Source organism: uncultured Rhodospira sp. (genome assembly GCF_937138205.1).
GTDB lineage: Bacteria > Pseudomonadota > Alphaproteobacteria > Rhodospirillales > Rhodospirillaceae > Rhodospira.
Genome location: NZ_CAKZOT010000090.1, coordinates 1 through 47,210, shown reverse-complemented (window position 1 = coordinate 47,210; position 47,210 = coordinate 1). Strand labels below are relative to the sequence as shown.

Genomic DNA, 47,210 nt, shown 5'->3' with positions numbered 1-47,210 from the left:
GAGCGTCGGCCTCCGGAGCCGAAGGTCAGAGGTTCGAATCCTCTCGGGCGCGCCATTTCTCCTGACGTCGAAACGGCTTCTTCGCAACGCCCCCGCGACCTCACCGTGGCAGCGCGGTGCAGTACCATTGGGTGCGAACGGAGCCGGCGCCGCTCCGCACCAATCACGATCACCCCTATCGAATGGCAAGGCCGGCTCTGACCGATCGGCCAGCCTGACTCCTGGCTGATTGCCGGAGTCGGGATTTGTCCCGATTCTTATTGGGTAGGAGGGCCGGGCTGTTTACCCACGCCGGCGACCGGCGGCAGGTTCGGGCCGGCGTGCCCTCCCCCAACGACAGTGGCTGTCTCGCATGAACGCGTTGGCGGCTGGCCACATGAGGAGAAACCGCCATGGCCAATCGGGTCTCGACGTTTGTCGCCGCCATCGCCGTCACGCTGGGCGCCGCCCTGGCGACGGCATCCCCAGCCAGCGCGGCGCTGGTCAGCGTCACCACGCTGAAGGGCAGTGCGTCCGACTATTCGGCGTTCCGCGCGGCCGAGTCCGCGTTCTGGGCGGGCAAGACGCTCACCTACAGCGAGGATTTCGAGAATCACGAGATCATGGAAGAGGTCCCCGCCATCGACAGCGCCGTGGGCACCTTCACGTCGACCCTGGGCGGACAGCGGGGCCAGGAGATCTCGATCCTGGACGCCGCGAACACGCCGTTCGGGGGCCGCTACAACGTCAGCAATGACCTCGCCGGCTCCGGCAAGTGGCTCGACAGCAACGACTCCAAGGAGATCGTGTGGGACGTCTCGGGCCTCACCGCGTTCGACACCATCAGCTTCTGGATGACAGACGTGCTGGACGTGGCCGGCAAACTGTCCTTTCAGACGACCACGGGCGCGACCTACGACACCTCAATCACATTCCCGGGTGCCGGCGGGTCCAACCGCAACGGCAGCTTGTTTTTCATCTCCATGAGCTTCGACGAGGCGATCACGTCGTTCAAATGGTCGGCCACCGCCCGAAACGACGGATGGGGCCTGGACGACATCAAGATCGGCTCCGCCGTACCGCTGCCGGCCGCCGTCTGGTTCATGCTGACCGCGCTGGGCGGATTGGCCGGTCTGCGCTGGATGAACCAAAACCGCCTCGCCATGGCCGCAGCCTGACGTCTGCCCCACTGAGACTCCCAAGTTTAGGGCGCCGCGCTTCGTGGCGCCCTTTGCTGTCTGCGCGTGTCGCCGCGCACCCTTGGCACCGCGAGGTCCCAACACCCCGTGACGCCCGGGCGGATCTGGTGTAAGCCCTCGCTCGACCTCCCGACACACCCCGCCTGACAGCCGGCGCCACAGGACTCCGCGACCCCATGGATCTGCGCAACATCGCGATCATCGCCCACGTCGACCACGGTAAGACCACCCTGGTCGACTCCCTACTGAAACAGTCCGGCACCTTCCGCGAGCACCAGAAGGTGGCGGAACGCGCACTCGATTCCAACGACCTGGAACGCGAGCGCGGAATCACCATTTTGGCCAAGTGCACCTCGGTCGCGTGGCACGACGTGCGCATCAACATCGTCGACACCCCGGGCCACGCCGATTTCGGCGGCGAGGTGGAGCGCATCCTGTCCATGGTCGACGGTGTCGTTTTGCTGGTGGACGCCGCAGAAGGCCCCCTGCCGCAGACCAAGTTCGTGCTGTCCAAGGCGCTGGCCCTGGGCCTGCGGCCGATCTGCATCATCAACAAGGTGGACCGATCCGACGCCCGTCCGCACGCCGTGCACGACGAGGTGTTTGATCTGTTCGCCGCGCTGGACGCCAACGACGACCAGCTCGATTTCCCCACCCTGTACGCCTCGGGCCGTGACGGCTGGGCGGCGCCCAACCCGGAGGTGGTGGAGACGGGAACCGAGGGCCTGACGCTGGAGCCGCTGTTCAACCTGATCCTGGGCCACGTGCCGCCGCCCGAGCGCGTGCTGGACGCGCCGTTTTCCATGCTGGCGACGACGCTGGAGGCCGACCCGTACCTGGGCCGCGTGCTGACCGGGCGCGTGCACAGCGGCCGCATCCGCCTCAACCAGCCGATCAAGGCCTTTCACCGAGACGGCAGCCTGATTGAACAGGGCCGCGCCTCCAAGCTGCTCAGCTTCCGGGGGCTGGAGCGGGTGGCGGTGGACGAGGCCGAGGCGGGCGACATCATCGCCATCGCCGGCCTGACCGAGGCCACGGTGGCCGATACCCTGTGCGCGCCCGAGGTGACCGAGGCCTTGCCGGCGCATCCGATCGATCCTCCGACCCTGGCCATGACCTTTTCGGTCAACGACGGCCCATTGGCCGGGCGCGAGGGCACCAAGGTCACCAGCCGCGTCATCGGCGCCCGCCTGGAACGGGAAGCCGAGGGCAACGTCGCCATCAAGGTCACGGAGACCGCCGAGAAGGACGCCTTCGAGGTCGCCGGGCGCGGCGAATTGCAGCTCGGCGTCTTGATCGAGACCATGCGCCGCGAGGGCTTCGAACTGGCCATCTCGCGGCCGCGCGTGCTGATCAAGACCGACGAGTCCGGCCAGAAGATGGAGCCGATCGAGGAAGTCTACATCGACGTCGATGAGGAGTACGCGGGAACCGTCGTCGAGAAGATGACGCAGCGCAAGGCCGAGCTGGTGGAAATGCGCCCCTCCGGCGGCGGCAAGACGCGGGTGGTGTTCCACGCCCCGTCGCGCGGCCTGATCGGCTACCACGGGGAGTTCCTCACCGACACGCGCGGCACCGGCGTCATGAACCGCCTGTTCCATGCCTACGCCCCCTGGAAAGGCCCCATCGAGGGCCGGCGCGAGGGCGTGCTGATCAGCAACGCCGGCGGCGAGGCGGTGGCCTATGCCCTGTTCAACCTGCTCGACCGGGGACCGCAGTTCATCGAGCCGGGGGCGGCGGTCTACGAGGGCATGATCATCGGCGAGCACAACCGGGGCCAGGACCTGGAGATCAACCCGCTCAAGGCCAAGAAGCTGACCAACATCCGCGCCTCGGGCAAGGACGACGCCATCCTGCTGCCGCCGCCGCGCAAGATGACGCTGGAGGACGCGCTGGCCTACATCCAGGACGACGAACTGGTGGAGGTCACGCCGTCGTCCATCCGCCTGCGCAAGAAGATCCTGGATCCGCACGAACGCAAGAAGGCAAGCCGGAAGGCGGAGGGGTGATTCCAGTCGTAGGGTGCGCCTGAACGGTCGCGTCGTGCGACCAAAGGGCGCTCGACGCGGCCGGCGGCGCACCGATGGATCGCGCCGGGGCGCACGCGGATGGTGCGTTGCGGCCGCTGCGCGGCCTTCAAACGCGCCCTACGGAGCTGCGCAAGAAGATCCTCGATCCGCACGAGCGCAAGAAGGCGAGCCGCAGGGTGGAGGGGTGAGGCAATGTGGCGCTCCGTCGTATTGCGGTTGCATATTGACGGACAAGCCTTCAAAATTGTGACCGATCTCGGTTTACCAATGCATCCGTGTCGGATCACATTTTGGAGGCGCGGTCTTGGATCTTGCCGCCCGGATCGACGCGTTTATTGAGGAACCCAACAAGGCGCTTGTCGGCAAGGGCGATTGGGTTTCACTAGCGGAAACGCCGCATCAAGAACGGGTGGTCCACTGGGAAATCTCTGTAAACGGGATCCTGTCAGGGTATCAGCTTCGGTCCTGGGCGTATCCAACACACTTGCACCAACCTGCGTTCAAGATTGCCTTGACACTAGGTTCAAAGCATATTTGCAGGGTTGACTGCGTCCACCATCGTCCCCACGAGAATCCTCCGGATTCCAAGGGACCGGCGCAACTGACCGGATGGCATTGGCACCCCTGGGCCGAAAACCGAAAGCTGTTCGCAGGCGGCGACACCGTTCCCCAACGACTGCTGTACGCGGATGACGTGCCATCCCGTATTCGCCGTTTCGACCAGGCGTTTCGATGGTTCTGCGAGGACCTCTTCGGACTGCGGGTCGCGGATTTCCCGATTCCGGATCTGCCAGCCAGGACAAGATTGCTATGACCGTCATGCCCCCAGTTCTAGCAACCTTGGAAACCACCCGCCATTCCATCGACTGGCCGGGCGGTGTTCTGGTGTCAACGGATTGCGTTTATCCCGACATGAGCAAGGTCATGGTCCTGGTTTCGGGCACGCGCGAGGTCATGGTCGACGACAATGGCGGGGCCGTCGAAACCCTGACACAGCACTTGCGCCAAACCCGCGATTGGGCGCGATTTCTCGCGAGCCATGCCAAGCGCTACGGATTGGTGGCAAAGGGGCGCACCATCGGTCTCGAGAAGCCCGTGCCCCTGGACCGGCTGTCCAGCGCCATCGTTTACGTCGCGAATGCTTCAAAGGAAGCGGCGGATGAAGGCCTGAGGACCCTCAAGGTCGAGCGTTCCCGTAAGTTTAAAGACACCTTCAACAGCTTCATTCGCGAGACGTACTCAAAGAACGAAAGAACGCATGATTACAGCGTCGCTGGCGCATCAAACAAACTCCATCACTTCTCCGTTCTGCTTCATAGGTCCGGAGAGGAAAAGGTCCTTGTTGACCCGATCACGCAGGATCCCAATGGTTTGAACGGTCGCGTCGTCGCCCACCTGGACGTCCAGAATGCCCCAAACGCATCGTTCATTCACAGGGTGTATTACGATGACGAGGCTGAGGACTGGCAGGCTTCGAATCTGGCGCTTGCGCGCATGGCGGGGCAAGTGATCGCTTTCTCGCGCGCTCAGGCGCAGGTGTTGCCACACTAAAGCTTGATCTGCCCTTTCCCCAATTGCGCCTGAGCGCTGACACGCCAACAAGGCTGTTGCGTCATGACCACCCTGACGATCCGTCTCCCCGACGACACGGCGGCCCGCCTGAAGGCGCTGGCCCGGTCCCGGGGCATGAGCGTGAACAAGCTGGTCGAGGAAGTGAGCACCCAGGCCCTGACCGCCTGGGACGTGGAGACACGGTTCCGCGCCATGGCGGCGCGGGCCGACCGCACCGCCGCGCTTGCCGTGCTCGACCGTCTGGATACCGAAGAGGGTCTGTGATCGGCGGTCAGGGGTCTCGTCTTCCCCGACCTGGTCTGGCAGGTCCACGGCCGACCCGCCTCGACGACGGGCTGACGGCGCCCCTGTTGCCTTGCGCCTGCCGCGCTTCGTGGTGATGATGGGCGTCCCGCCCCGCGCCCGCCCCTGAGGCGCACCCCGCCCCATTCAGCCCTGGCCGGCCCATGGATCTCTACCCGCTCGTCAAGGGCATCGCCATCGGATTCGCCATCGCAGCACCGGTCGGACCGGTGGGCGTGCTGTGCATCCGCCGAGCCCTGGCCGACGGACGCGGCGCGGCCTTCGTCGCCGGGCTGGGCGCGGCGGTGGCCGACACGTTCTATGGCGCCGTGGCGGCCTGGGGCCTAACGCTGGTCATCGACTTCCTGACCAACCACCGCACCGTCCTCAGCCTGATCGGCGGACTGTTCCTGATCGGGCTGGGCTGGCACACCATGCGGGCGCGGACCGAGATGCTGGCCACCCCGGACACCCGCATCGGGCTGGTACGGGACTTCGTGTCGACCTTTCTCATCACCCTGACCAATCCGGCCACCATTCTGGCCTTCATGGCCGTATTCGCCTCGGTCACGGCGGTGCACATGCGCCATCCCATGTCGTTCGACACCAACCTGCTGATCCTGGGCGTGTTCCTGGGTTCGGCCGGGTGGTGGGGCGTGCTGTCCGCGGTGGCCGGGTCGGTGCGCTCGCGCTTCAACCCGGGCTGGCTGTCGTGGCTGAACCGGGGGTCCGGCGCGGTGCTGATCCTGTTCGGCGCCGGTGTGTTGATCAGCGCCTTCTGGTCGCCGACATCCGTGTCCGGCTAGGGCGGATCGCGTCTCATTTGACCCCGCTGCACGGGCCGAATGAGACGCGTGAATCCGCCCTCACTGTTTGATTTTGGGCAGATTGACGTGAACAACCTGAAACACGAGGTGATTCAGAGTGTTCACGATCTGCTCTAGTGCAGCGACGCCGTCAAGGGTTACACCCTTGACGGCAAACGTCGCTGCACAACTTTTTGAATCGAGTGCATTTTCGATCCAGACAAATGATGCTCGGTGCATCTTTTGTCTGGATCAATGCACTAGGCCTCGACGGGCGGCGGATCCGGCGCGTATTCCGGCCGACTGAAGGTTTCCGCCCAGGTTACGTGCCCGCGCACCGCCGCGTCTGGCAGGTCGGGGCGCAGCACGCAGGCCATCCAGGCGTCCGCGTACTCCGGCGGGAACGGGATCGGGGGCACCAGACCCAGCGGAAACGCCGGTCGGAACCCGAAGCGCGGGTAGTATCCCGGGTGGCCGGCCAGCACGACCAGATCGATCCCGTCACCGCGCAGCCGGTCCAGACCGGCACGGATGAGCGCCCCGCCGACGCCCCGGCGCTGGGCCTCGGGCCGAACGCCCAGGGGCGCCAGCACGCAGGCCCGCAGCGGCACGGGCGCGTCCGCCACCTGGATTGCCGTGAACAGGATGTGGCCCAGGGCCGTGGCCCCGGGGTCGTCGCTGTCCAGGGCCAGCAGCGACAGCAGCGGGGCGGCGGTGGGATCGACCAGCAGGTCCCGCGTCAGGCGCGCTTCCGTGTCCTTGGGAAACGCCGCCCGGTGGATGTCCATCAACACGGGCAGGTCGGCGTCGGTGGTGTCGCGAAAACTCAGGCTCATGGTCTTGTCTTTCGAGCATGGGGAGGGGGCACCGGCACGCGGTTGACCGTCGTGCCGGCGTGGGTCTCTCATCGGTTATCGACTTGGGCTCGCACGGCTACGCGCCCCTGCCGGGAGATCCGGTAGGGCTTGCCGTTGACCGAGTGGATCAATCGCTTCGTTTTCAGCTTGTGGAAGATCGCGAGGTCGCAGTCGGCCAGCGTGTAGCCCTCGCGCGTCACACAGATGACGTCGAGAACGCGGCCGGTGTCGCCACGGTCATGGCGGATGCACCCGCCCTGAGCCAGCACGTGCAGGACGCGCTGCTCCACCTTCGAGATATTCATGGGAAGAGAACTCGCGTGCAGGATCGCCGCGCGCACAGGAACCGTCACGCCCCTCGCCGAGGGGCGGTCATCCCGTCATTCCGGTGCGGATCGAGAACCTCGCCGAAGCAAGGCCATCAGCGGCGGGCCGCAAGCTCTGACATAAACCACCTGGGTTTCGTCGCGCGCCGGGACCATCCCGAACGGCGACCGCGCGCACGGTACGCCCGCCCCGTGCGCGCGTCAACGAAAAGGCGCCACGCGGTCAGAACCGCCGCTGCGCCAGTTCGCGAATGAGGAAGTCGCGGAACACCTCGACCTTCTTGGAATGGCGCAGTTCCTCGGCGTAGACGAAATAGATCGTCACCTCGGGGCCGCGCAGGTCGGGCAGCACCTTCACCAGGGTGCCGGCCTCCAGGCTGAAGTAGTCCGGCAGGGCGGCGATGCCCAGGCCGCTCTGCACCGCCCGGAACATGCTGTAGATGTTGTTGACGCGCAGGATGGGCTTGCGCGGATTGGCCGGGTCGGCCCCGGCCTCGATCAGCCAGTTCATGCGCTCGACCGGCGGCCGGAACTTCTCGCCGTAGATGATGATGTTGTGGTGGTCCAGGTCCTCGGGTGTCTGCGGGATGCCGTGCTGCTTGATGTACTCCGGCGCCGCGAAGCAATGGTAGTGCATGGTGATGAGTTGGCGCTTCACCAGGTCCGGCTGGCGCGGCGGCATGAAGCGGAGCGCGACATCGGCCTCGCGCATGGCCAGGTCGAGTTCACCGTCGTTGAGAACGATGGTCAGGTCGATGTCCGGATAGCGTTCCAGGAACTTCTTGACCCGGGGGGTCAGCCACAGCGACCCGAACGCCACCGTCGTGGTGATGGTCAACGGCCCTTCCGGGCGCTCCCGCGTCTCACCCAGCTTGGCCTCGACCATGGCCAGCTTGGCGAACACCTCATGCACGGTGCGGTACAGCATCTCGCCCGCTTCCGTGGGAATGAGACCGCGCGCGTGCCGGTGGAACAGCGTCACGCCCAGGCTTTCCTCCAACCCGCTGATCTGCCGGCTGACGGCCGACTGGCTGAGGTTCAGGGTCTCGCCCGCATGGGTGAAACTGCCGGCATCCGCCACCGCATGGAACACACGCAGCTTGTCCCAGTCCATCGCGCCGCCACGCGCTGGCATCGCCGCCTCCTACCCTGTTCGCGGACCCTGGCCCCGGCCACCCAGGCCCGATTCTTGTGATTATCGAGTCCGCGCGCGGTCTCGGGTCGGCCTTTCAGGCACCGCCCGCTGCCCCGTCGACGGACCGTCCGAAGGAACGACCGCGTTCCTTCGTCCGGATGGCCCTATTCGACCGCGTTCCCAGGGGTAAGATCAAGCCCGTTCGCCCGCCCCGTGACCAAACGGGCGCGGGAATCGGGGGCTATGAGATCAAGCCGGGCTCCCCCGCCTGAAGGGCCAGGAAGCGGTCCGCCTCCAGCGCGGCCATGCATCCCGTGCCGGCCGCCGTGACGGCCTGCCGGTACACATGGTCCTGCACGTCGCCGGCGGCATACACACCGGGCACGCTGGTCGCCGTGCTGTCCGGCGCGGTGACGATGTAGCCGGTCTCGTCCATGTCGAGCTGACCGGAAAACAAGTCGGTGTTCGGGTGGTGACCGATGGCGATGAACACGCCGTCCACGGCCAGATCAGAGGTCTCGCCCGAGTGGACATCGCGCAGCCGCACGCCGGTCACGCCGGGCGGCATTCCGCCGCCCAGAATCTCCTCGACCACGCTGTTCCACCGCACCTCGATCTTCGGATTGGCGAACAGGCGGTCCTGCATGATGCGCTCGGCCCGCAGCGAGTCGCGGCGGTGAACCAGGGTGACCTTGCTGGCGTGGTTGGTCATGTAGATGGCTTCCTCGACGGCCGTGTTGCCGCCGCCGATCACCGCAACCTCCTTGCCGCGATAGAAGAACCCGTCGCACGTGGCGCAGGCTGACACGCCCAGGCCCGAGTACTTTTTCTCGCTCTCCAGGCCCAGCCACTTGGCGCTCGCGCCGGTGGCGATCACCAGGGTGTCGCCGATATAGGTATCGCCGGAATCGCCGACGCAGACGAACGGCCGCTTCGACAGATCAACGGAGACGATCACGTCATCGAAGACGCGCGTGCCCACGTTGGCCGCCTGGGCGCGCATTTGCTCCATCAGCCAGGGTCCCTGGATAGGGTCGGCGAATCCGGGATAGTTCTCGACGTCCGTGGTGATGGTGAGCTGTCCGCCCGGCTGCAGGCCGGCCACCATGATCGGCTCCAGGCTGGCGCGGGCGGCGTAAATGGACGCGGTGCAGCCGGCGGCGCCGGAGCCCAGCACCAGCACCTTGGTACGATACTCTGCCATGTGTGTCGGTCCTCGGAAGCGGTGTTCGGGACGGAGCACACCTCACGTGACGCGCGTCCGTCCGAACACACGGGAATTACGGGATTTGCCGGAAACCATAATTTCCCGGCGGAGTCGGGTCAAAGAAAACGGGACGCCCCGAAAGGCGCCCCGTCCCTGTGTCTGATCCGTCACCGCCGTGGCGACATGGCCGGCCTTACAGCTCCGCGCCGTGCTCGGCCAGGAACTTGGCGACACCGTCCGGCGTGGCCTGCATCCCCTCGCTGCCCTTCTTCCAGCCGGCGGGGCAGACCTCGCCGTGTTCCTCATGGAACTGGAGGGCGTCGACCATGCGCAGGGACTCGTCCACGTTACGCCCCAGCGGCAGGTCGTTCATGACGTAGTGACGGATGTTCCCGGCCTTGTCGATCAGGAACGAGCCGCGCAACGCCACGCCGTCCGGCAGCAGCACGCCGTAGTCGCGGGAGATCTGCTTGGTCAGGTCGGCCACCATGGGGAACTTGACCTCGCCCAGGCCGCCCTGTTCCGGCGCGGTCTTCTTCCAGGCCAGGTGGGTGAAGTGGCTGTCGATGGACACACCCACCACCTTGACGCCGCGCTCCTCGAATTCGCCCATGCGGTGGTCGTGCGCCAGGATCTCGGACGGGCACACGAAGGTGAAGTCGAGCGGCCAGAAAAACACCAGGGCATACGAGCCGTCGATGTAGGACTTCAGATTGAAGGACTCGTTGATCGTGTTGTCGCCCATGACGGCCGGCGCGGTGAAGTCCGGCGCCGGTTTGCCGATCAGGTTGCCGATGGACTGCGCGGTGTCGGTCATGCTGTCTCTCTCCTTTGTTTCACGTGGGGTGGCGCCGAAGCCGCTGCGTCTGCGTTTCGACGAGAGGTGCGGGTCGGGCGGCGCTCTGGATCCCCAGGACCGGGTCCGGCTGTCCGCTGCTCGTGTGCACCGCACCCTCACTTTAGAGCCGTTCCAGACAATACACTTCGCAGGCGCGAACGCAAGAGACGCTGGCCAAGATTCCGCAGGCGCAACATTCGCGGCACGCGCGCCGGGCGGGGTTCACCCGCCTTCACGATTGTTTTGTGATAGCGTGATTATCCATTGCGCTATAGCCGGGCTGCTTGTAATTTCATTTCGCACATTCTCCTCCTGCCATGGACCCCGCAAACGTCATGCAACGCGTGAAGTTGGACCACGTCGACCGGTCCATCCTGGCCGACCTTCAGGCCGACGGGCGCATGACGAATGTCGAACTGGCGCGTCGTGCGGGTATCTCGGCGCCGCCGTGCCTGCGGCGGGTGCGCGCCCTGGAGGACGCGGGCTTCATCAAGGGATACCACGCCGAGGTCGACGCGCTCGCGCTTGGATATCACGTCACCGTGTTCGCGCATGTCGGCCTCAACAGCCAGGCCGAGGCCGACTTGAAGGCCTTCGAGTCCCTGGTGCAGGAGTGGCCAGAGGTGCGCGAGTGCCACATGCTGGCCGGGGAAACCGATTTCCTGCTGAAGATCGTGGCCCACGACTGGGACCACTACCAGCAGTTCCTGACGGCGAAGCTGACCGCCGCGCCCAACGTGGCGCACGTCAAGTCCGCGCTGGGCATCCGCACCGCCAAGATGGAGCCGGGCGTGCCTGTGGACGACCTTTCGGACCAGGCGTGAGTCGCACCCGGCGGACGATCTGATTTACACACATCCAACGCCGCTATTTTCCGCCTGAACCCCCTCCCGGCCCCCCCCCCATAAATGGGGGAGGAGCACGGCAAGCAGCTTTCGGTGGGCTGAAGAGCAGGCCGCAAGGAGGGTGCGGGCCGGACTCCCTCCCCGTTTACGGGGAGGGTTGGGGAGGGGTCTTGTGCCGCCCCGTCGGCTGGCGCGAGGACTGGCGGAGAAGTGTGAAGACGGGCGCCCGGGGGCCTTGGCCCGGGCCGCCGTGATGCCTATCCTTCTGGGCATGACCTCAGCCGCCGCACCCCTGATCCTGCCGCTGTATGAACGCCAGCCCGCCGGGCCGCGCGCCGAATTCCGGCTGGCCTCCGACTACGTGCCGGCGGGCGACCAGCCCTCCGCCATCCGCGAGCTGACCGGCGGCCTGACGGAGGGCGAGCGTGATCAGGTCCTGCTGGGCGTCACCGGCTCCGGCAAGACCTTCACCATGGCCAAGGTGATCGAGGCGGCGGGCCGCCCGGCCCTGATCATGGCGCCGAACAAGACGCTGGCGGCGCAGTTGTACGGGGAGATGAAGCAGTTCTTCCCCGACAACGCGGTAGAGTACTTCGTCTCCTACTACGACTACTACCAGCCGGAGGCCTACGTCCCGCGCACGGACACCTATATCGAAAAGGACTCCAGCATCAACGAGCAGATCGACCGGATGCGCCACGCCGCCACGCGGGCGTTGCTGGAGCGGCGCGACGTGGTGATCGTCGCCTCGGTCTCCTGCATCTACGGCATCGGCGCGGTCGAGTCGTACTCGCGCATGGTCATCGGCCTGCGCAAGGGCCAGGAGATCCATCGCGACGCCCTGCTGAAGGGCCTGGTCGAGTTGCAGTACACGCGCAACGACATCGCCTTCACGCGCGGCACTTTCCGGGCGCGCGGCGATGTGATCGAGATCTTCCCGGCGCACTATGAGGACCGGGCGTGGCGCCTGTCGCTGTTCGGCGACGAGATCGAGGACCTCGCCGAGTTCGACCCCCTGACCGGCGCCCGCACCGCCGGCCTGGGCGAGATCACGGTCTACCCGGCCAGCCACTATGTGACGCCCCGCCCTGCCCTGTCGCAGGCGGTCAAGACGATCAAGGTCGAACTCAAGGAACAGCTTGAGGCCCTGCACGCCGCCGGCAAGCTGCTGGAAGCGCAACGCCTGGAACAGCGCACCCTGTTCGACCTGGAAATGATCGAGACCACCGGGCACTGCAAGAGCATCGAGAACTACAGCCGCCACCTGACCGGCCGCCCGGCCGGGGCACCACCGCCGACCCTGTTCGAGTACCTGCCCGAGGACGCCCTGCTGTTCGTGGACGAAAGCCATGTGACGGTGCCGCAGATCGGCGGCATGTTCAAAGGCGACTACCAGCGCAAGAGCACCCTGGCCGAGTACGGCTTCCGCCTGCCGTCGTGCGTCGACAACCGGCCGCTGAAGTTCGAGGAATGGGACGCCATGCGGCCCCCGTCCGTCTACGTCTCGGCCACGCCGGGCGCCTGGGAGCTGGAGCGCACCGGCGGCGTCTACGCCGAACAGGTCATCCGCCCGACCGGGTTGATCGATCCGGTGTGCATCGTCCGCCCGGTCGAGCACCAGGTGGACGACCTGCTGGCCGAGGCGCGCCAGTGCGCCGCCCAGGGCCAGCGCGTGCTGGTCACCACGCTGACCAAGCGCATGGCCGAGGACCTGACGGAATACCTCGCCGAACAGGGCATCCGGGTGCGTTACATGCACTCCGACGTGGACACCCTGGAGCGAATCGAGATCATCCGCGACCTGCGCATCGGCGCCTTCGACGTGCTGGTGGGCATCAACCTGCTGCGCGAGGGGCTGGATATTCCCGAATGCGCCCTGGTCGCCATCCTGGACGCGGACAAGGAGGGCTTCCTGCGCTCCAAGACCTCGCTGGTGCAGACCATCGGCCGCGCCGCGCGCAACGTGGACGGCCGCGTGTTGCTGTATGCCGACACCATCACCGACAGCCTGCGCTACGCCATCGACGAGACCAATCGCCGGCGCGAGAAGCAACAGGCCTACAACGCAGAACACGGTATCACCCCGGCCAGCGTGCGGGCGCGAATCGCCGACGTTCTGGACAGCGTGCACGAGAAGGACTACGTGACCGTTCAGGCCGGCATGGCCGAGGAACAGCACCTGATCGGCCACAACCTGCGCAGTTATATCGCCGACCTGGACAAGAAGATGCGCGCCGCCGCCGCCGACCTGGAGTTCGAGGAGGCGGCCCGCCTGCGCGACGAAATCCAGCGCCTGGAGGCCATGGAACTGGGCGTGGCCCCGGCCAACGACGACGGCGCGGCGGCGAATCCCCTGCTGGCCTCCGTGCGCCGGGCGGAGGCGGACACCAAGGGCGGCAAGGGCAAGAGCCGGCGCCGAAAGGGGCCGGCCAAGACCGGACGTCCCGCCCGATAGCGCGGTTCGGGCCGGGTTTCCCGGTTCGTTCCGCCGATCAATCCCCCACTCATCCTTGGCTGAACGGCATATGTCCTCACGCCAGATTGTCGCAACATCCACAAAATTGTACGCACTCCCCCGGTGGGCAGCCGGCTGGGGGGCAGTCGGGGGTCTTCGGACCCAATATCTCACCCGGGTCGTCACGACGCCGTGGGATCGTTCCCGAATGAGGTCGCCGTGACGTCCCGCCCACCTGATCCCCGCCATATCCTCATCACCGGCGCGTCCAGTGGCCTGGGCGCGGCGCTGGCCGTTGCATACGCGGCGGCGGGCGTGTCCCTGGTGCTGGGCGCGCGGCGCATCGAACAGCTGGACTCGGTGGCCGACGCGTGCCGAAAGCGCGGCGCGCGCGTGGAAACGGCCCGCGTGGACGTGACCGACCGCGAGCGAACCGCCGCCTGGGTCAGGGCGGCCGACGCGTCGGCGCCCCTGGACCTCGTCATCGCCAACGCCGGCATCTCCGGCGGCACTGGGGGCGGCGAGGAGCCGGAAGAGCAGACCCGCGACATCTTCGCTGTGAACCTCGCCGGAGTGCTGAATACGGTTCAGCCGGTCCTGCCAGCCATGCGCGCGCGCGGCGGGGGGCAGGTCGCCATCATGGCGTCCATCGCCGGGTTCCGGGGCTTTCCGGGCGCGCCCGCCTACTGCGCCAGCAAGGCGGCGGTGAAGGTGTGGGGCGAGGGCCTGCGCGGCTGGTTGGCCGAGGAGGGCGTGCGGGTGTCGGTGATCTGCCCCGGCTACGTCCGAACACCGATGACCGCCGTCAATCGCTTCCCCATGCCGTTCCTGATGGACTCCGACCGGGCCGCGCGCATCATCCGGCGCGGACTGGCGCGCAACAAGGGACGCATCGCCTTCCCCTGGCAGATGGCGTTCGCCGGCTGGCTGGCCGGCGCCCTGCCCGACGCCGTGGTCGACCGGCTGACCCGGGGATTGCCGCGGAAGTCGTGATCACGCCGCCCGGCGGCTCAGCGCCAGCCGAATCCCGCCGGCCGTCCAGGCGGGTCATCTCTTGCGCCTTGCCCCCGGGCGCGGCGTGGGGTAGCAGGGCTCTCCCCGTGACGCTCGCGAGTCCAACCGCATGACGCCGAACACCTCTTCGCCGCCGGAGCCCGGGTCCTGGCTGACCCCGCGCGACCCGGTCCGGGCCACCCTGGCGCTGATCGTCGTGACGGCGCTGATCCGCGTCGGCCTGGCGGTGTTGATGGACTACGGCAACGGCGAGTCCTACTACCTCGCCACCGCCCGAGAGCTTCAGCTCAGCTATTTCGACCAGCCGCCGCTGTTCCTGTGGATCGGCTGGGCCATGCTGCACCTGACCGGCAGCGACGACCCGGCCGTCATCCGCCTGCCGTTCATTGCGCTGTTCGCCGGCACCACCTGGATGCTGTTCACGCTCACGCGGCGGCTGTATTCCGCCCGGGCAGGCTTTTACGCGGCATTGCTGCTCAACATCTCGGCGGTGTTCACCATCAGCGTCGGCGGCTGGTTCCAGCCGGACGGGCCGCTGATGCTGTTCTGGCTGCTGACCGCCTGGGCGCTGGCCCGAATCCTGCTCGACCCGTCGGACGGCGGGACCAAAGCCTGGGGATGGTGGCTCGTGGCCGGCCTGTTCCTCGGTCTGACCCTGCTGTCGAAGTACCATGCGGTCTTCCTGGTGGCCGGCGCCGGATTGTTTGTTCTGATCCGCGCCGACCAGCGCCCTTGGCTGCGTCATCCGGCACCGTATGTGGCGGTCGGGCTCGCGCTGCTGGTCGCCTCGCCGGTGCTGATCTGGAACGCGCAGAACGAGTGGGTCTCGTTCGCCTTCCAGGGCGGGCGATCCGTGGAGAGCGCCGGCCTGCGGCCAGAGTGGCTGCTGCGCAGCCTGATCGGCCAGATGACATGGCTGCTGCCCTGGGTGTGGCTGCCGATGATTTGGGTGTTCGCGCGCGCCCTGGTGCGCGGCCCGAAGGCACCCTCGGACTGGTTCCTGGCCTGTCTGGCGGTCGGGCCGGTGGCCTTCTTCACCATCGTTGCCCTGTGGGCGCCCCTGGGGTTCCATTTCCACTGGCAGGCGCCGGGCTATCTGATGCTGTTCCCGCTGCTGGGACGGCTGGCGGACGGCGGGCTGGCGCGCCGGCCCCGCCTCACCGGAACGTGGCTGAACGGCTCGGTCGCCGTCACCGCCCTGGTGATCGCCGTGCTGGGCAGCCACATCGCCACCAACTGGATCGCCCGCGTCGTTCCTCTGGACAAGGATCCCACGCTGGAAGCGCTGGAATGGCGCGCCTTGCGCGACGACCTGAAAGCCGAAGGACTGCTGGACCGGCCGAACACCTTCGCCGCCGCCGTGCATTGGGTGGAAGGCGGCAAGGTCGACAGTGCGGTGGGCGGGGCGTTGCCGGTGGTGGTGCTGTCGGACGACCCGCGCAACCTTGCCTTCACGTTCGACCTGACACAGGCCGAGGGCTGGGACGTGCTGTTGATGGGCACGGACCGCCGACTGAAGGACCCGGCCGCGCGTTTCTCGCAAACATTCCGTGGGGATATCGATCTGATTGGCCGCTACAACCTGACTCGCGGCGGCGATGTGGTGATCGAGGACATCGGTGTATTCCTGGCCCACGGGTTCACGGTGCGCCATGACATTCGATTCGATGGGAGCGATCCCGAAAGCTATTTCGGCGCGGGCTGGGGTCCGACCGATGCGACGGCGGACGGGCGAGACATCGCGGGCGAGAGCGCCGTCCTTCACATCGACGTGGAGCCGTTGGTGCGGTACGGAGACCTGACCCTGCGGGCCCGGTCCACCACGGGCCAGCAGACCCTGTCCGTCACCTGGGAGGGACGGCCCGCCGGCCGGCTGGTCCTGCCCGAGGATGGGTCGCCTGTGGAGTTGAACGTTTCAGTGCCCAGTGAGCGGCGCGTGGGGCGGCGACAGGCGACCCTCACCCTGACCCCGGATCAGACCGGCGTGGCGGTCGAGGCCCTCAACCTTGCCCCCAAGGACGGCCCCGACTCCTGATCGCGCGCGACCGAAAAGACCAGGGCCACCGCAAACTACATCTCGTCCCGCAGGCGCCGGATCTCATCGCGGGGTAGTTCCGTTGCCGCCGCCACCTGATCATCGCTCAGGACACCCATGGCCAGCAGGTTGCGGGCGGTGCGACGCTTCGCTTCAGCGGTCGCCTCCTGCCGCCCCTGCTCGAGGCCCTGCTGGAGGCCCTGCTGGAGGCCCTGCTGAAGGCCTTTTTCAAGACCCTCACGCTTCGCTTCCTCGAACCACCCCTCGATCGTCTCCGCCAACATGCTATCGGCCTCCATGAAGTCGGTGATTCCGTCGACCTCCCGGATATGGGACTCCGGGACCTTACGCCGCAACAGGCGACGCACCCAGACGCTGAACGCACGGCGCAACGACTGGTGCGCCTCGTCCCGCAGCAGCCCGTCAAGCGCCTGCAGGACACGACGGATGTCCACCGGCCTGCGGCTGTGTTCCAGGCGAAACAGTGCGTCCGACAGGTTGCGCACAGGGTCGTCAGGGTGAACCGCCAACCGCGCTTCGTCCACCAGATGATACATCAGCCGCGGTTGAAACGAATGCAATCCCTTCGGTGGCGGCACGAAACAGTCGGCCACGTCCATCGCGGCCGTCCAAGCGGGCGCGCCGTTGTACAGAACGATGGGCAGGATGGGGGGCAGGCGGCCGTCCTGTGTCTGCTGGCGCCGGATCAGGTCCTGGGCCAGCAATCCCACGTACACCATGACGCGCACCGCCATCCACGGGTCGGGCGTGCTCTGGAATTCGAGCAACAGATACACCCAGAGCCACCGGTCGCGCAGACGCACGCGCCAGACCAGATCGTCGTGCCGCTCCTTTTCGCTGTCGCTGACGAAGCTGGATTTCTCGGGTGTCAGGGTCGAAAAGTCCGCCTCCCCGACCCACTCGCCGGGCACGAACCCCGTGATCAGGTCCCGCACCATCTCCGGGTGCGAGAACAGGAGCTTGTACCCCGTATCGTCCGTCGCCATGGATCCAGACCCGCCGCCCCTTCGGGTTCAGCCGTCACCCGTCCGCGGCGACCCACATGCGAAGGATGCTGTCGGGATCACTTACCTTGCCGTTGCGCGCGGCCGATCCGACCTTGATCTTGTCCACGGCGTCCATGCCGTCCACCACTTGGCCCCAGATCGTGTACTGGCCGTCCAGGTGAGGCACATCGGCGAGGCAGATGAAGAATTGGCTGTTGGCCGAGTTCGGCTCCTGGGTGCGCGCCATGGAACAGGTCCCGCGCCGGTGTTGTGCGACGCTCGGGTCCGAGAACTCGGCCTTCAGGTCCGGCAGATCCGAGCCGCCCATGCCGGTGCCTGTCGGATCACCGGTCTGGGCCATGAAGTCCTCGATGACCCGGTGGAACACCACGCCGTCGTAGAATCCCTGCCGCGTCAGGGTCTTGATGCGCTCCACATGATTCGGCGCCAGATCGGGGCGCAGCGCGATCGTGACCCGGCCGGCGGCCAGGTCCATGAACAGGGTGTTTTCGGGATCCAGGTCCCGTCCGGTATCGGCGGCCATGGGTCGTGCCTTTCCAGTCAGGGTGATGAGCGCGGCAGCCGCGGCGAACAGGCTCCGCCGTGACAGAACCAGGGAGAGGGGCCGGTGCGGTTCTCGGGTGTCTGTCATTGTGTCTCTCCGAACCTGGTCATCAGGCGTTGGTGGACGGTCGCCGTCACGAATGGGCGAATGTCACCCTTCAGGCGCCCGATCTCCTTGACGAAGCGCGAGGAGATGAAATGCGAGCGCTCGGAGGCCATCAGGAACACGGTCTCGACCGAGTTGTTCAACCGCGCATTCATGCCGGCCATCTGGAACTCGTACTCAAAGTCGGACACAGCGCGTAGCCCGCGAATGATCACCGATGCACGCATCTCGACCGCGAAGTTGATCAGCAAGGTTTCGAACGGGCGCACCTCAAGACGGGTCTCGCCGCCCAGGCCGAACTCCTGCATCGACTCGCGCACCATGGCGACCCGCTCGTCCAGCGAGAACATGGGTCCCTTGCCGGCGTTCACGGCAACGGCGACGATCAAGTGGTCGACCAGTCGGGTCGCCCGGCTGATGATGTCCAGGTGCCCGGTGGTCACCGGGTCGAACGTACCGGGATAGATCCCGACGTGTTTTTGCGCTGCCATGGACTGTGCGTTCCCCCTTGGCCTCGGCAGTGGGTTGCGTGCGACCGAGGCTCCCCAAGCGGATGGGAACCGTCACCAGCCGCCAAGCCTCCTAGCCGTCCCCCTGACTGGCGTCGCCGTCGTCGCCGCCGTTCTCATCACCATTGCCGCCGTCGGCCAACGCGGCCGGCAGGTGGGCGGCCGAGACGACCACTTCGTCATCCGCCGTGCGGAACAGACGCACGCCCAGCGTCTTGCGGCTGGCGATGCGCACGTCGTCCAACGGCATCCGGATCAGCTTGCCGGCGTTGGTGATCAGCATGATCTGGTCGTCCGCGCCCACCGGGAACGAGGCGACCACGTTGCCGTTGCGGACGGCGGTATCGATGTTGATGATGCCTTGCCCGCCCCGCCCCGTGACACGGTACTCGTAGGAGGATGTGCGCTTGCCGAACCCGTTCTCGGTCACGGTGAGGACGAACTCCTCCGCCTCGGCCATGCGGTCGAAATCCTCGTCGGTCAGCGCCCCGGGCTCCACCGCCTCGGCCTCCACGTCCGGCACGAGATCCGTGTCGGCGTCCTCGTCTTCCGGACGCCGCCGCACCTGGCTGGCCCGCTTCAGATAGGCCGCGCGGGTCGCCGGATCGTAGTCGGCGTGGCGCAGCATCCCCATCGAGATGACACGATCCCCCTTGGCCAGCCGGATCCCCCGCACACCCGTCGAGGTGCGGCCGGCGAACACCCGCACCTCGCCCACCGGGAAGCGGATGCACTTGCCGGCGTGCGTGGCCAACAGGACATCATCGCTTTCCGAGCAGGTTCGGACGGCGATGAGCGCGTCGCCCGGCTCCAGCTTCATGGCGATCTTGCCGTTGGCCATGATGTTGGTGAAGTCGGACAGCTTGTTGCGCCGCACCGACCCCGAGGCGGTGGCGAACATGACGTCCAGGTCGCCCCAGGTGGCCTCGTCCTCCGGCAGGTCCATCACGGTCGAGATGGTCTCGCCCTCGCCCAGCGGCAGCAGGTTGACCATGGCCTTGCCGCGCGCCTGCGGGGTCCCCAGCGGCAACCGGTGTACCTTCAGCTTGTAGACGATGCCGGCCGAGGAGAAGAACAACAGCGGCGTATGCGTGTTGGCGACGAACACGCTGGTCACGAAATCCTCGTCGCGCATGGCCATGCCGGCGCGGCCCTTGCCGCCGCGCCGCTGCGCCCGGTAGGTGGAGAGCGGCACCCGCTTGATGTAGCCGGTGCTGGTGACCGTGACCACCATGTCCTCGCGGGCGATCAGGCTTTCGTCATCGACCTCGAACTCGACGTCCTGCAGTTCGGTTCGGCGCGGCGTGGCGAACGCCTCGCGCACCTCCGCCAACTCGCCGCGCATGACGGCGAACAGCTTGTCGCGCGACCCCAGGATGGCGAGGTATTCCTCGATTCGAGCGCCGATCTCGCGCAGTTCCTCCTGGATCTTCTCGCGCTCCAGCCCGGTCAGGCGGTGCAGGCGCAAATCCAGGATCGCGCGGGCCTGCGTTTCCGACAGGTGATAGCGGCCGTCCTCGACGCCGCGCCCCGGCTCATCGATCAACGCGATCATCGGCGCCACCTCGCCGACCGGCCACGCCTCGGCCATGAGACGTTCCCGCGCGGTCTGCGGATCGGGGGCGTTGCGGATCATCTCCACCACCCGGTCGACGTTGACCACGGCGATGGCCAAACCGACCAGCACGTGGGCGCGATCGCGGGCCTTGTTGAGTTCGAAAATGGTCCGCCGGCGGATGACCTCTTCACGAAACGCGAGAAACGCCGTCAGAATCTCCCGCAGGGTCAGCATTCTCGGCCGGCCCTGATCCAGCGCCAGCATGTTGACGCCGAACGTCGTCTGCAGCGCCGTGAATCGATAGAGCTGGTTCAACACCACGTCGGCCACCGCATCACGCTTGACCTCGATCACCACCCGCACGCCGCGCCGGTCGGACTCGTCGCGGATGTCCGAGATGCCTTCCAGCTTCTTGTCGCGCACCATCTCGGCCATGCGTTCGATCATGGCCGCCTTGTTGACCTGATAGGGCATCTCGCTGACGACGATGGCCTCGCGGTCGCGCGACATGGATTCGATCTCGCAGCGCGCGCGCATGACGATACTGCCGCGCCCGGTCAGGTACGCCGACCGAATGCCCGCCTTACCCATCACCAGTCCGCCGGTCGGGAAGTCCGGACCTGGAATGATCTCCAGCAGGTCCTCGGCCGGCAGATCGGGGGTGTCGATCAGCGCCAGGCAGGCGTCGATCACCTCGCCCAGATTGTGCGGCGGCAGGTTGGTGGCCATGCCCACGGCGATGCCACCGGCGCCGTTGACCAGCAGGTTGGGGAAGCGTGCCGGCAGCACCACCGGCTCGACCGAGTTCTCGTCGTAGTTCGGCTGGAAATCGACCGTGTCCTTGTCGATGTCCTCCAGCAGCGCGTGCGCGGCCTTGGACAGCCGGGCCTCGGTGTAACGCATGGCCGCCGGCTTGTCGCCGTCCATGGAGCCGAAGTTGCCCTGGCCGTCGATCAGCTTCAGGCGCATGGAAAAGTCCTGCGCCATGCGCACCATGGCATCGTAAATGGCCGAGTCCCCGTGCGGGTGATACTGGCCCATGACGTCGCCGACGATGCGGGCGGACTTCCGGAACGGCTTGTTATGCGTGTAGCCGTTCTCGTTCATGGCATACAGGATGCGCCGGTGCACGGGTTTCAATCCGTCGCGCACGTCTGGGAGCGCGCGGCTGACGATCACGCTCATGGCGTAATCGAGGTAACTGCGCCGCATCTCGTCTTCGATGGTGACGGGCGAGATGTCGGACTCGGAGGGCCTGTCAGGAGGTGTGGTCACGGGTTGGGTTCGCCGATCGGAAGGCGGTCTCGGACAGCGTGGGCGGGCAAGGGCGCGGCCACGGGTCCGAATACCGCAGACATAAAAACAACCGCCGTGCCCGGGATCGCGTCCCAGAGCACGGGGCGGCAAAGGACGGGGATGTTAGCAAACGCAGCAGGGCGCGGCAACGCGGGGGTCGATCAGCACGTCTACGTCTCTTGGCCCCGGCGATGCGTGCCGGCGACCAGCGTAAGGTTTCAAAAACGCGAAGACCCACGTCCGTTCAACCAGACTAACGAGTACAAGCGGACGCCATGCCTGAAACGGCGAACCCGGCCCCACGGCTTCAACTGACTGCGAACAAAGATTGAACGGATCAAAAAAACGCAGCCGCTTAGTTAACCAAGTGGTTATAGGAATGCGCCGTTCGTCCACGTCCCTTAAATCACGGTTGAATGAGGACGCGGAAACCATTGTATTGTTTTCTTAGGCGGGCGCTTCCATAAGCGCGTAAAAACCAACCCCTTCATCTCGGTAGATTGGCAAATTCTCTATCACAGTCTCTCGTTCTTCCGGAGAAATCGTGAAGAAGTGACCACCTGTCATTGTATTATAGAACCTGTATACAGGCACAACACCCTCAACTGTCTCAGCTTCGAAAGCGCTGAAACCCGCCCCTTCGTACCGATACAACGGGAGATTATCGATAACAAAGTTCTTTTCCTCTTCTGATATAGTAAAAAAGTGTCCGCCGATTTCCGTGTTGTAGAAACGATAAACCTCTGACGCACCGCCACTACCATCTTGATCCGCAACAGAAGCATCAAAAGCAAAAAACCCAGCACCTTCATATTGATAGTTTGTATTCTGCAATACATTATTTCTTTCTTGTGTACTGAACGTGAAAAAGTGACCTCCAGTTTCCTTGTTAAAGAATCGGAAGACATCGGAGGCATTACTTTCCTCTCGAACGGAAAACCCGACACCATCGGCCCCGTTCGCAGTGCCGAAATCAAAATCTCGCTCGAACAACACTGTCAAAGTATTTTGATCAAGTATGTAAACGTCATCGCTGTCAAAAGCGACAATCTCGTTGTCTATAGTTTTACCGAGGCCGAAAACGCTGGATGCTGGGAGCGCGCCCACTTCTATTGTTTGCCGAGAATCAGGATCATACTCAATGAGGGTGTCTTGTGATGCCGTATCTAGCGATCCATAAATACGACCATCTACCTCGACAATATCCCCCGAGAAACGACTAGAGACCGTCGCGAGGTCTGTAAATTCGCCCGTGTCGGGAGAATATTCAATCAAGGACGTGCCGCCTCCGATGTAAAAGGTACCATCGTCAGCAATCTCAAGGGAGTTAAATTGAAAACCCGGAAGCTCCATTACCGATCCACGGGCGCCTGTTTCGCGATTAACCGTAAAAATCTCCCCGAAACCAAGCCCCCATATCTGCCCTTCGTTATCGACGGCAATGTCAGTCATTGTGTTTCCAGGAGAATAAACGACAAACGACTGAAATCCCCCGGGAATATTCACAACATAAATTCGATTACTGCTACTTACAACAAGAAGCTCAATACCTTGTGACATGGTTTTTCTCCCCGACTCGGCGACACGCGCAAGACGACTGCAACACTGTTATTTGAACACCGTTACTTGGCGACCATCATGCTGCTCCCAATGGCCACTAAGCGGATGGCCCCAACGCCCAGATGAATCCGATTGTTATACCAACGATAGCCGAACATACCTTATCAGAAAAGTCAAGAAATGGGCGTCTGTTACCGAACATGGAGAATGCCCCTCATCCAAGCTGGATGGGCGCCGTACTGCCGCTCAGAGTCGTTTTCACCTTGTTTGGCCAACCCAACTCTAGCCAGAGCTGCGCGCCCCTTCTGGATGCCCGCGCCAAACCTAAAAGCTTGAAATGAAACAAGGTCGGAACAGGTGTTTGCGGCTGGTAGACGTTCGCCTACGTGCCTCACGGCCGCCAGACGTCGAACATCATCAGTCGCCCGGGCGTCGGTCTTGGCGGTGTTCGATCACCTCGATCGTGACAAGGATCCTGGCGGTAAGGGCTCCGGATAGGGCGTGTTAGGACTCCGGCCCCGGCCGCTCGCCCCTGCGGTAGGGGCCGAACGCCGCCAGCGTGGCCATGTCCTGATCGACCATCATGCGCTCGTGCTCGACGAAGCGGGCCACAGCCTCGCGGAATCCCGGATCGGTGATCCAGTGCAGGCTGTGCGTGGCGCGCGGCAGGTAGCCGCGCTGCACCTTGTGCTCGCCCTGGGCACCGGCCTCGACCCAGCGCAGACCGCGGTCGATCGCGACATCCATGGCACGGTAGTAGCACGCTTCGAAGTGCAGGAACCGAAAGTCGTCGACACAGCCCCAGTTGCGACCGTACAGGGCATCGCCGCCCCACAGGTTGAGCGCGCCGCAGACGTCGCGGCCGGTGGCGTCTTCGGTTCCCAGCACCAGAACCACCCGATCGGCCAGGCGCTCGCCCAACAGGTGGAAAAATCCGCGCGTCAGGTAGGGCTGGCCCCATTTGCGGTCGGCCGTCGTCCTGTAGAAGCGGAAGAACGCGTCCCAGTGCCGCATTCGCAGATCGCCGCCGGTCAGGACCCGCAGCGTCACGCCCTGGGTGTTGGCCTTGTCGCGCTCCTTGCGGATGGCCTTGCGCTTGCGCGAGGCCAGCGTGTCGAGAAAGTCCTGGAAATCGCGGTAGCCCGGGTTCTCCCAGTGGTATTGCTGGCCCTGGCGGCGCAGAAAGCCCATGTCCTGCCCCAGATCGGTCTCGCCCTCCGTGGGAAAGGTGATATGGACGCTCGACAGCCCGATCTGGTCGGCCAGCTCGACCATGGCCACCAGCAGCGCACGACGCAGCGACTCCGGGTCGGGCGCGTCAGGACGCACAAGCAGGCGCGGCCCGGTGACCGGCGTGAACGGCACCGCGCCCTGAAGCTTGGGATAATACTGCCCGCCGGCCTGATGCCAGGCGTTGGCCCAGCTCCAGTCGAACACGTACTCGCCGTAGGAGTGGCTCTTGAGGTACAGGGGCGCGACCGCCAACGGCCGCCCCTGGCCGTCACGAATCAGCAGGTGCTGCGGCCGCCAGCCGGTACCCGGCCCGACAGAACCCGAGTCCTCCAGCGCCGACAGAAAGGCATGGCTTACAAAGGGATTCTCCGGGCCGGCGCAGGCATCCCAGTCGGCCGCGTCCACGCGCGACAGGGCGGGCAGAACGGCGACGCTGTAGGACGGCGTCTCGGTGTCGCAGGGGGCGGTGTCGTGGGGGGTCATGGCCTCGCGGACCCTGTCTGCGGATGGGATCTCCGCGTCAGCATGTGGGCGCGATGCCGTCGGACACCAAGGGCGGGACAGGCGACGGACCGAGTGCTTTTACCAGTCGTACTGCTGCGTTACCTCGACCATCGCGTCCACCTCCACCGGCACCCCCAGGGGCAGCGACGCGCAGCCAACGGCGGCGCGGGCGTGGCGGCCCGCCTCGCCGAACACCTCGCCGATCAGGTCCGACACCCCGTTGGCGACCTTCGGGTGATCGGTGAACTCCGGCGTCGCGGCCACGAACACGCCCAGGCGGAGGATCCGCGTGACCCGTTCGAGGTCGCCGTCGCACACGGCCTTTAGTTGGGCGATCAGGTTGATCCCGCACAGGCGGGCGGCGGCCTGGCCATCCTCCAGCGACAGGTCACGGCCCATCAGCCCGGTGAAGGCCGGCTTTCCGCCGGACAGCGGGATCTGGCCCGACACCACGACCAGCGACCCTGTACGGACGGCGGGCACGTAGTTGGCCACCGGGGCGACGGCCTCCGGCAACATGATCCCCAGGGCGGTCAAACGGGCCTCAATCTGTCCAGCCATGAAAATCCCTTCCCTTTCCGGGGCTGCTGTGTGGTAGGTGAAGCGCCCGCGCCGGGCCGTGAGGCCGGCGCCCGTTCGCTCGTCCACAGACTTGGGGATCCGTCCATCGTGAGCAAGCTCTCTCTGCCCAAGGACAAGATCAAGGTCCTGCTGCTGGAGAACGTCCACCAGAACGCCGTCGATTACCTCAGGCGGCAGGGGTACACGAATGTGGACCACCTGCGGACGGCGCTGTCCGGCGACGCGCTGAAAAGCGCTCTGGCCGACACGCACATCCTGGGGATCCGCTCGCGCACTCGTGTGACGGCTGACGTGCTGGCGGCGGCCGAAAAGCTGATGGCCGTCGGCTGCTTCTCGATCGGCACCGACCAGGTGGACCTGGACGCGGCCAAGCGGCAGGGCATCCCGGTCTTCAACGCGCCATATTCCAACACCCGCTCGGTGGCCGAGCTTGTGCTGGGCGAGATCATCTGCCTGTTCCGGGGCACGTTCCCCAAGGCCTGGGCGGCGCACGAGGGCGGCTGGCAGAAGTCGGCCGAGGGCAGCCACGAGGTACGCGGCAAGACGCTGGGCATTGTCGGCTACGGCCATATCGGCTCGCAGTTGTCGGTGCTGGCCGAGGCGCTGGGGATGAAGGTCGTCTTCTATGACATCGTCGAGAAGCTGGCGATCGGCAACGCCACCGCCCTGCCGACCCTGGACGCGCTGCTGGAGGCGTCGGACGTTGTCAGCCTGCATGTGCCGTCGTCGCCCCTGACGCGCGACATGATCGGCGGGCGTGAACTCGGCCTGATGAAGAGCGGATCGTTCCTGGTCAACGCCGCGCGCGGCGAGGTGGTCGACATTGAGGCCCTGGCCAATGCCATCCGCACCGGGCATCTGTCCGGCGCGGCGGTGGACGTGTTCCCGAAGGAACCAAAGGGCGGCAACGACATCTTCGAATCGCCGTTGCGCGGCCTGCGCAACGTGATCCTGACGCCGCACGTGGGCGGCTCGACCGAGGAGGCCCAGGCCAACATCGGCACCGAGGTGGCCGAGAAGCTGGTCAAGTACTCCGACAACGGCTCGACGGCCGGCGCCGTCAACTTCGTCGAGGTGTCGCTGCCGAGCCAGGAGAACGTCAGCCGCTTCCTGCACATCCACAAGAACGTGCCGGGCGTGCTCAGCGCCATCAACGAGATTTTCTCGTCGCGGGACATCAACATCGCCGGCGAATACCTGCGCACGGACAGCGACGTCGGCTATGTGGTGGTGGACGTGGACAAGGAAATCGAGGCCGGCATGGGCATCCGCAAGGCCCTTGCGGCCATTCCGGGCACCATCCGCACGCGGTTCCTGCTGTAGGAGCGCCGCCACGCATGTTCGACCTGACCGCCTGGCTGGCCTTTGTCGCCGCCTCCGCTCTGATCGTGATCGTTCCTGGTCCAACCGTGACCGTGATCATCGCCAACAGCCTGCGCGCCGGTCCCATGGCCGGGCTGATGAACGTGGCCGGGACGCAGGCCGGCCTGCTGCTGATGGTCGGCGTGCTGGCCGCCGGGCTGGAGACGATCGTCACCCAGGCCGGGGCGGTGTTCGACGTGCTGCGGCTGATCGGCGCGGCGTATCTGGTGTGGCTGGGGGTTAAGATGTGGCGCTCGGACGGCCGGCTGGGGCAGGCCGAGGCCGGGACGGCGCGCAGCCACGGCAGCTACGCCTGGCAGGGGTTCCTGGTGATCTGGTCGAACCCCAAGGCGCTGCTGTTCTTCGGCGCCTTCATCCCACAGTTCGTCAGCCCGGAGGGCAGCGCGGCCCTGCAGGTCGTGCTGCTGGGCCTGACCTTCATGGTGGTGGCGCTGGTGCTGGACGGCGCCTACGCGGTCGCCGCCGGCAAGACCGGGGCGCTGCTGTCGCGCCGCAACGTGCGCTGGCTGGAGCGGATTTCCGGGTCGTTCCTCATCGGCGGCGGGATCTGGCTGGCGTTGAGCCGCCGGGCGGCGTGATCTTGTGTGAGGGCGAACCGGTTCGGACTCTAAATCCGGGTCGGGGTCGTCGCCGCAAAGGCAAGGATCGAACGCCCGCGGCGAAGTGATCCGTCTTTGCGAGCTTTGCGAACCCCCGACTGGCGACGAGAGGTCGCGAGGGACGTGGTCTGCCCAAGGGGCAAACTGAGATAATACCCGCCGTCAGCGCCCCAAAATGCGGGCCTGCTCCTCGGACAGGGCCAGCACACGGGCCGTGAATCGTCCGGACCGGCGATTGGAAGCCGAGACCATGAGCTCAATGGGCTCCTGGGCGGGCGTGGGGTCGAGGTCCTCGGCGGCGGCGCCGTCGACCAGGTCCAGGGTGGCGCGTTGTCCCTTGACCGGCAACGGGGCGCGTTCGCCGGCGAAGGGCGCGACGGCCACGGCACCGGCGATTTCGGCGGCATCGTCCGGGGACACGGTGACAAGACACGGGATCCCGTTCAGACGGGCCCGCACGGGACGCGCCGCGCGCGTGTCGCTATCGGTGTTGTCGTGGAGCGTTCCGTTTTCGTCCTGGCCCCGATCCGCGTCACGGGCGCCAGCGATGTAAGTGACCGCATCCATGGCGCTTGCCTCCCCCCTATGCCCTACATAAAACCCCGTTCGATTCGGCGGCGCGGCCGCCTCCGCGCCGCGCTGATGGCCCGGCACACGGCGCCCCCGAGGTGGTCAGGCGGCGGCCGAGGTCGACTGCCCATGGGGCAGGCCCGGCGGCGTCGCGTCGACCGCGAACAACTCGATCACGTGCGCCTGTTCCAGCATCGCCCGCACGGCCGGCCCCACGGCGCGCAGTCGAAGGGTGCAAGCCTGCTGTTCGGCGACTTCCTGTCCCATGAGCAACATCCCGATGCCACTGGAATCGATAAAGGGAACGTCGGCAAGGTCAAGCACGTAGCTCTGCGCCGCTGTCGCGCGCAGATCCTCAAGAAGCGTATTGAATCGGTCAAAGGCGGTATGCGTCAGCGCCCCCGAGAGGTGCACGACCGCCGTCCCCTCCTCGTGTATGTCATTCATGCGGATACCCCTCTCCCCACACGGTGCCGGTGATCGGGTTTCCTCCCCCTCCGGTCGGGTCCAGCCTTTGTATGGGTGGCTTGGCTTCCTTGATGACCGGTGTGCACGCCGTCCCGCAACGTGTTCATTCGTTATATGACATTCTCGAAGGAACGTACACTCCTTCGAAAGAAGGAGTTGCAAAAATATCGGCGAAGTCAGGGCGGCCATGGCCGATGGCCCTGGCACTCTGGTGTAGTTTGCGCCAAGACTTGTTACGAAATAGTTACGAGCTTTGCGGGTGCAAAACGATCAGGACGCCGCTGCCGACTTGCGGGCTTTTCCCTTACTCGGTGTCGTGCCACTCTTGCCAGACGCCTTATTGTTGACCGAGTTTGAAGCGGATGTGCCGGCGTCGGACTTACGGCTTTTCGCGCTCGTCCGGCCTGCGGTCTTGGGTTTTGTCGCGGACTCCGACCCGCCGGCCGCCGTTTTGGCGCCGTCCTTCTCGGCCTTGAGGCGGATCAGTTCGATCGCCCGGTCCAGGGTCAAGTCGTCCAGGTTCTCGCGGTCGGCTTTCGGCACGGTAGCGCGGGCCTTGCCGTGCTCGACATAGGGGCCGAATCGACCGTCCTTCAGCACCACCGGCTTGCCGTCGGTGGGGTGGTTGCCGAGCGATCGCGACGCCATCCGGGTGCGCCCGCCGCCCTGCTGGGCCAACAGGTCCACGGCGCGGTTCAGGCCGATGGTCAGGACGAGCAACGGATCATCGTCCTTCGGCAGGGACTTGTAGGCGTCGCCGTGTTTCAGATAGGGGCCGAATCGGCCCAGGCCGGCCTGGATCATCGTGCCGTGGTCCGGATGCGTCCCGACCTCGCGCGGCAACGCGAGCAAACCGAGCGCCACCTGCAGATCAACGCGGGCGGCCTCGAGTCCCTGCGGCAGGGAGGCGCGCGGCGGTTTCGGCCCCATCTTCGGTTTGCCGGTCTTGGTCTCGCCGATCTGTTCCTGTTCGCCCAACTGGACGTACAGGCCGTACGGCCCCTTGCGCAGCGTGACCATCTTGCCCGTCTCGGGATCGGTGCCCAATTCGCGCGGGCCGCCGGCCAGGTCCTCGGCACCGCCGTCGTCATTCGCAGTGGCGACAAGCTGGCGCGTGTAGCGGCACGCCGGATAGTTCGAGCAGCCGATAAACGCCCCGAACTTGCCGAGACGCAGCCCGAGGCGCCCGTCGCCGCATTTCGGGCAGGCGCGGGGATCGGGGCCACCGTCCTCTTCCGGAAACAGGTGCGGTCCAAGCTCCTCGTCGAGCGCGTCGAGCACGTGCGAGACCCGCAGGTCCTTGATCTCGTCGACCGCCGCCTTGAACTCGGTCCAGAAGTCGCGCAGGACCGTGCGATACCCCAGCGCACCGGCGGAAATCTCGTCCAGCTTGTTTTCCAGGTCGGCGGTGAACGAGTACTCCACGTAGCGGGCGAAGAAGTTCTCCAGGAACGCGGTGACGATCCGCCCCCGGTCCTCGGGCACGAATCGACGGCTGTCCAGTTTCACGTAGTCGCGGTCCTGCAACACCGACAGGATGCTGGCGTAGGTGGAGGGCCGGCCGATGCCCAGTTCCTCCATCTTCTTGACCAGGCTGGCCTCGGTGAAGCGCGGCGGCGGCTGGGTGAAGTGCTGCTCCGGCTTCACCTCGCGCCGGTCGACGGCGTCGCCTTCGCGCAGCGGCGGCAGCAGGCGGTTGGAGTCGTCATCGCCCTCGGCCGAATCGTCCCGGTCCTCGAAATAGACCTTCAGGAAGCCGTCGAAGGTGATGACGGAGCCGGTCGCCCTCAGCACCGCGCGCCCGTCGGCCGCCGTCAGGTCGACCGAGACCTGGTCCAGTTCCGCGCTGGCCATCTGGCTGGCGACGGTGCGTTTCCAGATCAGCTCGTAGAGCGCCAATTGTTCCTTATTGAGATACGGGGCCACCATGGCCGGCGTGCGGCCGGGATCGGTGGGGCGGATGGCCTCGTGCGCCTCCTGGGCGTTCTTGGCCTTGGTCTTGTAGACCCGGGGGGCCTCCGGAACATAGCGCCCGCCGAAGTCCCGCTCGATGGTCGCGCGGGTGGCGTGGATGGCCTCTGGCGCCATCTGCACGCCGTCGGTCCGCATGTAGGTGATCAGGCCGACGGTTTCCCCGCCCAGGGTGATGCCCTCGTACAGCCGTTGCGCCACGCTCATGGTGCGCGACGCGGAGAAGTACAGCTTGCGCGAGGCTTCCTGTTGCAACGTCGACGTGGTGAACGGCGGGGACGGGTGCCGTTTGACGGTCTTGCGTTCGACCTTGCCGACCGAGAAAGTCGTGCCCGTGATGGCGGCCACGGCGGCGTCGGCGGCGGCCTTGTCGGGCAGCCCGAACTTGTCCAGCTTCTTGCCGTCCAGATGCGTCAGGCGGCCGGTGAAGGTCTGCCCGCCGCCCTGGCCCCCCTGGCCCCCCCCCTGGCCCGTGGTGGCCATCAGGGCTTCCACGGTCCAGTACTCGCGGGCCTTGAACCGCTCGATCTCCGCCTCGCGGTCGCAGATCAGGCGCAGCGCCACCGACTGCACACGGCCGGCCGAGCGGCTGCCCGGCAGCTTGCGCCACAGCACGGGCGACAGGGTGAACCCCACCAGGTAATCCAACGCGCGCCGCGCCAGATAGGCCTCGATCAGTTCCTGGTGCAGATCGCGCGGGGCCGCCATCGCATCGGCGACGGCGGCCTTGGTGATGGCGTTGAAGGTGATGCGGTGCACAGGCTTGCCGGCCAGGGCCTTGCGCTGCGCCAGCACGTCGCGCACGTGCCACGAAATGGCCTCCCCCTCGCGGTCGGGGTCGGTGGCCAGATAGAGGGCGTCGGCCTTGCGCACCGCCTCGGTGATCTCGCGCAGGTGCTTTTCAGACCTCTGGTCCACCTCCCACTTCATGGCGAAGTCCTGCTCGGGATCCACCGATCCGTCCTTCGCCGGCAGGTCGCGGACATGGCCGAACGACGCCAGGACCTTGAAGTCGTCTCCAAGGTACTTGTTGATGGTCTTGGCCTTCGCCGGGGATTCAACAACCACAACGCGCATGAGCAACGGACGCCTTTCGTCCTGTCCGAAAGCCAACCGCTCCGCCCGGGGCGGCTCCAGGCCGCCGGTCAGAGCGTCGTCAACAGCGCCACCCGCCCTCCGGGCAGGCGTTCGAGCCGGCCTGCCAGCTCCAGTTCGAGGAGGACGGTCGCCACGACAGCTACGGACAATTGGCAGCCGCGAACGAGTTCGTCAACCGTCACCGGCGCCGGACCGAGCGCTTCCACAAGACGGTCGCGGGCCGCGTCGACCTCGGCCTCGGAGGCAGCGGGAGCCGCGCCGGCCCGGAATTCCGCCGCCTCGGGCTCGGCGAGCGGGGCGTGCAGCAGATCGGCGAGGCCGCGCAAAACATCCTCGGCGGTCTCGGTCAGGATGGCGCCGTCGCGCAGCAGGCTGTTGGGGCCGGCGGCGCGGCCGTCCAGGGGCGAGCCGGGAACGGCGAACACCTCACGGCCCTGTTCGCCAGCCAGGCGGGCGGTGATCAGCGAGCCCGAGCGGGCCGCCGCCTCGACCACCACCACCCCCAGCGCCATGCCGGAGATGATGCGGTTACGGCGCGGGAAGTGGCGGGCCTGCGGCGCCTCGCCCAGGGGCATTTCCGACACCACCAGGCCCTGCTCGACGAGGGCCTCGTACAGGCCCTCGTTCTCGGGCGGGTAGATGATGTCCACGCCGCCGGCCAGCACCGCCGCCGTCCCGCCCGCCAGCGCGCCCTGGTGGGCGGCGGTATCGATTCCCCGCGCCAGGCCGGAGATCACCAGCAGGTCGGCGCGGGCCAGGTCCTGGGCCAGACGGTGCGCCAGCTTGCGCCCGTTGAGCGAGGCATTGCGGGCGCCGACGATGGCCACGGCCGGCCGCTCCAGCAGGCCGACATGACCGCGCGCGAACAGCACGGGCGGACTGTCCTCCACAGCCGCCAGGGCGCGGGGATAGGGCGGCTCGCCATGGGCCAGGACCGTGACGCCGGCCTTGTGCAAGGCCGTCAGCTCCCGCTCGGCGGCCGCCTTGGAGCAGATGCGCAGAGGCTTGCCGCGCCCGCCCCGACGGGCCAGCGCCGGCAGAGCATCCAGCGCCGCTTCGGCGGTGCCGTATTGTTTCAACAGCCGGTGGAACGTGATCGGCCCCACGTTCTCGCTGCGGATCAGGCGCAGCCGGTCGCGGAGTTCGGAGTCGGTCAGAGGCATCGTTCAGGTGGAGGCCGGCGGGGAAAGAGAGGAAAGAAGCGTGCACCATGCCCCAGGGACAACCAAACAGCAACCACAATTGCCACGATGCCGGCAACTCCGTGACCGGCCCTGGCTTGGTCCGCTCGATCCGCCGCGATCACCGCGATCGGAACGCCGTCTGGGTCCTGCGATCCACAGAAGCCTCATGGTCCCGACCCAATCGTGGCCCTCAAAACGGAATATCGTCCTCCGGATCGCCGCCACCACGGCCGGGGCCGGGCGCCGGGCTGGAGTCCCAGCCTCCACCGCCACCGCCGTACCCGCCGCCATCGGGCGGCCCGGGGTCGTAGCCGCCCCCTGCCCCGCCGTTGCTCATGCCACCGCCCCCGCCGCCGCGCGGCGGGTCCAGCATGGTCATCTCGGCGCCGGGGCCTTGCAGCACCACCTCGGTCGTGTAGCGATCCTGGCCCGACTGGTCCTGCCACTTGCGGGTCTGTAGAGAACCGCAGAGGTACACCTTCGATCCCTTGCGCAGGTAGCGTTCGCAGATATCGGCCAGCGGGCCGAACACCGCCACGCGGTGCCATTCCGTCCGCTCGCGCTTCTCCCCAGTCTGGCGATCCTTCCACGAATCGGTGGTGGCGACGTTCAGGTTGGCGACCTTGCCCCCGTTCTGGAACGTGCGGCACTCGGGATCGCGGCCCAGGTTGCCGATGAGAATGACCTTGTTGACGCTGCCTGCCATGGGGAACTCCGGTGTCTGGACCAATCATGTTGAGCATGACAGCCGCCCCTCGCGGGACCGCGCGAGGACGACCCGCCCCGCACTCTATCCGCCCCCCGATCCGGAAGGAAGCCCGCACCGAGCCCGCACGATCGCCCTGGAAACGCCATGATGGTTCGTCCTGATGACGCCTCGCGAACGATCGTTCCGGCATTGCCAGGATACGCGACGCTTTCCTATTCTGCGGGCGCGCACCATATCGATCCGGGCGCGCCCCGGGACCACGCGGCGCCCAAAACACCAATCACACCACTCCACCATTTTGGGGGAAAGACCATCATGACGACGCGTACGTTCACCATCGCCGGCCTTGCCACGGCGACCGCCATCGCCCTCGGCTCCGCCGCCCAGGCGCAGGAGATGAAGATCGGGGCCATCATCCCGATGACCGGCGACCTGCAGGCCTATGGCCAAACCACCCTGAACGGCGTCCGCCTGGCGGAGAAGGAAATCAATGCCGCCGGCGGCGACATCACCATCGTCGTCGGCGACACCCAGACCGCCCCGCAGTCCGGCGTGGACGCGGCCCAGAAGCTGGTCTCGGTCGAGAAGGTCAGCGGCATGGTCGGCGCCCTGTCCTCCGGCGTCACGATCCCCATCGCCCAGTCGGTCTCCGCCGTGGTCGGCGTGCCGCAGATCTCCGGCGCCTCCACCTCGCCGGTGATCACCAATCTGGAGGACAACGACTTCCTGTTCCGCACCGTACCGTCCGACGCCGGCCAGGGCGTGGCGCTGGCGCAGGTGACGAAGGAGCGCGGCATCGACACCGCCGCCATCATGTACGTCAACAACGACTACGGTAAGGGCCTGGCCGACTCCTTCGAAAGCGCGTTCGAGCAAATGGGCGGCACCGTGACCCAGTCGGTCGGCTTTGAGAAGAACCAGTCGTCCTACCGTGGCGAGTTGCAGAACGCGGCGGACGGCGACGCCAGCCACCTGGTGCTGATCGCCTATCCGGAAAGCGGCCAGACCATCCTGCGTCAGGCGCTGGAAGGCGGCACCTTCAGCCAGTTCATCTTCACCGACGGCCTCAAGGCCCCCGAGCTGGTTGACGCGCTGGGCGCCCAGTACCTGAACGGCACCTTCGGCACCACGGCCAAGGCGCTGGAGAGCGATGGCGGCAAGCACTTCGCGGAAGCCTGGATGGCCGAGTACGGCGCCGAGTCCGACAAGCCCTATCACGACACCGCCTATGACGCCGTGTATCTGCTGTCCCTGGCCGCCGTGAAGGCCGGGTCGACCGATCCGGAGGCCGTGCGCGACGCCCTGCGCGACGTCGCCAACCCGCCCGGCGAGAAGGTCGGCCCGGGCAAATACGCCAAGGCCGTCGAACTGCTGAACGCCGGCACGGACATCGACTACGAGGGCGCCGCCGGCTCGCAAAACTTCGACTCCAACGGCGACGTGGCCGGCACCTTCGAGCTGTGGGTGATCGAGAACGGCCAGTTCGTCTCCGAGAAGGTGTTCGAGCCCGAGGCGATGTAAGGACGCCGCGGATGAGGTGGTCGATCCCCGACCACCTCGTCGCTGTTCGGGACATGCGGCCCCACAGCACCCCGGACAATCCGGGATGTGGAAGGGGCCGCATGTTTTGGTCTTGGTTGTCCCGCAGCTTGAGATGGACCATTTCATGGTCTATTCTCGTCCGCGTTGGTTTACGAGCACTTGGCCGAACCAGGAGCGTCCGATGCAGGTGTCGGTGACAGACGCCAAGGGCCAGTTGACCGACTTGGTCCGGCGCGCCGAGGCTGGAGACGAGATCATCCTGACCCGTCATGGTCACCCGGCCGTGCGCCTTGTGCCGGTGAGCGCGAAACCGAACCGCGCGACTCGCAAGGCGCTGCTAGACACGGTACGCGCTCATGCCGCCGCCAAGGCCAGCCCCGGCGCCAGCGCGGCCCGGAGCCAGGACTTCCTGTACGGCGATGACGGCCTTCCGGAATGATCGCGGTGGATACGTCGGCCCTGATGGCCATCGTGCTCAACGCCCCTTCTCCCGGACGGACATACAAAGCGTCCTTTGAACGATCCGCACTGGACGGATCGGCAGGTAGAGCCGAATGAAAACGGCGCGTCGGGTCGCCCCCGGCGCGCCGTTTTTCATGCGTGGCCGGGCGGCTTCACACGGAACGCCGCCCGAACCAAGCCATCAGACCGTCACACGCTGTGGGCCATCACGGCCAGCAGCAGCAGCGCGACGATGTTGGTGATCTTGATCATCGGGTTCACCGCCGGGCCGGCGGTGTCCTTGTACGGATCACCCACGGTATCGCCGGTCACCGCCGCCTTGTGCGCCTCGGAGCCCTTGCCGCCGTGGTTGCCGTCCTCGATGTACTTCTTGGCGTTGTCCCAGGCGCCACCGCCCGAGGTCATCGAGATGGCCACGAACAGACCCGTGACGATCACGCCCAGCAGCATCGCCCCCAGGGCCGAGAACGCGGCCGACGGACCGGCGATCGCCTGGATGATAAAGAACAGCACGATCGGCGACAGCACCGGCAGCATCGAGGGAATGATCATCTCCCAGATGGCCGCCTTGGTCAGCATGTCCACGCAACGGCCGTACTCGGGCTTGGCCGTGCGGTCCATGATGCCGGGGATTTCCTTGAACTGACGCCGCACCTCGTTGACGACGGAACCGGCGGCGCGGCCCACGGCGGTCATGCCCATGGCGCCGAACAGGAACGGCAGCAGCCCGCCGACGAACAGGCCGACGACGACATAGGGATTGGACAGCGAGAAGTTGACCTCGATCCCCTCGAACATCGGATAGTCAGCCGGGTTGGCCGTGAAGTAGGCCAGATCGGAGGTGTAGGCGGCGAACAGCACCAGGGCGCCCAGCCCGGCCGAGCCGATGGCATAGCCCTTGGTCACCGCCTTGGTGGTGTTGCCGACCGCGTCCAGCAGGTCCGTGGTCTTGCGCACGTTCTCGTCCAGTTCCGCCATCTCGGCGATACCGCCGGCGTTATCGGTCACCGGACCATAGGCGTCGAGCGCCACGACCATGCCCGCCAGGGCAAGCATCGCGGTCACCGAAATGGCGATGCCGAACAGGCCGGCCAGCATGTAGGTGGAGATGATGGCCGCGCAGATGATGATCGCCGGCAGAGCGGTGGCCTCCATGGAGATCGCCAGGCCCTGGATCACATTGGTCGCGTGCCCCGTCAGCGAGGCCTTGGCGACCGACCGCACCGGGCGGAATTCCGTCGCCGTGTAGTACTCGGTCACCCAGATGATGAGCCCGGTCACCAGCAGGCCGATCACCGCGCACAGGAACAGGCTGAACGGCCCGAAAGTGCTGCCACCCACCGTCCATTCGTTGCCGAAGCCCAACAGCAGAATCGTCATCAGGAAGATGCCGCCCAGCGAGAACAGCGCCGACATCAGGAAGCCGCGATACAGCGCCCCCATGATCTTGGTCGAGCCTTCCTTCAGCTTGACGAAATAGGTGCCGGCGATCGACGCCAGAATGCACACGCCACCAATGGCCAGCGGATAGGCCATCATGGTGGACTGCCAGTCGGTGCCCATGAAGAAGATGGACGCCAGAACCATGGTGGCCACCACGGTCACGGCGTAGGTCTCGAACAGGTCGGCCGCCATGCCGGCGCAGTCGCCGACGTTGTCGCCCACGTTGTCGGCGATCACAGCCGGGTTGCGCGGATCGTCCTCGGGAATGCCGGCCTCGACCTTGCCCACCAGGTCGGCGCCCACATCCGCGCCCTTGGTGAAGATGCCGCCGCCGAGACGGGCGAAGATGGAGATCAACGAGGCCCCGAAGCCGAGCGCCACCAGCGGATCAATCAGGCCGCGCCCCTCGGCACCGGCCATCTGAAGGATCACATAGTAGACGACCACGGCCAGCAACGCCAAGCCAGCCACCAGCATACCGGTCACCGCGCCGCTCTTGAAGGCGATGTCAAGGCCACGGGCCAGCCCCTGTCGGGCGCCCTCGGCGGTGCGCACGTTCGCGCGCACGGAGACGAGCATACCGACGAAACCGGCCACGCCCGAACAGATGGCGCCGAGCGCGAACCCGATGGCCACGGACAGGTCCAGAACGAACATCAGAATCACGAACACGACAATCCCGACTCCGGCGATGGTCAGGTACTGTCGTCGCAGATAGGCCTGTGCCCCCTCCTGCACGGCCCCCGCGATCCGCCGCATCTCGTCGGTGCCGCTGTCGGCGGCGAGGATCTCCCGCACCGTCCTGACGCCATACACGAGCGCCGCCAGGCCGCACGCGATGACGAAAATGTAGAGTACGATCAACATCTTGGATTGCGTCCTTCACTAGAGAGTTTGACCGCCCATCCGGGTCCTGGGCTCGAGTCCCGAACGACCCGCGAGTCCCCGCGACGATCTCCGCATCCCACGCCCACCGGCGTTTTCCCGGTTCGTTATAGTGTTTTTACGGGACGGCAGCCTGCCAGAAGACCCCGGTTCAGGCAACGCAAGACCCGCTTATCCGCATTTTTGATCAGGGCTTTTCGGCGTCGAGCCTCGCCGTGGCGGCCAGTCACAGCGTACCGGCCCGGCGGTCACCGCACATAGGCGATATCGATCAGCACATCGTGCACCACGTCCGGCCCGAGCACCCGGGTCGTCAGGCCATTCACCTTGGCCTTGACAGCTGGCAGATCGACTCGGCCGTCCGGCCCCATCAGGTCCGGCACCTCCCGCATCAAGCCCGTCAGATACGCATCGGTCAGTTCGGGCATCCGGCTATTGATCTCGGACCGCGCGTTCTCGTGAATGTGAAAGCGCAGGCCGAGAACCAGATGTGCTCGCGCCACCCCGCCGCTGATGACCGGCACCGCAAGCTGCGGAAAGGCCATGAACTGCGGTTCCTCGCCAATCACCACCGGCGGCGGCGGCTGGGCCTCGCCCGTGTCCGGCGCGGGCGCCTGCCCCATCAACCCGGCCATGAGCGCGCGCACACCCAGCACGTCCGGGATCACCTGGAACACCGTCAAGGCCCCGACACCACCGCCCAGCACCAGTACCAGCCCACAGACGATGATCAGTATCTTAATCATGAGCGACCCGTCCTTTCGCGCGCGTCCCCGTCCGACCCGGGCGCGCGCCCTGTCACGCTACCAATGATGCCGCCACCCCGCCGTGCCCAAGGGGCGCGGGGTTCCGTCTTCCGACACCAGAGTGACTCCCTGGCCGGCCACAAGGCAACCGATCCGTGTCAACGGCAGGCCGAGGCGCACCCCAATCTCTTGCACCGACGCGGCACGACCCGGCGGCGCCGCGAACACCAATTCGTAGTCGTCGCCGCCGGTCAGGGGGAGGTCGCGCCACGTGGGATCGTCACCGAGGCACCGCCGCGCGGCGTCTGACAACGGCACACGCGCCGCGTCCACGCGCGCGCCACAGCCGCTGGCCAGGCACATATGCCCCAGGTCCGCCACCAACCCATCCGAGATATCGAGGGCCGCGCTCGCGACACGCCGCAGGGCAAGGCCCAGGTCCACCCGGGGACGCGGCACCCGATAGCGGTCGGCCAGGAACGCCGCCATGTCGGGCTCTTCCATGCGCAAGGCGCCCGTCAGCAGTTTTAGCCCCAACGCGCCATCGCCCAGGGTCCCCGACACCCACACATCATCGCCCACCGTCCCGCCGCCCCGCGACAGGTACGCATCGGGCGGCACATGCCCCAGAATGGTCACCGTGAAGCAGGCGGGACCCGGCGTCGACACCGTGTCGCCCCCCAGCAGTCCGATCCCGTAGGTTCCAAGATCCGCGTCGAGGCCGGCGATGAAGCGGTCCAACCAGGCGTCATCCTCGGCCGGAGACAGGGCCATCGACAGGAATACGCCCACGGGCTCCGCGCCCATGGCCGCCATGTCGGACAGGTTCACCCGCAGCGCCTTGCGGGCGACCAGGTCGGCCGGGTCCGCCTGCAGGAAGTGGACGCCGGCAACGACCGTATCGACACTGACGACGGTATGCTGCCCGTCCGGTGGCGGCGGCAGCACGGCCGCGTCGTCGGCCAGGTTCAGCGCCGCCGGATGGCGCCGGGCCAGTGGTGCGAACACACCCGAGATCAGATCGAACTCATCCCGCCGGACCATGCGTGCGTGTCTCCCGTTGTCCGCCGGCTCAGCCGGCGGCGAACGCGTCGGGATCAACCTCCCGCGCGATGCGATCGAGCACCGCGTTGACCAGCCGTACCTCCGGACCGTCATAAAAGGCGCTGGCCAGGTCGACGTATTCGGTGATGGTCACACGGGGTGGGATATCGTCGAGGTGCACCAGTTCGAACACGGCCACGCGCAGAATGGCGCGCACCAGCGTTTCCAGGCGCCCGGCGCTCCAATCGCCGCTCAGGCTGGCGTCGATGGTGCGGTCAAGGTCCGCGAGGTGAGCGTGGGCACCCCGGCCGAGCCGCGTCAGCAGCCCCGTGTCAACGGGTGCCAGCGGCATGGCCTGCTCCCGGGGCTCGAACAGGCCCTCCGGGTCGGGGATGTCGGCCAGGGCCTCCCCGCCCAGGCGGCCCTCCAGCACCTCGCGCAGCACGTCGTCGATCCGGACGTCCCCGACCGAGACGGCATACAGGGCCTGAACGGCGGCCAACCGGGCGGCGCTGCGACGCCGGGCGCTGTGCGACATCGGTTCGTGTGATCCCATTGATGGGCGGGGGCGAACGCCCGCCTACAACCCCATCTCGCGCTTGACCTCGATCATGCGCAGGCAGGTGCGGGCGGCCTTGCCGCCCAGGTTCTTGCCGTCGGGGCGGGACCGCTCCAACGCCAACTCGCGCGTCGGACAGGCCAGGATCGCGTTGCCGAGCGCCAACGAGTAATCAATCACCAGCCGGCTGACCCCGCCCATCGCCTCGCGGCACACGTGCTCGTAGTGGTCCGTCTCGCCCTTGATGGCGCAGCCCAGCACGACGTAGCCCGAATACCGGTGGTCCGTCGCCCGGAATTCCATGGTCCGCACCGCATAGCGGATGACCGCCGGAATCTCCAGGATGCCCGGGACGATGACCCGTTTGTATCCGGCCCCGCGCGCGGTCAACTCCTGCACGCAGCCGCGCACCAGGTTGTCGGTGATGTCCTCGTAGAACCGGGCCTCGATAATCAGGATCCGGGCGCCTTCTGGCATGATCAGGTCCCTCCCACACCGGGAATCGATCTTTGCTCAACCACGCGCAGACCATAGCCGTCAAGGGCAATGATGGTCCGATGCGTATTGGAGAGCAGAATCATGTCCCGCACCCCCAGATCCAGCAGGATCTGGGCCCCCACGCCATAGTCCACGAGCCGCCCGGCTTCCGGCCCACCGTCCAGCTTGGCGCGGACGCGGTTGCTCAGCGCCGCGTGGTGCGGCTCGCGGATCAGCACGATGATGCCGGAGCCGTGCGCGCCGATGGCCTCCATGGCGGTGTGCAGGGTCTCGCCCTTGCCGCTGTCGGAATCGTGCAGCACGTCGTCCAGTACGTTCAACGCGTGCACCCGCACCAGAACCGGCTGGGTGGGGTCGATCCGGCCCTTCACCAGGGCCAGATGTTCCGCATAGGCGACGGTGTTGACGTACACCACAAGGCGCCAGTCGCCGCCGTAGTCCGAATGGAAGTCGGTTTCGATCTCGCGGCGCACGATCCGTTCCGTCCGCCGCCGGTGGGCGATCAGGTCGGCAATCGTACCGACCTTCAGGCCGTGCATCTGCGCGAAGGCGACCAGATCCGGCAGGCGCGCCATCGAGCCGTCGTCGTTCATGATCTCGCAAATCACGCCGGCGGGGATCAGGCCGGCCAGGCGGGCGACATCGACGGCGGCCTCGGTATGCCCCGCGCGCACGAGGATGCCGCCCTCCCGCGCCATCAACGGAAAGACATGCCCGGGCGTGGCGATGTCGTGCTTGCCCTTTGACGGATCAATGGCCACGGCAATGGTGTGGGCGCGGTCGGACGCGGAAATGCCGGTCGTCACGCCCTCCTTGGCCTCGATGGAATAGGTGAAGGCCGTGCCGTGGCGGCTGCTGTTCTGTTGCGGCATCAGCGGCAGGCCGAGTTCATGGCAGCGGTCGCCGGTCATGGCCAGACAGATCAGCCCGCGCCCGTACTTGGCCATGAAATTGATGGCATCGGGCGTGGCCATCTGCGCCGGGATGACCAGATCGCCTTCGTTCTCCCGGTCCTCGTCGTCGACCAGGATGAACATGCGCCCGTTGCGGGCGTCCTCCAGGATCTCCTCGGGGGCCGCGAGAAACTCCCGGAACCCGACGCGCGTGGTGGCCGCCTCCTCGTTCGCGTCCACGGCCGCTACTCCCGCGTGTCCAGGAGGCGCGCCACATACCGGGCCAGCATGTCGATCTCCAGGTTCACCGCATCACCGACGGTCAATCCGCCGAAGGTGGTGACGGCCAGGGTGTGGGGAATGATGTTGACGCCGAAGCGCCGGTCCTCGACCTCATTGACGGTCAGCGACACGCCGTCCAGGGCCACCGAACCCTTGCCGGCGATGTAGCCCTTCAGGTCCTCGGGAACCTCGAACACGAAGCGGGTGGAGTCCCCCTCGGGATGCCGCTCGATCACCGTGGCGACGCCGTCCACATGGCCCGAGACGATGTGCCCGCCCAGTTCGGCGCCCAGGGCCAGCGCCCGTTCCAGGTTCACGGGCGTACCCTCGACCCAGCGACCCAGCGTGGTCTTGGACAGGGTCTCGCCCGAGACCTGAACGGCGCACCAGTCCGATCCGGTCTCGATCACCGTGAGACAGCAGCCATTGCAGGCGATGGAGGCACCGAGGTCTATGGTGCCGATGTCGTACGCCGTCTCGATCTCGAAACGGGCCTCGCCCGATCGGTCGATGCGCCGCACGCGGCCCAGGTCGGTGATGATGCCGGTGAACATGGGAATCGTCGCCTTCACAAGTCTTGGATGTCACCGCCAGGGCGCGCGTCGCGCTGCACCCGCCGGGCCAGCACCAGGGTATCCGGGCCGAGCGCCACCCGCTCCAGGGGCGCAAAATCGGGGCAATCGGCGAGCCGGTCAACCCCGAAGCCGGCCACGGCGGGGCGGCCGTCGTCGCCCAGCACGCGCGGCGCCGCGAACCAGGCCAGTCGGTCCACCGCGTCCGCCCCCAACAGGGCGCCCATCACCTGTCCGCCCCCCTCGACCAGCAGCCGCGTCAGCCCTTCCGTCCCAAGCGCGGTCAGGGCCGCGCAAAGGTCCACCCGGCCGTCGCGGTCGGCCGCCACCGGCACGACCCGGGCCCCCTCGCCTTCCAACGCCGCCCGCCGGGTGGGGTCGGCGGCCAACGTGCACAGCACCCACAGCGGCACCGAGCGCGCCGAGGCAACAAGCCGCCCGCCCAGAGGCAGCCGAAGTTGGCTGTCGAACACCACCCGCACGGGCGAGCGGTCCTCCACGCCGGGCAAGCGGCAATCCAGCAGCGGGTCATCGGCCAGCGCCGTGCCGATGCCCACGGCGATCGCATCATGCTCGGCCCGCAACCGGTGCCCAAGCGCCCGGGCGCGCGGCCCGGTGATCCACCGGCTTTCGCCGCTAGCGGTGGCGATGCGTCCGTCCAGGGTCGCCGCCGCCTTGACGGTGACCAGCGGCCGGCCGCTGTGGAGGCGCGTGAGAAAGCCGGCGTTGACCTCGGCCGCTTCGTCGGCACGCAGGCCCAGGTCGACGGTCACGCCCGAGTCCCGCAGGCGGGCAAGGCCGCGCCCCGAGACACGCGGGTCGGGGTCCTCCAACGCCGCCACGACCCGCGACACCCCGGCGGCGGCCAGCGCATCGGCGCAGGGCGGGGTCTTGCCGTGGTGGGAACAGGGCTCCAGCGTCACGTAGGCGGTGGCGCCCCGGGCCGCCGGACCGGCCCGCCGCAGGGCCTCGGTCTCGGCGTGTGGGCGCCCGCCCGGCTGGGTCCAGCCGCGTCCGACCACCACACCATCACGCACAAGGACGCAGCCGACGGTTGGGTTGGGCCACGTCCGCCCGAGACCGCGCCCGGCCAGGGCCAGCGCCGCCCCCATGTGGTCGTGGTCATCGCGACTGAACGGCGGGGCGGCGTCGCCCCCCGTGCCCTCAGACGTCATCGCCGCCCAGCTTGCCAACGAAGCTTTCGAAGTCCTTCGCCTCGCGGAAGTTCCGGTACACCGACGCGAACCGCACGTAGGCCACCGGGTCGAGCGTGGCCAGGGCGTCCATCACCATCTCGCCCACCGTGTTGGACGGGATTTCCGTCTCGCCCGAGCTTTCCAGGCGACGCTGGATGGCGTTGACCACGCGTTCGATGCGGTCGCTGTCGATGGGTCGTTTGCGACAGGCGATCTGGATCGATCGGGCCAGCTTGTCGCGATCGAACGGCGCGCGTTGCCCGTTCTTCTTGATGATCACCAGATCGCGCAGTTGCACGCGCTCGAACGTGGTGAACCGCGACTGACAGGAGGGACAAAAGCGGCGCCGGCGGATGGCGGCGCCATCCTCCGTCGGACGCGAGTCCTTCACCTGGGTATCCATGTGTCCGCAGAACGGGCACCGCATGTCCCGTGTCCTCCCTCGCCTGCCCTACCCCCCGATGCGTGTCTCACTCAGTAGATGGGAAAGCGCGCGCACAGCGCCCGCACGCGTTCGCCCACTGCCGTTTCAATGGCACTGTTGTCCTCGGGATGGGCGGCCAGCCCGTCAAGAACCTCGGCGATCAGGTCGCCCACCAGCTTGAACTCATCGGGGCCGAACCCGCGCGTGGTCGCCGCCGGCGTGCCCAGCCGAATCCCGGATGTCACCGTCGGCTTCTCCGGATCGAAGGGAATGCCGTTCTTGTTGCAGGTGATGCCGGCCCGTTCGAGCCCCTGTTCCGCGACGGTTCCGGTCAAGCCCTTCGGCCGCAGGTCCACCAGCATGAGGTGCGTGTCGGTGCCGCCGGAGACAAGGTCGAGCCCATGGCCCATCAGCGTTTCGCCCAGAACGCGGGCGTTCTCCTTCACCCGCCGGCCGTATTCGGCGAAGGACGGCCGCAGGGCCTCGCCGAGCGCCACCGCCTTGGCGGCGATGATGTGCATCAGCGGGCCACCCTGCAGGCCGGGGAACACGGCGGAGTTGATCTTCTTGCCCAGCGCCTCGTCGTTGGACAGGATCAGGCCGCCGCGCGGCCCCCGCAGCGTCTTGTGCGTGGTGGTGGTCACCACATCGGCATACGGCAGCGGGCTGGGATGCACCTTCGCCGCCACCAAGCCGGCGAAGTGCGCCATGTCGACCATCAGCAGCGCGCCGACCGAATCGGCGATCTGGCGGAACCGGGCGAAGTCGATCTCGCGCGGATAGGCCGATCCACCGGCGATGATCAGGCCCGGCTTGTGTTCGCGGGCCAACGCCTCGACCTGGTCGAAGTCGACGCGCGCGTCCTGGCGGCGCACGCCGTACTGAACCGCGTTGAACCACTTGCCGGACATGGCCGGCGCGGCGCCGTGGGTCAGGTGGCCGCCAGCCGCCAGCGACATCCCCAGGATGGTGTCGCCCGGCTTGCACAGCGCCAGCATGACCGCGCCGTTGGCCTGAGCGCCCGAGTGCGGCTGCACGTTGGCGAACGAACAGCCGAACAGGGCCTTGGCCCGCTCGATGGCCAGCGCCTCGGCCTCGTCCACGAACTCGCAGCCGCCATAGTAGCGCCGACCCGGATAGCCCTCGGCGTACTTGTTGGTCAGCACGGTCCCGGCTGCCTCCAGCACCGCGCGCGACACGATGTTCTCTGACGCGATCAGTTCAATCTGTTCGCGCTGCCGGCCCAGTTCGCGGTCCACGGCCCCCGATACATCGGGGTCGGCGTCGGCCAGTCCAGCGGAAAAGAAGGTCTCGATCTCAGAGGTCATGGAGTCCATGAATGATCCTATCCAAAACAAGTGATCGGGAGCCGCGGCGGCGACGGCGGCCGAACAGATGGCCAAGCCCAGCATCGCCACGGCGCCCCGGGCACGCGGCGCCGGCTTGGCACGGCCCGCTTACACCGCCGGCATGGCGCCCAGTTTCTCGACCCGGCGGACGTGGCGCCCGCCCTCGAACCCAACATCAAGGAACGCGTCGACGCATTGCCGCGCCACCTCGGGGCCGGTCGTGCGGCCGCCGAGCACCAGCACGTTGGCGTCGTTGTGTTCGCGGCACAGGCGCGCCCCGGTCACATCGTGGACCAGGGCGGCGCGAATGAACGGATAGCGGTTGATGGCGATCGACGCGCCAATTCCCGTGCCGCACAGCAGGATGCCGCGCGCGGCCCGCCCCTCTTGGATGGATTTCGCCAGCGCGGCCGCGAAATCAGGATAGTCCACGGAGTCAGGCCCGTGCGTTCCCAGGTCCACCGCCTCCAGGCCGCGCGCCGTCACGTGCTCGCGCAGTTGCGCCCGCAGATCGATGGCCCCGTGATCCGAAGCCAGGGCAATGGCATCCGTCACGGCCCGTCTCCTTCCTTTCGTCTCGTTGTCTTTGATCGGCATCCGGCCGGCCCCTGCTCGCGCCCCGTGCACCGACAGGACCGGCGAGTCGGTCAGGTCCTGCTTGCTACCACATCTCGGCCGGACTTGCCAACGCCACACAATTCGTGTCATGCGGCCAGACAGACCCGGATCGCCCCGGCACCGGACCGACCGCCGGCGCCGGACCCGCGCGTTACAACACATACCATGTCCGCTTGAAATTCCAGGACCCCCGCAAAACCGCGCCGGATCGAATACCGAGTCGCCGAAAACGGGCCAACAAACAGCGCGGAATAGGGCCTTTTTGTTGAAAAGCCTCGATCATGATCTCCCTATAGAGGTTTAAAGGGCACCACGCGTTGGCCCGGCACGTGGGATTTTCGACGGACGACCACGCGCATTCATTATTGTCTGGCACCGAAGAGTATAGTATTGAATATTACAGCGTTGCGAAAACGCAATCGGATCGTTCTGAATGCGGTTGCACCTGAACAACACGACCCTGTATAGGCCCGGGCCACGAGCGGGAGGGCACTGCGGGGAAGCGGTCCGCAAACCAACATAGAGAAAGAGATGCAAGCATGACGGAAGACACCAACACCCCTCTGCCCCGGGAGGACATGCTGCGGTTGGCGGTGAATATCGTCACCGCTTATGTGGGCAACAACCCGTTGCCTGCCGGGCAGATTCCGGAACTGATCCAGACGGTGCACTCCTCGCTGAACGGTCTCGGCCAGACGCCCGCCGAAGTGAAGAGCGAGACACAGAAACCTGCCGTTCCTATCAAGAAGTCAGTCTTCCCAGACTACATTGTCTGCCTGGAAGACGGGAAAAAGCTGAAGATGCTGAAGCGGCACCTTCGCACCAACTACAACATGACGCCGGACGAGTACCGGGCCAAGTGGGGCTTGGCGGCGGACTATCCGATGGTGGCGCCCAACTACGCCGCCCAGCGGTCGGAATTTGCGAAGAAGATCGGCCTCGGCCGCAAGCCCAGCTAGAACGGCGCACAATCCTTCAGACGAACGCACACTCTCTGCCGCGACCAGACGACCGCATGGTCGCGGTCTTGTTTCTGGTGCTGCCTTTGTGTGCGGAACGGTGTGTGCGGAACGGTGTGTGCGGAACGGTTCGGGTCGGGCCGTGCCGGCCTTTGGCGAACCCGTCGCGCGGTCTCATACCGGGCGCCCGAAGTCTTGACTCCTCCCCATTCGCCGGGCGCGGTGCCGGCGCGGGAGATCCCTCGGCTCGCCCCCGG

General features: G+C 66.5%; 43 protein-coding genes. 15 read left to right on the top strand and 28 right to left on the bottom strand.

The window, feature by feature from the left end; translation table 11 throughout:
- Positions 1–392 precede the first annotated feature (392 nt).
- The 6 genes from Q0309_RS13085 (at position 393) to Q0309_RS13060 (ending at position 5,868) form a co-directional block, all read left to right on the top strand.
- Positions 393–1,157, top strand: a complete 765-nt coding sequence (locus tag Q0309_RS13085) for a VPLPA-CTERM sorting domain-containing protein (RefSeq protein WP_299441745.1) — start codon at positions 393–395, stop codon at positions 1,155–1,157.
- A 197-nt stretch (positions 1,158–1,354) separates the two neighbouring features.
- The gene (typA, locus tag Q0309_RS13080) at positions 1,355–3,187 is read left to right on the top strand and encodes a translational GTPase TypA (RefSeq protein WP_299441742.1); all 1,833 of its coding nucleotides are present in this window, start codon (positions 1,355–1,357) and stop codon (positions 3,185–3,187) included.
- Positions 3,188–3,512: 325 nt separating this feature from the next.
- Positions 3,513–4,022, top strand: a complete 510-nt coding sequence (locus Q0309_RS13075; protein WP_299441739.1) for a hypothetical protein — start codon at positions 3,513–3,515, stop codon at positions 4,020–4,022.
- A complete protein-coding gene (locus Q0309_RS13070) occupies positions 4,019–4,759 on the top strand; it encodes a hypothetical protein (protein WP_299441737.1) in 741 nt (246 codons plus the stop codon). The genes Q0309_RS13075 and Q0309_RS13070 overlap by 4 nt, the downstream gene beginning before the upstream one ends.
- A 63-nt stretch (positions 4,760–4,822) precedes the next feature.
- Positions 4,823–5,044 (top strand): ribbon-helix-helix protein, CopG family, encoded by a 222-nt coding sequence (locus Q0309_RS13065; RefSeq protein ID WP_299441735.1) that lies wholly within the window; start codon positions 4,823–4,825, stop codon positions 5,042–5,044.
- 182 nt (positions 5,045–5,226) lie between these two features.
- Positions 5,227–5,868, top strand: a complete 642-nt coding sequence (locus Q0309_RS13060) for a LysE family translocator (protein WP_299441732.1) — start codon at positions 5,227–5,229, stop codon at positions 5,866–5,868.
- A gap of 260 nt (positions 5,869–6,128) precedes the next feature.
- Here Q0309_RS13060 and Q0309_RS13055 read toward each other — a convergent pair whose 3' ends face one another.
- The 5 genes from Q0309_RS13055 to Q0309_RS13035 form a co-directional block, all read right to left on the bottom strand.
- Positions 6,129–6,704, bottom strand: coding sequence for a GNAT family N-acetyltransferase (locus tag Q0309_RS13055; RefSeq protein ID WP_299441729.1), 576 nt, complete (start codon positions 6,702–6,704; stop codon positions 6,129–6,131).
- Between the two features lie 68 nt (positions 6,705–6,772).
- Entirely contained in the window at positions 6,773–7,030 is a 258-nt protein-coding gene (locus Q0309_RS13050; RefSeq protein ID WP_299441726.1) for a YjhX family toxin, read from the bottom strand.
- 244 nt (positions 7,031–7,274) lie between these two features.
- The gene (locus tag Q0309_RS13045) at positions 7,275–8,165 is read right to left on the bottom strand and encodes a LysR family transcriptional regulator (RefSeq protein WP_299441751.1); all 891 of its coding nucleotides are present in this window, start codon (positions 8,163–8,165) and stop codon (positions 7,275–7,277) included.
- 262 nt (positions 8,166–8,427) lie between these two features.
- A complete protein-coding gene (gene trxB, locus Q0309_RS13040; RefSeq protein ID WP_299441723.1) occupies positions 8,428–9,390 on the bottom strand; it encodes a thioredoxin-disulfide reductase in 963 nt (320 codons plus the stop codon).
- Positions 9,391–9,586: 196 nt separating this feature from the next.
- Positions 9,587–10,189: a peroxiredoxin gene (locus tag Q0309_RS13035; protein ID WP_366940624.1), complete on the bottom strand. Its 603-nt coding sequence runs from the start codon at positions 10,187–10,189 to the stop codon at positions 9,587–9,589.
- Positions 10,190–10,566: 377 nt separating this feature from the next.
- On the opposite strand from Q0309_RS13035, the gene Q0309_RS13030 reads away from it, so the two are divergent.
- From Q0309_RS13030 to Q0309_RS13015, 4 genes are all read left to right on the top strand, one after another.
- Positions 10,567–11,055: an Lrp/AsnC family transcriptional regulator gene (locus Q0309_RS13030; RefSeq protein WP_299441717.1), complete on the top strand. Its 489-nt coding sequence runs from the start codon at positions 10,567–10,569 to the stop codon at positions 11,053–11,055.
- Positions 11,056–11,329: 274 nt separating this feature from the next.
- Complete coding sequence (gene uvrB, locus Q0309_RS13025; RefSeq protein WP_299441714.1) at positions 11,330–13,531, top strand: excinuclease ABC subunit UvrB; 2,202 nt, start codon at positions 11,330–11,332, stop codon at positions 13,529–13,531.
- Between the two features lie 219 nt (positions 13,532–13,750).
- On the top strand, positions 13,751–14,524 hold the full coding sequence (locus Q0309_RS13020; protein ID WP_299441711.1) for an SDR family NAD(P)-dependent oxidoreductase: 774 nt from the start codon (positions 13,751–13,753) through the stop codon (positions 14,522–14,524).
- 130 nt (positions 14,525–14,654) lie between these two features.
- The gene (locus Q0309_RS13015; protein WP_299441708.1) at positions 14,655–16,580 is read left to right on the top strand and encodes a glycosyltransferase family 39 protein; all 1,926 of its coding nucleotides are present in this window, start codon (positions 14,655–14,657) and stop codon (positions 16,578–16,580) included.
- A 35-nt stretch (positions 16,581–16,615) separates the two neighbouring features.
- Here Q0309_RS13015 and Q0309_RS13010 read toward each other — a convergent pair whose 3' ends face one another.
- The 7 genes from Q0309_RS13010 to Q0309_RS12980 form a co-directional block, all read right to left on the bottom strand.
- Positions 16,616–17,587 (bottom strand): Rpn family recombination-promoting nuclease/putative transposase, encoded by a 972-nt coding sequence (locus Q0309_RS13010; protein WP_299441705.1) that lies wholly within the window; start codon positions 17,585–17,587, stop codon positions 16,616–16,618.
- 34 nt (positions 17,588–17,621) lie between these two features.
- A complete protein-coding gene (locus Q0309_RS13005) occupies positions 17,622–18,131 on the bottom strand; it encodes a peptidylprolyl isomerase (RefSeq protein ID WP_299441702.1) in 510 nt (169 codons plus the stop codon).
- A 104-nt stretch (positions 18,132–18,235) separates the two neighbouring features.
- Positions 18,236–18,748: a pantetheine-phosphate adenylyltransferase gene (coaD, locus tag Q0309_RS13000; RefSeq protein ID WP_299441699.1), complete on the bottom strand. Its 513-nt coding sequence runs from the start codon at positions 18,746–18,748 to the stop codon at positions 18,236–18,238.
- A gap of 91 nt (positions 18,749–18,839) precedes the next feature.
- Positions 18,840–21,599 carry a DNA gyrase subunit A gene (gyrA, locus tag Q0309_RS12995; protein WP_299441696.1) on the bottom strand — a complete coding sequence of 920 codons (2,760 nt, stop codon included), beginning with the start codon at positions 21,597–21,599 and terminating at the stop codon, positions 18,840–18,842.
- Positions 21,600–22,067: 468 nt separating this feature from the next.
- Positions 22,068–23,180 carry a hypothetical protein gene (locus Q0309_RS12990; protein ID WP_299441693.1) on the bottom strand — a complete coding sequence of 371 codons (1,113 nt, stop codon included), beginning with the start codon at positions 23,178–23,180 and terminating at the stop codon, positions 22,068–22,070.
- A gap of 504 nt (positions 23,181–23,684) precedes the next feature.
- A complete protein-coding gene (locus tag Q0309_RS12985; protein WP_299441690.1) occupies positions 23,685–24,896 on the bottom strand; it encodes a GNAT family N-acetyltransferase in 1,212 nt (403 codons plus the stop codon).
- A 99-nt stretch (positions 24,897–24,995) separates the two neighbouring features.
- On the bottom strand, positions 24,996–25,478 hold the full coding sequence (locus Q0309_RS12980; protein ID WP_299441687.1) for a RidA family protein: 483 nt from the start codon (positions 25,476–25,478) through the stop codon (positions 24,996–24,998).
- A 105-nt stretch (positions 25,479–25,583) separates the two neighbouring features.
- Between Q0309_RS12980 and serA the strand changes: the two genes are divergently transcribed.
- Positions 25,584–26,822 (top strand): phosphoglycerate dehydrogenase, encoded by a 1,239-nt coding sequence (serA, locus tag Q0309_RS12975; RefSeq protein ID WP_366940623.1) that lies wholly within the window; start codon positions 25,584–25,586, stop codon positions 26,820–26,822.
- 14 nt (positions 26,823–26,836) lie between these two features.
- The gene (locus Q0309_RS12970; protein WP_299441681.1) at positions 26,837–27,460 is read left to right on the top strand and encodes a LysE family translocator; all 624 of its coding nucleotides are present in this window, start codon (positions 26,837–26,839) and stop codon (positions 27,458–27,460) included.
- 183 nt (positions 27,461–27,643) lie between these two features.
- On the opposite strand, the gene Q0309_RS12965 is transcribed toward Q0309_RS12970, so the two are convergent.
- From Q0309_RS12965 to ssb, 5 genes are all read right to left on the bottom strand, one after another.
- A complete protein-coding gene (locus Q0309_RS12965; protein ID WP_299441678.1) occupies positions 27,644–28,048 on the bottom strand; it encodes a hypothetical protein in 405 nt (134 codons plus the stop codon).
- Positions 28,049–28,153: 105 nt separating this feature from the next.
- On the bottom strand, positions 28,154–28,498 hold the full coding sequence (locus Q0309_RS12960; RefSeq protein WP_299441675.1) for an STAS domain-containing protein: 345 nt from the start codon (positions 28,496–28,498) through the stop codon (positions 28,154–28,156).
- Positions 28,499–28,789: 291 nt separating this feature from the next.
- A complete protein-coding gene (gene topA / locus Q0309_RS12955) occupies positions 28,790–31,567 on the bottom strand; it encodes a type I DNA topoisomerase (protein ID WP_299441672.1) in 2,778 nt (925 codons plus the stop codon).
- A gap of 68 nt (positions 31,568–31,635) precedes the next feature.
- Positions 31,636–32,751 carry a DNA-processing protein DprA gene (gene dprA, locus Q0309_RS12950; RefSeq protein WP_299441669.1) on the bottom strand — a complete coding sequence of 372 codons (1,116 nt, stop codon included), beginning with the start codon at positions 32,749–32,751 and terminating at the stop codon, positions 31,636–31,638.
- A gap of 211 nt (positions 32,752–32,962) precedes the next feature.
- Complete coding sequence (gene ssb / locus Q0309_RS12945; RefSeq protein ID WP_299441665.1) at positions 32,963–33,478, bottom strand: single-stranded DNA-binding protein; 516 nt, start codon at positions 33,476–33,478, stop codon at positions 32,963–32,965.
- Between the two features lie 318 nt (positions 33,479–33,796).
- Between ssb and Q0309_RS12940 the strand changes: the two genes are divergently transcribed.
- A complete protein-coding gene (locus tag Q0309_RS12940; protein WP_299441662.1) occupies positions 33,797–35,002 on the top strand; it encodes an ABC transporter substrate-binding protein in 1,206 nt (401 codons plus the stop codon).
- Between the two features lie 202 nt (positions 35,003–35,204).
- Positions 35,205–35,462 (top strand): type II toxin-antitoxin system Phd/YefM family antitoxin, encoded by a 258-nt coding sequence (locus Q0309_RS12935; RefSeq protein ID WP_299441659.1) that lies wholly within the window; start codon positions 35,205–35,207, stop codon positions 35,460–35,462.
- Positions 35,463–35,674: 212 nt separating this feature from the next.
- Here Q0309_RS12935 and Q0309_RS12930 read toward each other — a convergent pair whose 3' ends face one another.
- From Q0309_RS12930 to rpiB, 11 genes are all read right to left on the bottom strand, one after another.
- Positions 35,675–37,795 carry a sodium-translocating pyrophosphatase gene (locus Q0309_RS12930; RefSeq protein WP_299441656.1) on the bottom strand — a complete coding sequence of 707 codons (2,121 nt, stop codon included), beginning with the start codon at positions 37,793–37,795 and terminating at the stop codon, positions 35,675–35,677.
- 266 nt (positions 37,796–38,061) lie between these two features.
- Positions 38,062–38,559 carry a hypothetical protein gene (locus Q0309_RS12925; RefSeq protein WP_299441653.1) on the bottom strand — a complete coding sequence of 166 codons (498 nt, stop codon included), beginning with the start codon at positions 38,557–38,559 and terminating at the stop codon, positions 38,062–38,064.
- 57 nt (positions 38,560–38,616) lie between these two features.
- Positions 38,617–39,603, bottom strand: a complete 987-nt coding sequence (gene thiL, locus Q0309_RS12920) for a thiamine-phosphate kinase (protein ID WP_299441650.1) — start codon at positions 39,601–39,603, stop codon at positions 38,617–38,619.
- Positions 39,604–39,631: 28 nt separating this feature from the next.
- The gene (gene nusB, locus Q0309_RS12915) at positions 39,632–40,141 is read right to left on the bottom strand and encodes a transcription antitermination factor NusB (protein WP_299441647.1); all 510 of its coding nucleotides are present in this window, start codon (positions 40,139–40,141) and stop codon (positions 39,632–39,634) included.
- A 42-nt stretch (positions 40,142–40,183) separates the two neighbouring features.
- The gene (locus Q0309_RS12910) at positions 40,184–40,639 is read right to left on the bottom strand and encodes a 6,7-dimethyl-8-ribityllumazine synthase (RefSeq protein ID WP_299441644.1); all 456 of its coding nucleotides are present in this window, start codon (positions 40,637–40,639) and stop codon (positions 40,184–40,186) included.
- Between the two features lie 2 nt (positions 40,640–40,641).
- Positions 40,642–41,793, bottom strand: coding sequence for a 3,4-dihydroxy-2-butanone-4-phosphate synthase (gene ribB, locus Q0309_RS12905; protein WP_299441641.1), 1,152 nt, complete (start codon positions 41,791–41,793; stop codon positions 40,642–40,644).
- A gap of 5 nt (positions 41,794–41,798) precedes the next feature.
- Positions 41,799–42,389 carry a riboflavin synthase gene (locus Q0309_RS12900; RefSeq protein ID WP_299441638.1) on the bottom strand — a complete coding sequence of 197 codons (591 nt, stop codon included), beginning with the start codon at positions 42,387–42,389 and terminating at the stop codon, positions 41,799–41,801.
- Positions 42,390–42,403: 14 nt separating this feature from the next.
- Positions 42,404–43,582 carry a bifunctional diaminohydroxyphosphoribosylaminopyrimidine deaminase/5-amino-6-(5-phosphoribosylamino)uracil reductase RibD gene (gene ribD, locus Q0309_RS12895; protein ID WP_299441635.1) on the bottom strand — a complete coding sequence of 393 codons (1,179 nt, stop codon included), beginning with the start codon at positions 43,580–43,582 and terminating at the stop codon, positions 42,404–42,406.
- Positions 43,572–44,030 (bottom strand): transcriptional regulator NrdR, encoded by a 459-nt coding sequence (gene nrdR / locus Q0309_RS12890; RefSeq protein ID WP_299441632.1) that lies wholly within the window; start codon positions 44,028–44,030, stop codon positions 43,572–43,574. Before nrdR ends, ribD begins: the two co-directional genes overlap by 11 nt.
- Positions 44,031–44,077: 47 nt before the next feature.
- The gene (gene glyA, locus Q0309_RS12885) at positions 44,078–45,355 is read right to left on the bottom strand and encodes a serine hydroxymethyltransferase (RefSeq protein ID WP_299441748.1); all 1,278 of its coding nucleotides are present in this window, start codon (positions 45,353–45,355) and stop codon (positions 44,078–44,080) included.
- Between the two features lie 129 nt (positions 45,356–45,484).
- Positions 45,485–45,973 carry a ribose 5-phosphate isomerase B gene (rpiB, locus tag Q0309_RS12880; RefSeq protein ID WP_299441629.1) on the bottom strand — a complete coding sequence of 163 codons (489 nt, stop codon included), beginning with the start codon at positions 45,971–45,973 and terminating at the stop codon, positions 45,485–45,487.
- Positions 45,974–46,533: 560 nt separating this feature from the next.
- Here rpiB and Q0309_RS12875 point away from each other — a divergent pair.
- Complete coding sequence (locus Q0309_RS12875; RefSeq protein ID WP_299441626.1) at positions 46,534–46,953, top strand: MucR family transcriptional regulator; 420 nt, start codon at positions 46,534–46,536, stop codon at positions 46,951–46,953.
- Positions 46,954–47,210 lie beyond the last annotated feature (257 nt).

Excerpts from the sequence above, each read along its gene's own strand:
- Q0309_RS13085 (WP_299441745.1), top strand. The coding sequence starts at position 393 with ATGGCCAATCGGGTCTCGACGTTTGTCGCCGCCATCGCCGTCACGCTG.
- typA (WP_299441742.1), top strand. The coding sequence starts at position 1,355 with ATGGATCTGCGCAACATCGCGATCATCGCCCACGTCGACCACGGTAAG.
- Q0309_RS13070 (WP_299441737.1), top strand. The coding sequence starts at position 4,019 with ATGACCGTCATGCCCCCAGTTCTAGCAACCTTGGAAACCACCCGCCAT.
- Q0309_RS13065 (WP_299441735.1), top strand. The coding sequence starts at position 4,823 with ATGACCACCCTGACGATCCGTCTCCCCGACGACACGGCGGCCCGCCTG.
- Q0309_RS13060 (WP_299441732.1), top strand. The coding sequence starts at position 5,227 with ATGGATCTCTACCCGCTCGTCAAGGGCATCGCCATCGGATTCGCCATC.
- Q0309_RS13055 (WP_299441729.1), bottom strand. The coding sequence starts at position 6,704 with ATGAGCCTGAGTTTTCGCGACACCACCGACGCCGACCTGCCCGTGTTG.
- Q0309_RS13050 (WP_299441726.1), bottom strand. The coding sequence starts at position 7,030 with ATGAATATCTCGAAGGTGGAGCAGCGCGTCCTGCACGTGCTGGCTCAG.
- Q0309_RS13045 (WP_299441751.1), bottom strand. The coding sequence starts at position 8,165 with ATGGACTGGGACAAGCTGCGTGTGTTCCATGCGGTGGCGGATGCCGGC.
- trxB (WP_299441723.1), bottom strand. The coding sequence starts at position 9,390 with ATGGCAGAGTATCGTACCAAGGTGCTGGTGCTGGGCTCCGGCGCCGCC.
- Q0309_RS13030 (WP_299441717.1), top strand. The coding sequence starts at position 10,567 with ATGCAACGCGTGAAGTTGGACCACGTCGACCGGTCCATCCTGGCCGAC.
- uvrB (WP_299441714.1), top strand. The coding sequence starts at position 11,330 with ATGCCTATCCTTCTGGGCATGACCTCAGCCGCCGCACCCCTGATCCTG.
- Q0309_RS13015 (WP_299441708.1), top strand. The coding sequence starts at position 14,655 with ATGACGCCGAACACCTCTTCGCCGCCGGAGCCCGGGTCCTGGCTGACC.
- Q0309_RS13010 (WP_299441705.1), bottom strand. The coding sequence starts at position 17,587 with ATGGCGACGGACGATACGGGGTACAAGCTCCTGTTCTCGCACCCGGAG.
- Q0309_RS13005 (WP_299441702.1), bottom strand. The coding sequence starts at position 18,131 with ATGGCCGCCGATACCGGACGGGACCTGGATCCCGAAAACACCCTGTTC.
- coaD (WP_299441699.1), bottom strand. The coding sequence starts at position 18,748 with ATGGCAGCGCAAAAACACGTCGGGATCTATCCCGGTACGTTCGACCCG.
- Q0309_RS12990 (WP_299441693.1), bottom strand. The coding sequence starts at position 23,180 with ATGTCACAAGGTATTGAGCTTCTTGTTGTAAGTAGCAGTAATCGAATT.
- Q0309_RS12985 (WP_299441690.1), bottom strand. The coding sequence starts at position 24,896 with ATGACCCCCCACGACACCGCCCCCTGCGACACCGAGACGCCGTCCTAC.
- Q0309_RS12980 (WP_299441687.1), bottom strand. The coding sequence starts at position 25,478 with ATGGCTGGACAGATTGAGGCCCGTTTGACCGCCCTGGGGATCATGTTG.
- Q0309_RS12970 (WP_299441681.1), top strand. The coding sequence starts at position 26,837 with ATGTTCGACCTGACCGCCTGGCTGGCCTTTGTCGCCGCCTCCGCTCTG.
- Q0309_RS12965 (WP_299441678.1), bottom strand. The coding sequence starts at position 28,048 with ATGGATGCGGTCACTTACATCGCTGGCGCCCGTGACGCGGATCGGGGC.
- Q0309_RS12960 (WP_299441675.1), bottom strand. The coding sequence starts at position 28,498 with ATGAATGACATACACGAGGAGGGGACGGCGGTCGTGCACCTCTCGGGG.
- topA (WP_299441672.1), bottom strand. The coding sequence starts at position 31,567 with ATGCGCGTTGTGGTTGTTGAATCCCCGGCGAAGGCCAAGACCATCAAC.
- dprA (WP_299441669.1), bottom strand. The coding sequence starts at position 32,751 with ATGCCTCTGACCGACTCCGAACTCCGCGACCGGCTGCGCCTGATCCGC.
- ssb (WP_299441665.1), bottom strand. The coding sequence starts at position 33,478 with ATGGCAGGCAGCGTCAACAAGGTCATTCTCATCGGCAACCTGGGCCGC.
- Q0309_RS12940 (WP_299441662.1), top strand. The coding sequence starts at position 33,797 with ATGACGACGCGTACGTTCACCATCGCCGGCCTTGCCACGGCGACCGCC.
- Q0309_RS12935 (WP_299441659.1), top strand. The coding sequence starts at position 35,205 with ATGCAGGTGTCGGTGACAGACGCCAAGGGCCAGTTGACCGACTTGGTC.
- Q0309_RS12930 (WP_299441656.1), bottom strand. The coding sequence starts at position 37,795 with ATGTTGATCGTACTCTACATTTTCGTCATCGCGTGCGGCCTGGCGGCG.
- Q0309_RS12925 (WP_299441653.1), bottom strand. The coding sequence starts at position 38,559 with ATGATTAAGATACTGATCATCGTCTGTGGGCTGGTACTGGTGCTGGGC.
- thiL (WP_299441650.1), bottom strand. The coding sequence starts at position 39,603 with ATGGTCCGGCGGGATGAGTTCGATCTGATCTCGGGTGTGTTCGCACCA.
- nusB (WP_299441647.1), bottom strand. The coding sequence starts at position 40,141 with ATGTCGCACAGCGCCCGGCGTCGCAGCGCCGCCCGGTTGGCCGCCGTT.
- Q0309_RS12910 (WP_299441644.1), bottom strand. The coding sequence starts at position 40,639 with ATGCCAGAAGGCGCCCGGATCCTGATTATCGAGGCCCGGTTCTACGAG.
- Q0309_RS12900 (WP_299441638.1), bottom strand. The coding sequence starts at position 42,389 with ATGTTCACCGGCATCATCACCGACCTGGGCCGCGTGCGGCGCATCGAC.
- ribD (WP_299441635.1), bottom strand. The coding sequence starts at position 43,582 with ATGACGTCTGAGGGCACGGGGGGCGACGCCGCCCCGCCGTTCAGTCGC.
- nrdR (WP_299441632.1), bottom strand. The coding sequence starts at position 44,030 with ATGCGGTGCCCGTTCTGCGGACACATGGATACCCAGGTGAAGGACTCG.
- glyA (WP_299441748.1), bottom strand. The coding sequence starts at position 45,355 with ATGACCTCTGAGATCGAGACCTTCTTTTCCGCTGGACTGGCCGACGCC.
- rpiB (WP_299441629.1), bottom strand. The coding sequence starts at position 45,973 with ATGCCGATCAAAGACAACGAGACGAAAGGAAGGAGACGGGCCGTGACG.
- Q0309_RS12875 (WP_299441626.1), top strand. The coding sequence starts at position 46,534 with ATGACGGAAGACACCAACACCCCTCTGCCCCGGGAGGACATGCTGCGG.